The sequence below is a fragment of the Bacillus sp. LSHTCR4 genome (genome assembly GCF_057197025.1).
Genome location: NZ_JBXUNO010000008.1, coordinates 1 through 57,671 on the forward strand (window position 1 = coordinate 1; position 57,671 = coordinate 57,671).

Genomic DNA, 57,671 nt, shown 5'->3' on the forward strand with positions numbered 1-57,671 from the left:
TTTTTGCGGAAGTAGTTCAGTGGTAGAATACAACCTTGCCAAGGTTGGGGTCGCGGGTTCGAATCCCGTCTTCCGCTTAATTACTAAGGGGCCTTAGCTCAGCTGGGAGAGCGCCTGCCTTGCACGCAGGAGGTCAGCGGTTCGATCCCGCTAGGCTCCATCTAATAGAGAAAGCTTACATCATATGATGTAAGCTTTTTTTGTGTTTGAAAAGACAACTTTCATATTTTTCATTTAAAATGGAGAAAACGTGAAAATAAAGGATGGGGATAATTGTGAAAGTTGTTATTGCATCTGATTCATATAAAGAAAGCTTAAAAGCTATAGAAGTATGTGAGGCCATTGAAAGAGGTTTTGGAGCAATTTTCCCTAAAGCAGAGTATGTAAAAATACCAATTGGAGATGGAGGTGAAGGAACGGTTGATTCCCTTGTTGATGCCACAAGCGGGAGGATTATATCATTTCGTGTGACAGGACCGCTTAGAGAGAGCGTACAAGCCTTTTACGGTATGTCTAAAGATAAAAAGACAGCGTTTATTGAAATGGCAGCAGCATCAGGCTTACAACATGTTCCGGCTAAAAAACGAAACCCACTTATTACGACGACGAAAGGAACAGGAGAACTTATACTACATGCGCTAGACGAAGGAGCTGAGCATATTATTTTAGGACTTGGAGGAAGTGCTACAAATGATGGAGGAGCGGGTATGTTGTCAGCTTTAGGAGTGAGATTTATAAATGGAAAAGGAGAAGTAATAGAGCCATCTGGTGGAACGTTACATTCGATTGTCTCTATTGATTTTTCACAAATGGATTCACGCTTAAAGCATATAAAGATAGAGGCAGCATGTGATGTAGATAATCCGTTAGTTGGGATAAGAGGAGCATCTTTCGTATTTGGGCGACAAAAGGGTGCGGATGAAGAGATGATGAAAGAGCTGGATGAGAATCTAAAGCATTATGCGCATATCCTTAAACAATACCTATCTTGCGACGTATCTAAAATACCTGGTGCAGGAGCTGCAGGAGGTATGGGAGCAGCTGTTATTGCAGTGCTAAAGGGAAACTTGCGGAGAGGAATTGAAATTGTATTAGATTATACAAACTTTGATAAGCATATAGAAGGTGCAGATTTAATTATAACTGGCGAAGGGAGAATAGATGAACAAACAGCATATGGAAAGGCCCCAGTAGGTGTTGCGGAGCGTGCAAAGCATTTTCATATTCCTGTCATTGCTATTGGGGGATCGGTATCTCCGAATTATTCGGCTGTTCATGAAAAAGGAATTGATGCAGTATTTAGTATTACAACAAGTCCGATGACGTTAGAGGAGGCATATAAAGTAGCAGAAGAGAATATCGAAATGACAGCAAAGAATATTGCAGCAGTGTGGAAAATAGCATCAGAAAAACACTTCTAAATACAGGAGTGTTTTTTATTATTATCTAATAATAATGATGGTAGTTGTTTCATTAAGTTAACTTTATACATAGAATAGTCTTAACATTTGGATTTTGAAGCGGATATAAGTGAATAATTTGTATATCCATACAGAAAAATGTCGAGTTGAGTCAGACTATATAAAAGATTTAAAATATTTAGTGAAGGCACAGAAGGGGGATACTATCTATGAAAAAAGAAATCTCAGTTATTGGAGTTCCAATGGATTTAGGGCAGATGCGTCGTGGCGTTGATATGGGACCGAGCGCAATCCGTTATGCAGGGGTAATTGAAAGAATTGAAGAAATTGGATATGACGTTAAAGATATGGGAGATATATGTATAGAGAGAGAAAAAGAAGTAGATGTAAATACAAGCTTAAGAAACCTTACACAAGTTGCAACTGTATGTAACGAATTAGCAAGTAAGGTGGATCATATTATAGAAGAAGGACGTTTTCCACTTGTATTAGGTGGAGATCATAGTATCGCTATTGGTACATTAGCTGGTGTTGCGAAACATTATAAAAACTTAGGTGTTATTTGGTATGATGCACATGGCGATTTAAATACAGAAGAAACTTCACCATCTGGAAATATTCATGGTATGTCACTTGCAGCAAGTTTGGGGTATGGACATCCGACGCTTGTAGATTTATACGGGGCATATCCAAAGGTGAAAAAAGAGAATGTTGTAATTATCGGTGCACGTGCATTAGATGAAGGAGAAAAAGACTTTATTCGAAATGAAGGTATTAAAGTATTTTCAATGCACGAGATTGATCGTATGGGTATGACGGCTGTTATGGAAGAAACAATCGCGTATTTATCTCATACTGATGGTGTGCATTTATCATTAGACTTAGATGGTCTTGATCCTCATGATGCACCAGGAGTTGGAACACCTGTAATTGGTGGCTTATCTTATCGTGAAAGTCATTTAGCAATGGAGATGTTAGCGGAAGCTGATATTGTTACATCTGCCGAGTTTGTTGAGGTAAATACGATTTTAGATGAGCGAAATAGAACGGCAACAACAGCGGTTGCTTTAATGGGTTCTTTATTCGGTGAAAAACTAAAATAAATGTAAGAAAAGCAACTGAGAAGTTGCTTTTTTTATTTGAAAATAGGCGTATAATAATGATTTATATTATACTGTACGATAAGAATGTTTGACATCTTACCAATTTAGACTAAAGGGGGTTGTTTGTAATTGTCGTTTGTTTCATGTATGGTATAATTAACTAGTTGTTGGAAATACATACAGATAGAGCATAAAACAATATTTCAATATATGGATAGAATTGCTCGTAAGTAGGAGGAAGGGTTAGCATGCCTTTTGAAGATACGACCATTTTGAAATATCTTAGTACGGCATTAGATATTGCCGTTGTATGGTTTATTATATATAAGCTAATTCTCATAATCCGAGGGACGAAAGCTGTTCAACTTTTAAAAGGGATTACAGTTATTATTGTCGTTCGGATGATCAGTATTTTCCTTGAATTGCGAACGCTGTATTGGCTAACTGAACAAGTATTAACGTGGGGATTTTTAGCCGTTATTATTATTTTCCAGCCAGAATTGCGAAGAGCACTTGAGCAGCTAGGACGCGGGAGTTTATTTTCGCGTACTGGAACTCATGAGGATGATGAGCCTGAAATGGTTGCAACAGCGATAGCGAAAGCAACGGAATATATGGGAAAACGTAGAATTGGTGCATTAATTACTTTGTCAAAAGAGACCGGTATGGGTGATTATGTAGAAACGGGTATCCCGCTAAATGCAAACGTATCATCGGAATTACTCATTAATATTTTCATTCCAAATACACCTCTTCACGATGGAGCAGTAATTATGCAAGGAAGTACCATTAAAGCAGCAGCTTGCTATCTTCCGTTATCGGAAAGTCCATTTATCTCTAAAGAGTTAGGAACTAGGCATCGCGCTGCAATGGGAGTTAGCGAAGTTACTGATAGTATTACAGTAGTTGTGTCGGAAGAAACAGGCCAAATTTCTTTAACGAAAAATGGTAAGTTGCATCGTGATTTGAAGACAGAACAACTGAAAGATATGTTGTTAGCTGAGTTTAGTGCGAACGAAAAAACGACTTCTTCGTCTTTATGGAATTGGAGGAGAAAGCGTCATGGATAAGTTAATGGAGAATCATTGGTTTTTAAAAGGAATCTCATTACTATTGGCGTGTATGCTTTTTATGTCAGCAACTTTAACTGAAAAAAATACGACATCAGGGATACTGCCTTTTGCAAATGATGCGAAAGAAACATTAACTAATTATGATATTAACCTTAAGTATGATGAAGAGAAATATATTGTAAGTGGTATTCCGGCAGAGGGCGTTAAGGTAAAGTTAGAGGGTCCAAAAGCAGCAGTTGCTACAGCAAAAGCAAAAAAACAATTTGATATACCAGTTGATTTGAGAGATAGCGAAACAGGAACTTATGAAGTTTCTTTGAAAACGAACGGGCTTCCAGATGATGTGAAAGGAACAGTTCAGCCATCGACAATTAAAATTACTCTTCATGAAAAAGCAAGAAAATATGTTCATGTAGACTTGAAATTGTCAAATGAGGATCAGATGTCAGCGGGTGCTACTCTCGAAAAATCAAACATTAAACCTGATACCGTTGAGGTAGTTGGGACGAAAGAAGAAATCGAAAGTATTTCATCTGCTAAAGCGTATATTGATTTAAAAGGTGTTAATAAAACTGTTACAAAAACAGCCGAAGTTACACTATACAATAAAGAAGGAAAACGTTTAAATGTAAGAACAAGTCCATCTAAAATTAGTGTAACGTTAAATGTGGCGACGCAAGCTACGGCCAATAATACTGAAAGAACTGTTCCTATAGCATATACGAAAAAGGGGAGTTTACCAGAAGGATTGGCCGTTACAAATATTAGTGTTGAGCCGAGAGAAGTAACGATAGCAGGTCCAAAAGATATATTGGATAATATACAATCGATAGAGGGGGTCGAAGTAGATCTTAGTCAATTGACAGAATCTACAACATTCGATACCTCTGTTTTATTACCAAAGGGTGTAACAAGTGCGAAACCAAATCAAGTGAAGGTTTCAGTAGGCGTACAAAAAACAAAACAAACGAAAACAAGAACGATTGATGGTATATCAATTCAAAAAAACGGACTTTCTAAAGACGTTACGGCCCAGTTACTTTCGCCGCAAGATGGGAAGATAAGCGTTGATATTTCAGGAGAAACAAGTATAGTAGATAAAATAACAGCTGCTCAAATAACAGCAGTGATTAATCTACAAAATGTGTCTCCTGGTACGAAGGATGTTGCTATTCAAGTGAGTGGCCCTGGTAATATTTCAATAGAGCCAAAACAAAAAAGTGCTAAAGTCACAATTGTGAAGAAAGAAAATCCCGATAAAGAAGTACAGGGTAACGGTGAACAACCAGATTCAAACAATAATCAAGATAATCAAACTGAAAAACCAAAAAATCCTGAACCTGAACCTAAGCCTGATCCGGAAAAGGAGAAGGAAAAAGAGAAGGAACCGGAACAAAATAAAGATAAAGAAACTAGCCAAGAGCCAACAGTAGATAATCAAAAAGAGCCAGAAAAAGGAGCGAATCATAATGGGTAAATATTTTGGTACAGATGGAGTGCGCGGGGTTGCGAATCAGGAGTTAACACCTGAATTAGCGTTCAAAATTGGACGTTTTGGTGGTTATGTATTAACAAAAGATACAGATCGTCCAAAAGTAATTATCGGCCGTGATACACGTATATCAGGACATATGTTAGAAGGAGCTTTAGTAGCAGGTCTATTATCAACTGGAGCAGAAGTAATGCGTCTTGGTGTTATTTCTACACCAGGTGTTGCTTATTTAACAAAAGCGTTAGATGCACAAGCAGGTGTTATGATTTCTGCATCTCATAATCCAGTACAAGATAACGGAATTAAATTCTTCGGTTCAGACGGTTTTAAATTAACAGATGAGCAAGAAGCAGAAATCGAAGCTTTATTAGACAAAGAAGTTGATGAATTACCACGTCCAACAGGTACTAACCTTGGACAAGTGAGTGATTATTTTGAAGGTGGACAAAAGTATTTACAATACATTAAACAAACTGTAGAGGAAGATTTCTCTGGTTTACATATCGCTTTAGATTGTGCGCATGGTGCTACGTCTTCTTTAGCTCCGTACTTATTTGCTGATTTAGAAGCTGATATTTCAACAATGGGAACTTCACCAAACGGTATGAACATTAACGATGGAGTAGGTTCTACACATCCAGAAGTATTAGCTGAATTAGTAAAAGAAAAAGGTGCTGATATTGGTCTTGCTTTCGATGGTGATGGTGACCGTTTAATCGCTGTAGATGAAAAAGGAAACATCGTTGATGGCGATCAAATTATGTTTATTTGTGCAAAGTACATGAAAGAAACTGGTCAACTAAAGCACAATACGGTTGTTTCAACAGTTATGAGTAACTTAGGTTTCTACAAAGCACTTGAAGCTAACGGTATTACAAGTGATAAAACAGCAGTTGGTGACCGCTACGTAATGGAAGAGATGAAACGCGGGGGATATAACCTGGGCGGAGAACAATCAGGTCACATTATCTTACTTGATTACATTACAACTGGTGATGGAATGTTAAGTGCACTTCAACTTGTAAATATCATGAAAATGACGAAAAAACCATTATCTGAGCTTGCAGGAGAAATGACAAAATTCCCGCAATTACTAGTAAACGTTCGTGTAACAGATAAAAAACTAGCATTAGAAAACGAAAAAATTAAAGAAATTATTCGTGTTGTAGAGGAAGAGATGAACGGTGATGGCCGCATTCTTGTTCGTCCATCTGGAACAGAACCACTTATTCGTGTAATGGCAGAAGCACCAACACAAGAAGTTTGTGATGCATATGTACATCGCATTGTAGAAGTTGTGAAAGCGGAAGTTGGCGCTGAATAATTTGATGAATTTATTGAAAAAGGAGCACAAGAAGTGCTCCTTTTTCATATGTTTTATAGAAGATGAAAAAAATTTCATTGACGGTTGATCCATGTTTGTTATAAGATGGTCTTGTTCTTTTTCTCAAAGGAAATATTGTAAATTATAGAAGCGCCAGAACTACAAGTAGTGTAGTTGACGAGGTGGGGTTTATCGAGATTTCGGCGGATGACTCCCGGTTGTTCATCACAACCGCAAGCTTTTACTTAAATCATTAAGGTGACTTAGTGGACAAAGGTAAAAGTGTGATGAGAGAAAAGGAACGGATACAAACTAGCTGTATAAGTATATACGGACTTAAACCCAATCGAGAGGAAGGTGAAAGCCGTTACAAGCTTACAGGGCTAGCAATATGTAATCCGTTTTTTAGTATAAATAAAAATGGTATCGGACTATGTCGTTACATGTTCGCAGAGCAGTGTAAGCATTTGTAACGGCGACTAAACATGTGTGGAATCGTAGGATTTATTGGAGAGCAAGATGCAAAGGAAATTTTATTAAAAGGTTTAGAAAAGCTAGAATATCGTGGATATGATTCAGCAGGTATTGCAGTACAAGCAGAGAACGGTGTTGTTGTATACAAAGAAAAAGGCCGTATCGCAAAACTTCGTGAAATCGTAGATGAGAACGTAGCAGCAAGCGTAGGTATCGGACACACACGCTGGGCTACACACGGTGTTCCAAGTAAAGTAAACGCGCATCCGCATCAAAGTACATCAAAGCGTTTTACACTAGTTCATAACGGTGTTATTGAAAACTATGAATTAGTAAAAAAGGAATATTTACAAGATGTAACGTTCGTAAGTGAAACGGATACAGAGGTTATCGTACAGCTTATGGAACAACAAGTGAGCACAGGACTAAGTGTAGAAGAAGCGTTCCGTAATACGCTATCTCTTTTACATGGCTCTTATGCAATCGGATTACTTGATGCTGAAAATCCAAACATGATTTATGTTGCTAAAAACAAAAGCCCGCTATTAGTAGGTGTTGGTGACAACTTTAATGTTGTGGCGAGCGACGCTATGGCGATGTTACAAGTTACAGATCAATTTATTGAATTAATGGATAAAGAAATTGTAATTGTAACAAAAGAAAGTATTACAATTAAAAACTTACAAGGTGAAACGATTGAACGTGCACCGTTTACAGCGGAATTAGATGCAAGTGATATTGAAAAAGGAACATACCCTCATTTCATGCTTAAAGAAATCGATGAGCAACCACTTGTAATCCGTAATATAATTCAAAAGTATCAAGATGAAAATGGCGAGATTGAATTAGATCAAGACATCCGCAATGCGATTTTAGATAGTGATCGTGTTTACATCATTGCATGTGGAACAAGTTATCATGCAGGTCTTGTTGGAAAACAATTTATCGAGAAGTTTGCAAAAATGCCAGTTGAAGTGCATGTAGCAAGTGAATTCTCTTATAACATGCCATTATTAACAGAAAGACCATTCTTCATTTACATTTCACAAAGTGGTGAAACAGCTGATAGCCGTGCAGTACTTGTACAAACAAATGAAATGGGTCATAAAGCATTAACAATTACAAACGTACCTGGTTCTACGCTTTCTCGTGAAGCTGATTATACACTTCCGTTATACGCGGGACCAGAAATCGCAGTTGCATCAACGAAAGCTTACACAGCACAGCTTGCAGTACTTTCAATTTTAGCTGCAGACATTGCTAAAGCAAAAGGTGAAGTTCTTGATTTCGATTTAACACACGAATTAGGACTTGTAGCAAATGCAATGGTACAACTTTGTGATCAAAAAGAAGAAATGGACGCATTAGCAAAACAATTTTTAGCAACAACTCGTAACTGTTTCTTCATCGGACGTAGCGTAGACTTCTACGTAGGTTTAGAAGGAGCGTTAAAGCTAAAAGAAATCTCTTACATCCAAGCAGAAGGATTTGCTGGAGGAGAATTAAAACACGGTACAATCGCCTTAATCGAAAACGGTACACCAGTTATCGCACTTGCTACACAAGAACACGTAAACCTTGGAATTCGTGGTAACGTGAAAGAAGTAGTAGCACGCGGAGCTAACCCATGTATTATCTCAATGAAAGGCTTAGAAATGGAGGGTGACAGCTTCGTATTACCAGCTGTACACGAAGCACTAGCACCGCTAGTAGCCGTTATTCCATTACAACTTATCTCATACTACGCAGCACTTCACCGCGAGTGTGATGTTGATAAGCCACGTAACTTAGCTAAGTCTGTTACGGTTGAGTAGGAGATTAGTAGGTTAGTAAATATAGTGTAGTTTTGAAATAAAGTTAAGACGTTTATAAAAAAGGTGCGATGCTTTATCTCTTTAATCAAAGAATTGTAAATAAGCTATGATCAAACCTTTTTATAAAACATAAACATAAACCTGTTGGATAAGAAACCATTTTGATTAGACTTTTTCAAAATGGTTTCTTTTTATTCATCATAGAATACGGTTTAACACAGTATTTTTAATCAAACTTTATTTTAAAGCCACACATTGCTTTTTCTTATGGTGAATTTGTTTCTTAGTTATTTCCTGCATTTTATATCATTCATCAATCATGTAATGTTAAGGGAGATGACAAAAGAAAGGAAGAATGTACAAATGAGTATAGTAAAAAACGGAACATTGCAAGTAATTGGAGCAAGCATCTATTATGAGGTGCGTGGCTCGGGTCCAATTCTTCTTTTGATTCATGGTGGGGGTGGTGATGCCGACAAGTTCCATAATGTCGCCGACCATCTTGCTAAATGGTATACCGTTGTTACTTACGATCGTCGTGGTCATTCCCGTAGCAATCTCGTCAATAAAAATGAGGATTACCATGTGCACACGCATAGCGAAGATGCTCATCGGTTGCTAGCTAATCTGACCAAAGAACCGGCTTATGTATTCGGAAGTAGTTCTGGTGCTGTTATCGGACTTGATTTGTGCATACGTCATCCTGAGCAGGTACAGTTACTAATCCCACACGAACCGGTTTTATTACAACTTTTACCTGAAAATGAATTGAAGCAGGCTATAAATTTCATGGAAGACCTTAAAGTGAATCATCAAAGTGAGGTCATGAAGTTATTGTCAAATATTGATGATAGTAATTCCGAACCATCGAAGGATATGCTAACAGAGCGACTACTCGGCAATTCGATGTATTTCACTGAGTATGAAATCCCGGGAATTCTCAGCTATACTTTAAATATCGATGCATTAAAGTCCCTATTAAAACCTGCATCGATACAGGTAATTCCAGCCGGTGGAAGTATTTCACGAGAATCTTTTCCTTATCATTGCGCATTCAACTTAGCAGAACACCTCGGAACAGAATTCGCAGAGTTTCCAGGACATCATGTGGGTTATAACACAGTGCATCATAAAGAGTTTGCTGAGAGGTTACATGATGTTATTGAGAATTAATCGGGAAACTATCAATGAGCAGTGTATAAACACAATAGCGCGAATAGATATTCATGGAGTTACAAGACAATACGTAATTTAGGATTTTGTCTATATGTCTAAATTTATTTCAAAGCATTAGCAGAATATGAACAACTAAAAAAAGCAGCTACCTCTCCATTTAAAGGTAGCTGCTTCTTTTTACATAGATTCTATAATTATTTGTCTTTCATACCACTTGTTTAGTTTTCCATTCCCTAAATCTTCTTTATCAACAATAATAGTTTTGGGGTGACTTGATTTGTGAGCTTAATAATTATGGGCTTTCCTCTAATAGAACCAAAGTAAACAATAAAAGCGCTTGCATAATTAAAAATCCGAGTTATAATACTTGTATACAAGTATACTTGATTAACACGAGGTGGGTTTATGACGAAATCAATGGAATTTCTTTATCCTGAAAAATGGCTTTCAAAAGCTTCTACAGGTGATCGTGTTGCGAGCGAATTGAGAATGCGCATTATTGCAGGTGTAATTGAAAGCGGTACCATATTGTCAGAAAATAAAATAGCTGCCGATTTTTCTGTAAGTCGGTCACCCGTTCGTGAAGCATTAAAATTACTAGCTTCTGAAAATATTATTCGTTTAGAAAGAATGGGCGCAGTTGTCATTGGGTTAACCGAGAAAGAAATCGAAGAAATATATGATGTTCGTTTACTTATAGAAACGTTTATTTTTGAGCGACTTGGAAAGATAGACACAAATGATTTAGTAAGAGAACTAAATAAAATAATGGAAATGATGAAAATTGCCATTAAATATCATGATTCTGATGAATTTTCTTATCAAGATCTCTTATTCCATGAAACGATTATTCGAACCATTGAGCATTCCTACATCCTGATGATTTGGAATAATTTAAAGCCTGTTATGGAAAGCTTAATCCTTTTATCAATGCGTACTCGTTTCAAGGAAAAGTACGAAGACTTTGAACGGATTATTAAAAATCATGAGCTTTATATAAAAGCAATTGAATCAAAAGATCGAGCCCTCATGATTGAGGCCTTACATCAAAACTTTGATGATGTTCAAGGGAAAGTCGAAGACCTCTGGATGTCACAACAAATGTTATCTAAAGGAGTTGAGCAAGGACATGAGTAGCTATATGTTAGGTATAGATATCGGTACAACAAGTACGAAAGCAGTTTTATTCACTGAAAAAGGCGAAGTCATCCAAACCGAGAATATTGGTTATCCACTTCGCACACCGGATATATCCACAGCGGAACAAGATCCAGAAGAGATTTTTCAAGCAGTTTTACAAGCAATATCAAATATAACGAAACAGCATTCAGATAAAAACCCATCGTTTATTTCATTTAGCAGTGCTATGCATAGTGTCATTGCCATGGATGAAAATGATCAACCGCTGACACCTTGTATCACTTGGGCAGATAATCGCAGTGAGGCATGGGCACATAAAATCAAAGATGAACTGAATGGCCATGAAGTTTATAGACGAACAGGAACACCTATTCACCCAATGTCACCATTAAGTAAAATTACATGGATTGTGAATGATCATCCGGAAATTGCGATTAGAACAAAGAAATATATTGGAATCAAAGAATATATCTTCAAACAATTCTTTGATCAATATGTTGTTGATCATTCCATCGCCTCTTGCATGGGGATGATGAACTTAAAAAAACTAGGTTGGGATGAGGAAGCTTTAAAAATTGCTGGTATAACATCAAGTCAATTATCTGAACTCGTACCGACCACCCAAACATTTAGCAACTGCAATCCAGATTTAGCCCAAAAGATTGGTATCGATTCCCAAACACCGTTTGTCATTGGTGCTAGTGACGGGGTGCTTTCTAATCTAGGTGTGAATGCAATTCGAAAAGGTGAGATTGCTGTCACAATTGGAACAAGTGGTGCTATTCGGACCATCATTGATAAACCACAAACAGATAAAAAAGGAAGAATATTTTGTTATGCCTTAACGGAAAAGCATTGGGTAATTGGTGGACCGGTAAACAATGGAGGAATGGTCCTTCGTTGGATTCGTGATGAACTTGCTTCATCAGAAGTAGAAACTGCGAAAAGACTAGGAATTGATCCATACGATGTATTAACTAAAATAGCTGAACGCGTGAGACCTGGTGCAGACGGATTATTATTCCATCCATACCTCGCAGGGGAACGTGCACCATTATGGAATCCAGATGTACGTGGCTCCTTCTTCGGTTTAACGATGTCACATAAGAAGGAACATATGATTCGTGCAGCTTTAGAAGGCGTTATATATAATTTATACACTGTATTTTTAGCATTAACAGAATGCATGGATGGTCCTGTAACTCGTATTCAAGCAACAGGCGGCTTCGCAAGGTCTGACGTTTGGCGACAGATGATGTCCGATATTTTCGCATCTGAAGTCGTTGTTCCAAAGAGCTACGAAAGCTCTTGTCTAGGTGCATGTATATTAGGTCTCTATGCCACAGGAAAAATTGATTCTTTTGAAATCGTTTCCGAAATGGTTGGCAGTACCTACAAACATACACCGAAAGAAGAAGCAACAAAAGAATACAGACAATTACTGCCTATATTTATTAACCTATCAAGGGCGCTAGAAGACGATTATACACGAATTGCAAATTATCAAAGAAATTTAATAAAGTAAAACTTTCATCAGTAATCCCCATGCCTCGCTTCTATCTAAATCTCGAGGTGGGGGGCCTTACTGCCCACGAATAGCGGGATCAATACAAATACAGCTAAGATTAGGGGGGAACTACGATGCCATTAGTCATTGTAGCAATTGGGATTTTAGCATTACTTTTACTGATTATGCGCTTTAAATTAAATACCTTTATTTCATTAATCATTGTATCCGTCGGGGTTGCGTTAGCACTTGGAATGCCACCAGAAAAGATTTTTAAAACCATTGAAGCGGGATTAGGCGGAACACTTGGGCACTTAGCACTCGTTTTTGGACTTGGTGCGATGTTAGGTAAGTTGCTTTCAGATTCTGGGGGTGCACAACGCATTGCCATGACCCTTGTGAAAAAATTTGGTGAAAAGAACATTCAATGGGCTGTTGTGACTGCCTCATTTATTATCGGGATTGCATTATTTTTTGAAGTAGGATTAGTATTATTAATTCCGATTGTATTTGCAATTTCAAGAGAATTAAAAGTTTCTATCTTATATCTCGGTATTTCGATGGCAGCTGCTTTATCTGTAACACACGGATTTTTACCACCACACCCAGGACCAACTGCTATCGCTGGTGAATTGCATGCAAACATCGGTGAAGTATTACTTTACGGTTTTATGATAGCGGTTCCAACGGTTGTGTTAGCTGGACCTGTATTTACTAAACTTGCAAAAAAACTAGTACCTGAGGCGTTCACAAAAACCGGTAATATCCAATCATTAGGTGAGCAGAAAGTATTTAAACTTGAAGAAACTCCTGGTTTTGGAATCAGTGTTTTTACCGCTTTACTGCCTGTTCTTTTAATGGCAGTCGCTACAATTATTACTTTGTTGCAAAAAACAATGGGATTCAAAGATAATAGTTTACTAGCAACGATTGAGTTTATTGGGAATGCGGATACTGCCATGTTGATATCCTTACTAGTTGCGATCTATACAATGGGATTGGCAAGAAATATTCCAATCAAAAACGTGATGGAATCTTGTACAACAGCGATCTCGAATATTGGGATGATGCTCTTAATTATTGGTGGAGGCGGCGCTTTCAAACAAGTATTAATTGATGGCGGCGTTGGTAACTATGTAGCCGAATTATTCAAAGGAACTTCATTATCACCGATCTTGCTCGCATGGATTATCGCTGCCATCTTACGTATTTCATTGGGGTCTGCTACGGTTGCTGCATTAACAACTGTCGGTTTAGTGATTCCGATGTTAGGCCAATCTGATGTTAACCTTGCTTTAGTTGTCCTTGCAACAGGGGCTGGTAGTTTAATTGCTTCACACGTGAACGATGCTGGTTTCTGGATGTTCAAAGAGTACTTTGGTTTAAGCATGAAAGAAACATTTGCAACATGGACTTTACTTGAGACTATCGTTTCTGTAGCCGGATTAGGGTTTACTTTATTATTAAGTTTATTTGTATAGATCTTTCTAAACAGTAAAAGGGATACGGAAGCTGCTTAATGTGATTTTTCATAATTAACCAGTTATTTTTCATGATTGATTAATAAGGATGAAAATTTCTCTTTATTTTTTAACTTGATAGTGATGTGCCGTGTCCCTTTAACCTTTTGCACGAATACTGGCAGAGCCTATTGAAATGAAAAAGTTGGATTATTTGATTAAAGTATTATTTTAGGTATATATACTATAATACAGAGTAACATACATGGAAAGGAACGATAGAATATGGAAAAGTTACAAATTGGAGTTGTTGGTGTGGGCGTTATGGGAAAAAGCCTCGCACTTAACTTTGAGAGCAAAGGGTATTCTGTTGCCCTATATGATATTTCAAAGCAAAAAGTTGATGAAACCATTGAGGAAAACCGTGGTAAAAACTTAGTTGGTACTCATATAGTTGAAGAGTTTGTTAACTCACTTGAATCACCTAGAAAGATTTTATTAATGGTTAATGCGGGGGAAATTACAGATAAAGCGATTGATTCTCTAGTCCCTCACCTCGATAAAGGTGATATTTTAATTGACGGTGGTAATACATACTTTGTCGATACAATTCGCCGAAACAAACGTCTTGCCGAAGAAGGAATCAATTTCATCGGGGCAGGTGTGTCAGGCGGCGAAGAGGGTGCATTGAAGGGACCATCTATTATGCCAGGCGGACAGAAGGATGCATACGAAAAAGTAAAGGATATGCTTGAAAACATCTCTGCAAAAGTGAATAACGAGCCTTGCTGTTCTTATATCGGACCTAATGGGGCAGGACACTATGTAAAGATGGTTCACAATGGTATTGAGTATGGAGATATGCAATTAATTTGTGAAGCATATTTCTTCTTGAAACAAACACTAGATTTGACTGCAGAAGAGTTCCATGAAATATTTGCTGAATGGAATAAAGGTGAACTGAACAGCTATCTAATTGAGATTACAGCCGATATTTTCAAGAAGAAAGATGAAGAAACTGGTAAGCCATTAGTGGATGTTATTCTTGATACTGCAGGACAAAAGGGTACAGGGAAATGGACAAGTCAAAGCGCACTTGATTTAGGTATCTCTCTGCCTATTATCACGGAATCTGTATTTGCACGTTGTATTTCTGCTTTAAAAGAAGAGCGTGTGAACGCAAGCAAAGTTTTATCTGGCCCTAAAGATAAAACGGCAATTGGAGTTGAAAAAGCCGAATTAATTGAAGCGGTGCGCCAAGCTTTATATATGAGTAAAATTTGTTCTTATGCACAAGGATTCACGCAATTGAAGGCAGCTTCTGAGGAATATGATTGGAACCTTGATTTTGGCAGCATTTCTATGCTTTGGAGAGGCGGATGTATTATCCGTGCTGCCTTTTTACAGAACATTAAAGAGGCTTATGAGACTAACACTGACCTACCGAACCTTTTACTTGATCCATACTTTAAAGAAATTGTAGAGTCATATCAAGGTGGATTACGCCAAATTATCTCAATGGCGGTACAACAGGGCATTCCGATACCTGCATTTTCAGCAGCAATTTCTTATTATGACAGCTATCGTACTGCCAAACTACCTGCAAACTTGTTGCAAGCGCAGCGCGATTATTTTGGAGCGCATACGTATAAACGAGTAGATAAAGAAGGTACATTCCATACAAAATGGATATAAAATAAAAAATGGACTAAGATTAAATTCTTAGTCCATTTTTTATTCCACAATTCGTAGGCTATAAGACTCCCACTGATGGAAGTTCGCTTTAAACGAATGTATGAATCAAAATGCGTTTATTTTTCCCATTTAGATGAAAACCACATAATCTTTAATTTGAGTGGATAGAACTCTATAGATTAAAGTTTTACTTTATCAACTTCACTTTTATTTATCTGAATTTTCCGTTACTATTTTAAGTAGCCGTGAACAATTTCCTTTATTATGACAAAAAGGGACGAGAGATTTATGGACATTACAAGGGGGCATATGGATGAAAGTGAGTGAAAAAACATATTTAAGTATAGAAGAGGTTATTTCATTACCGGCCGTATCAAGTACAAACATAAGTGATGATGGCAAAAATGTAGCATTTGTTAAGAGGACAGCTAACTGGAAAGACAATACATATAGAAATCATGTATGGATATATGAAAAAGGTAAAGGGCAAAGTTATCCATTAACAAATGGGGATATAGATAGTACATGCCCGTTATGGTCTCCAAATTCTAGGGATATTGCATACCTTAGCCCTGGTGGTAATGGGAAAAATCAAATCTTCGTTAAGTCATTAGATGGTTATGGTGGGGTGCAAATTACTGATGAGGAAGAAGGGATCAGTACATTCAAATGGGATCATACTGGTAAAGGTTTTTATTATATTACACAGTCAAAAGAATGTGAGGAAATAAAGAAACGTAAGGAGCTATATGGAGATTTTCAACATGTAGGTAAGGAACATCAAAATAATTGTTTATGCTACATTGAAATAGAAAAAGTGATACAAAATGATAAAGAGGAACGAGAGATTAACGGTGTTTATCAATTAACTGATGGTAAGGATTTTTATATCCATGACTTTGATATTTCAAATGATGGGAAAAAAGTTGTATGTATGGCTACACCAAGCCTAAACGATTATATGAATGGTGATCTATATATATTAGATGTTGAAGCTGAGGAACTGCAAAAGATGAATGTAGATAGGTTGTTGGGCGGGAGCGTTTGCTTTTCTCCTGAGGGCAGCAAAATATGTTACTCAGCAAGCATAAGAGAGAAGGAGTATTATAGAAACCATATACAAGAGAGTACATTAGAGATATATGATATGAATACGGGAGAGGTACTTCAGCCTCTAACAAACTTTGATAGTACAGTTATGCCATTACAGTGGACAGCTAAAGGAATTTTAATTCGATGGCAGGATAAGACGAATTACCTTATTGGTGTGCTAGCTGAAGGTGGCACTGTAGAAACATTAAGCGAAAAAGTAGATGGATTTATAATGGATGCCTCTATAACAAGAGATGGCAATCATATAACCTATAATAAGGCTATAACAAATGAAACTTTTGAAATTTATTTGGATGATAAAAAAATAACGAATGAAAATAGCTTTTTCGAAGGGAAGCTTAAAAGCAACAGGGAAATCATCTCATGGCAAAGTAGTGATGGTCTTAAAATAGAGGGTGTTTTATCAAGACCAGTAGAGTTTGACTCAAATAAAAAATATCCTTTATTAGTAGTAATTCACGGAGGTCCGGCTTGGGCATCTTTTCCGATATTTTCAGACTGCTTCAATGAGAAATATCCGATTGAACAGTTTGTTGAAAAAGGCTGTATCGTTTTAGAGCCAAACTATAGAGGAAGTTCTGGTTATGGTAATGAATTTTTAAAAGCGAACTATAGAAAACAAGGAATTGCTGATTACGATGATGTTATATCTGGAGTGGATGAACTAGTTGAAAAAGGGATGGTAGACAAAGAGAGAGTAGGAGTAATGGGATGGAGTAATGGAGGATATATATCAGCGTTTTGTTCTACATTTAGTAATAGATTTAAAGCGATTTCAGTTGGGGGCGGAATTACGAACTGGATTACCCATTATGTAAATACAGATATCCCTTATTTTATTAGAATGCATTTAGGAAATACTCCATGGAATGATCCAGATATATATAGGAAAACATCACCAATGACATATATTAAATCAGCCTGTACGCCTACCTTAATCCAACATGGCGAAAAGGATGCAAGAATACCAATTACAAATGCATATGAGCTACATCAAGGATTAAGAGATATGGAAGTTGATACAGAATTAATGATATTTAAAGGAATGGCATATAGTCCTGATCAGCCAGGAATGAATGTAGCTATTATGAAGCAGAATTTGATGTGGTTTTCACACTATATACTTGGGGAAAGTATGAAAGATTTTAGAACTATATAATAGATATCCGCGTAGGGATTTTCCGTTGGGTAATCGGGTCAGATTGTTGGAAAAGAGATACAACAAATTATATAATTTGTTGTAAACTAAACTATTATTGAAGAGATTTAAGTGAGTATAAAGAAACGTAATTCGGAGGACAAATATGACAGCGAATAAAAATGAGTTATCTGTAGAACAACGTGAAGAACTAATAAAAGTATTACAAGCTCGTTTTGAGAAAAACATGAACCGCCATGAAGGTCTTGAATGGGCTAAAGTTGAAGCGAAGATAGAAGCTAATGCTGAAAAATTATGGTCACTTAATGAAATGGAAGTAACAGGCGGTGAGCCGGATGTTGTTGGATATGACAAAGAGAAGGACGAGTATACTTTCTATGATTGTTCAAAGGAGAGTCCTAAAGGTCGTAGAAGCCTTTGTTATGACCTTGAAGCGTTAGAATCAAGAAAGAAGCATAAACCAGAAAATAACGCTATTGATGTGGCAGCCGCTATGGGTATTGAACTATTAACTGAAGAACAATATCGAGAGTTACAACAACTTGGAGATTTTGATATGAAATCATCAAGCTGGGTACAAACACCTTCAGATATTAGAGAACTCGGTGGTGCGCTATTTTGCGATTATCGCTTCGGACATGTTTTCGTGTACCACAATGGAGCAGACTCTTATTATGCTGCCAGAGGTTTTCGTGGCTCGTTAAGAGTTTAAATTTGGAGTAAATAAAAAAGAGCCTATACGCAGGCTCTTTTTCTTATTTATATTTTAAGAGTAAACCGTTACTACGCAGTTTTACTTAATTTATATGTTCCGTGGTTGTTTTTACGGAAAAGTTTTGGGAAAACATAGCCATCTAATCCAATGCGTCCAGCATTCTGTCCTGCAACTAAAATGAACATAGTCAAAATAAGCAGGTTTGGATTTACACTAACAGTTCCGCTTAATAAAAATGAAAGATTCATTATGATTCCGAAAAATGCAGCTGTTTTTGTTAATCCGCCTAAAATTAAACCTAGACCTACTAAAATTTCTCCCCATTGAACTAAAAAGCTAAATAGGTCTGCGTTTGGAAGGACAAAATGTTGAAGAAAATCTGCCCACCAACTTTGCACTGCAGGATGGTCACCTGATGCTTGAGCAATAGCGCCCTTTAGAAAACCACTTGCGTCAAAAGATTGTCCAAAGACTTTGCCTATTCCAGCAGCGAGCCATGTATACCCTATGTAAAGTCGTAAAAATAATAATATGAAAGTAGCACGTTTATCAGTTCTTAAAAAATTGATAACCATTGAAATCCCTCCAATATTGTATTTACAAGTTTATTATATATCCATTGTGAAAAAATTCACAATGGATATAATGTGAACAAATTTATGATTTTTATTTATAAAATTGTACATAAAATATTGTGAAGTTTATTTTTGGAAATTAAGCAATAAATGAGAGGTAGGAGCTATCTATTGTAGCGGATAGCTCCCGTAGTAAACAGGTTCATGTATACTTTTTAAGTTCATATGGGGGTTCCTTATTATTTCTCTGGTTTTATATAAGGAACAACTTGCGCAGTCACTCCTACAGAGGCACCGCGAATAAAGTCTTGGTTTTCTAATACCTTAAAGTTTTCGGTTTTTCCTGTTAGCATAACACCTAAAATTTTCACTTGATCGAATGGTTTGTCCTTGTTTGCCTTTAAAAACTTCTGGATATCTTCGTCATATTCATCGTCATCGTATTGTTTAAGGGAATCAAAGAATCTTTTGTACGCTTCTTCAGGTTCTTTTTCTGGATCAAATCCGTAAACTGGCATACCAGAAGGACCTCTGTTTTCATATTTAATAGGTGAGACCATGTATAGCCATACGATATTTAAGTTATCTGGTATTTTTGTTCGAATTTCTTTTAATGTATAAGGCTGATTGAAAGAGATAGCGACTTCTGCTACATAGTTTTCCATTGTTGAAACGGCACTTAATTCATTTTTGACTCCATTATGATATTCTTTGATGGCTGGATTATAAAATGTAGCAACTTTATTTTTCGTTTGTTTATCATAATTATAAGCCTCTTTACTAGAACTAGACCAATAGGATCCTGGTATTAACTCGTTGTAATCGATATTAGAGCGAAACCAATCGTAAGAGCTTGTCAGTGTATTCCATCGTACTACGTAACCGTTAATGTTTTTAGAGCGATTAGATACGATATTGCCGCCAAACATAGAAGAATTACTCGTTACTTGAGAATCAATTTGCACATTCGGTTCTGCAATTGCGTTATGTAAAAAGAGATGTTCATGAAGCTTCGTAGAGCTTTTCGCTGCGAAGTAATTGCCCACCTTGTACATTATAGGAATTAGCATGATTACAACGATAATAGAAGTAATGATGATTTTAAGTAACTGTTTCCTTTTCGCTTTTTTTAATGCATCTTTTAAAGAAGTATCCATTAAGGTTTTCCTCCTACTGTAGAATGAATTGTTTTACGTGCGCGATGTAACTTTTGTTTAACGCTGTTTACTCGAATATCTAGTATTAGTGAGATTTCTTCATATGTAAAATCGTAATAATACTTTAAAAAGAAGGCTTCTTTGTATTCTAGTTTTATATCTTTTAATAGATAGAAAATCTCATCTTTATTTAAAACAGCATCTAATTCTCGGTCTGTATATTGTAGTTTTGAATAAATCTCTTCAGTTAAATAGATGTTTTGCTGCTCTTTTTTTCTTTTCAAGTCAATGTATTCGTTTAATGCAACCCTAAAAAACCATGGACGTATGTTATTCTCTGTTAGGTCATCTAGCAATGTATATACTTTATAGAAAGTATTTTGGATGATGTCTTCTGCGTCTTCTTTTATAGCCCCTTTCGCTAGTAATAGTTTGAACACTTCCTCCCCTAAATTGATAAGATAGGAGGTCAATATATTTTCTTTTCCCATCATTTTTCCTCCCTATACTTATACAACGGATAGGTAATCATAAATGTATACACTTAAATGAAAGTTTTGTTCTTGATACAAATAGAAAAGGCATATAACAATCATATGTTATATGCCTTTTCTATTATATATTTAGTAATTTATTTAGGTAATGTAAATTTAGCTTTTTTACCTTGTGAAATATCTTTAGCTTCTTTATTTCTCATAGGTCCTAGCTCAATCTCAAAGCTTTTGTCTTTCCAAATTTTTTCATACTGCTCTTGATCTAAAATAAATACTTGTAGTAACTCTCCAGATGTTCCCGTTTTGACTGCAGCGTTATAGTCGTAATTTAGTAGCATACCTTCATTAATCGTATATTGTGTACCATCATTCACTCTTAATGTAGAGCTTATAGGAGATAGTGAAACGTCTTGAGTATCTTTGTTATCAAGCTTGAATTTCACTGTTAATAGAACAATACCATTTTTGAAATTTGCAAAGCGTGGAGCTTCGACGGAATTTGGTGTGAATTGAGTAAATTGGTATCCGTCTAATGTAACATGAACAGCACCTAATTCTTGGCTGCTATTAATACTTGATTTCTCTTTTAACATTTTTTTATCGCCCATGTTATTAGCCGTAGCTTTATCTTGGTAGAAAGTTTTATCTGTTGCAACCTTCTCAGCACCTTGTTTATTTAAACTTAATGAAAAGCTTCCAGGGCTTCCGATTGGAGCATCGAATTTTCCTTTATTAGCTTGTGCAGTTGGGACTGTGACTGAGACTGTTGAGAGACTTGAAATTTTCGCTAGATCATCTTTTCCGAATGGATACGCGATATAACCAGAAATGGTTTCTCCGGCTTTTACTAAGTAATCATTCGTTGGAGCAAGCTTAGTTGGTAGCTGATCTTCTTTTGGAATTAAGTCTTTATAGTTACTATATACTTTCTGAGCACCAGTAAATGATATGTCCAATGCTGGCATATAATAAATATCTTTAGCTGAACTATTTTTTACGCTATAGTTCACAAGAATGACTCCGCCCTCTGTTTGACGGTTAAATGGAATGTTAAAGTCCGTATGGAATCCATTTAATTCAACTAATGTATAACTGTTCATTGATACTGAAACATCTTCAGCTTTATAAACTTGTGGTTCCTTATTTTCAAAAAGAACCTTTGTTTTACCACCTGTTTCTTTTTCCATATAGGAAATAAGTTTCGAGTAATCGCTGGAGCTAGTAGCGTTATTTTCCGTCTTTTTATCTTCAGTTTTCTTGTTTTCGGATTTTCTATCTTCAGGTTTATTTTCTTTCGTTGTATCCGTTTTTTCCGTTTTGCTTTCTTTTGTTGCATTCTCTTTTTGTTCTTTATTTGTCGTATCGCTTTGACCACAGCCGGTTATTACAAAAGCTGCTACGATTACTGCAGAAAATAAAGAAAGTAATTTTTTTGACATGTTTCTTCCCCCTATTTGTTTAAAACTAAACTCTCACATTAGCCCCACATTTTATTATAAGAAGACTAGTCAATATTTACCAGTGTTTTTTCTGATTATTTCCATTATTTAAATATTATAATGTAATAAAATCGATAGAAGTTTGGAATGGAATATTGGTTTGTATTTTTAAATCATTTGAAATATTACATTATATTGGTATGATAGAAATAGAGATATATGGAAAGGAGACAAGGACTGAATATGTGGATGAACTTGTAATGATTAGAAATTAGATAGATGAATTTTTCTCTCATAAGTGAGGGTTTATTTAGCTATCTGTAAATCATTCAAGGACTGCATATTTGGCTTGTACATCCCTTTTGTAAGAGTGGATACTTATGTGGGGAAATTTATATCTCTTATAGGAAATATGCGTCCTTTAAAATTGGAGGAGTATATGATGAATCAATTAAAAGATAGAGTAGCAGTTATTACAGGTGTAAGTCGTCTAGATGGTATAGGTGCAGCGACTTGTAAAGAATTAGCTGAAGCAGGATACGATATATTTTTTACATATTGGACAGCTTACGATAAAGAGATGCCTTGGGGCGTTGATCAAAGTGAACAAATACAATTAAAAGAAGAATTACTAAAAAACGGTGTGAAGGTATCAAGTATGGAGTTAGATTTAACTCAGAATGATGCACCGAAAGAGCTTATAAATAAAGTTACTGAACAACTAGGCTACCCTCATATATTAATTAATAATGCAGCGTATTCTAAGAATAATGATTTCTCTAATTTGACTGCTGAAGAGCTGGATAAGCATTATATGGTAAATATTCGTGCGACTACATTGTTAAGTAGTCAATTTGCCCGAGGATTTGATAAGAAATCTGGTGGTAGAATTGTGAATATGACGTCGGGACAATTCCAAGGTCCTATGGCGGGGGAACTAGCGTATGCAACAACGAAGGGAGCTATTGATGCTCTTACTAGTACGTTGTCAGCTGAGGTAGCTCATTTAGGAATAACAGTGAATGCAATTAACCCAGGTCCAACTAGTACAGGATGGATGACTGAAGAGATAAAGCAGGGATTAAAGCCGATGTTTCCTTTTGGAAGAATTGGTGAACCAAAGGATGCAGCGAGGCTCATTAAGTTTTTAGTAAGTGAAGAAGCAGAGTGGATTACAGGGCAAGTTATTCACTCAGAAGGTGGATTTAAAAGATAAAAAGAAGGTATCTCGCCCTGGTGAGATACCTTCTTTTTTAATCCTTATATATTTTATTTTAAGGTAATTGAAACATTCCCTTTTTTATGCCCGTTTTCTACATACATATGGGCTTCAGCAATCTCTTCTAACCGGTAAGTTCTATCAATAACAGGCTTTAAATTTTCTGTTTCAGTTAGTTTTTTTAGTAGAAACATATCTTCTTTACTTACTTTTGCCATCATTCCATTAACAGATACATATATTCCATTAGGTGTTAATACTTGTTTACAAAGGGATTTTTTATATTTTCCAACTGCATCAAATATAACATCATAGTCTTCCCCCCGTTTAGTAAAATCTTGTTTCGTATAATCGATTACTTTGTCAGCTCCTAAAGATTGCACGAGTTCAAAATTTGAATGACTACAAACAGCTGTAACGGTTGCGCCGAAATATTTAGCAAGTTGTACGGCAGCTGTTCCTACTGATCCAGATGCGCCATATATTAGTACTTGTTGCCCCCTTTTTATACGGGCCTTTCTTAGGAAGTGTAGTGCCGAAGTCGCGCCAAAGGGAATAACTGCTGCTTCCTCATACGTTACATTGGTAGGTTTTAATGCTACTAATCCACTTTCATGTACACATGTATATTCTGCATAACCACCGACATTAAGCTCTGTTAATGCAAAAATTTGATCTCCTTTTTTAAATTGAGTTACATCTGTTCCTATTTCTTCGATTTCGCCGGATAACTCTACACCGAGTATAGGCTTTCTCGGTTTTCTAAAACCTAATATGATTCGCATAGGAATCCAAAATAAGAGAGGGCTATTAAACCCACGTATTCTACAATCTCCAGTCGTTACACTCGTTGCGTGAATCTTGACTAATACTTCGTTCTTTTTAGGTATAGGTTTCTCTATAGTTTGAAGCTGAAGAACGTTAGGTGGCCCATACTTTGTGCAAATAATTGCTTTCATAATGACCTCCTGAAATGAGTTGTTGTTATTTATATCATATTTAAAATTTTCATCAAACATGTTAAATAATGAAATTGAAAATCATATGGATTTAAAAGAAAAAACAGTGGTATTATTTGGTAAAGGGGGATTTTTATGAAGAAAATCATGATAGCTTCTAGTTTGTTACTTACAATTGGTTTAGGGGTAGGGTGTAGTAGTGATAAAGTATCAAAGACGGATGGACCCAAAACGGCATCAGTAAAGAAAGAGAAGGAATTAGCCGCAAAGGATGTTTTTAATAAGGCGTATGAAAACTTAAAAAATGAAGAGTATGTAACGTTGATGCAGAATATGGACATAAAGGCTGACGGACAAGAACTGAGTATAGTGAAGGCTAAAATACAAATAGAGCCAAAAACAAAGAGTTCTCGTGCTGAAATGAATGTTTCGGGTACTGATATTATCATTTATGGTGTAAATGATAAAATTGTTGGTCAAGTGAAGAATCCTAATACGGGTGAAGTTATATCTATACCAGAGGAGAAATTAAATATTAGTGGGATGAATGCAGCCAAGAGTGTGAAAGAGAATGTAGAAATCCCGCCAGAAATTGTACAAAAAATGAATATAGAAAAAAGCGGAGACAAATATAAATTAAAGCTCAGGTTAAAAGGAAAAGATGCAGAGAGTATTTTAGGTAGTATAGGTGAAACGCAGAAGAAAGCATTAGAAGCACAGAATGCAAAGGTAGAAGAGATAGATGCAGAATATATGATTACAAAAGATTTTAAATATGAGTCATTGAGAATGGATATAGTTGTGAGTAGAAATAGTAAGGAGAAAGCACATTTTATGACGGATATAAAATATACATCGTATGAAAAATTTGATCCAATACAGTTGCCAGCAACGAATTGATTGATTTGCAGAGAGATGCCCCAAAAAAGTAAGGGCATCTCTCTTTTTTCGTTACTAACATATTTTCTTCTTAGAAAAATAGGTACAATATGTAGTGAAAGAAATTCAAACAAGGAGAGTGTCATTTGAAAAAAAGAAAGATAGTAGTGGCCATTGTAGCGTATACCGTTTTGCTTGCAACGTCTGTATATACATATAAAAAACAACTGGATCATCCTATTATAAGTGATGTAGGTAAATTGCTTCCGACAAAAATAAAACGTGTTGAAAGTGCTACGGATGAGCACTCGTTAATAAAATTAGTGCAAGATGCAAATGTTTCTGGAGAGAAGATTTCTATTGCTGGTATGCAACATAGTCAGGGCGGGCAGACGTATTATCCACATGGTACGATGCTTGATATGAAAGGGTATAATAAAATATTAGAATTTGATCCAGAGAAGAAGCGCATTACAGTTCAAAGTGGTGTCACGTGGAATGATATTCAAAAGAAAATAAATCCATATGGTCTTGCGGTTCAAGTTATGCAATCTCAAAATATTTTTACGGTTGGCGGTTCATTAAGTGTAAATGTACATGGTCGTGATATTCGTCATGAAGCATTGATTGATACAGTAGAGTCGTTTAGATTGCTAATGGCGGATGGTACGGTGCGTAATGTAAGTAGAGAAGAGAATGCAGATTTATTTCCTTATGTCATTGGCGGTTACGGGTTATTTGGTGTCATTTTAGATGTGACCTTAAAGTTAACAAATGATGAATTATATGAAACGCACACGAAAATGCTAGATTATAAAGAATACATGTCTTATTTCAAAGAGAAAGTGAAAAAAGATGAAAATGTTCGTATGCACTTAGCTCGTATTTCTGTTGCTCCAAATTCATTTTTAAGAGAAATGTATGTGACAGATTATACATTGGCACAAAACCAAAATATGAGGGAGGAGTATAGTGAATTAAAAGAAGAAACTATTATAGCAGCGCCTAAATTTTTACTTGGATTATCACGCTATAGTGATTGGGGAAAAGATACGTTCTGGGATATACAAAGAAGTTATTTCGAACGTACAGATGGAAAGTATGAGACGCGAAATAATGTTATGAGGTCAGATAGTGCCTTTATGGAATATGAAAATCCGAATAGGACAGAGGTGTTACAAGAATATTTTGTGCCTATAGATTCTTTCACGGAATACATAGATGATTTACGTAACGTATTAAATGAGGAAGAGTTTAATTTGCTCAATATTACGATTCGTTACGTGGAAAAGAATGAAAATGCAGTTTTATCATATGCGAAAGATGATATGTTTGCGTTGGTCCTTTTAATTAACCAGGGCCGCTCAGAGGGTGAGATAAAGAAAACAGAAGATGTCATTCAGAAAATGGTCGATGTTACTTTGAAACATAATGGTAGTTATTATTTACCGTATTATTCTTATCCAACGAAAGAGCAGTTAAAGAGAGCATATCCTCGTATAGAAGAGTTTCTTCAGAAGAAAAAAGAAGCGGATCCAAAAGAGAGATTTGTGAATTTATTTTATAGGGAGTATACGAAATGACATATAGAAGATTTGTAGCTTCACAAAGCATCATTATGATGGCAGGAAGTATGGTATTTCCTTTTTACATTCTATTGCTTCGGAATGTTGGAAATAGCTTCTCACAGTTTGGCTGGGCATATGGCTTATTTGCCTTAACTTCAGCTCTAGTATATCCGTTAGTTGGAAGAATCTCTGATAGAGTAGGTGATAGAAAGTTACTAATTATATACGCCTGGTCTATAGCAATATTAATGCTTTGTTTTCCTATTGCAACAGAAGTATGGCATGTATACATTCTTCAAATTTTAATGGGTATTTTAGGGGCTGTGCAGCGTAATACAGAGAAGACGTCGTTAGCACGAAAAGTTGTACAAGAAAATGCTGGTTATGAGATTGGAAAATATCATGTGTGGACATCGATTGGGGGAGCAGTAGCAATTATTGCAACAGGATATTTAGTAGATTTCTTTACGATCGGCACGATTTTTTATATTGCATCTATCTTATATGTAGTAAGCGGAGTTGTATTAAGTAGTAAAAAAATATAACGATTCCCATTTTTACCTGAATAACCTTTATTTGTTATACTAAAGGGGAAGACAAAAGAAAAGGGGACATTGCCTTTGATGAAATTTTTAATTTTAGCTATTCTCACTTTGTTTTTGATTCCATGGACAAGAAGAAGCGGTAGTAAACTTCGAGCAGTGGATAAGAAAGGGGATGAGAAGGTTGTAAAGGGTAAGAAATCATCCATTTTAGTTATTCCAGTTTTATTTTGGATAGGTATTGCAATCTATGAATATTTTTGGCTAATTGATGATCGAGCAGATTCAATTCTTACTCATTATTCTGTTGCAGTAGCAATTTTAATTGGGCTTGTTTTATTTTCACAAGATCAAATAGGAAAATTAGAAGGCACATTAAAAGGAATTCTAATGTTTGTTTTACTCGCAAGTTACGGCTACTTTGGTTATTTGCACGATATAGTAATCTCGCAAACGAAATATGATTCTGTTGTAAAGGTAGAGAAAGATATTTCAGAGCCATTTACTGAAAATGATCAGCCGTTTACAGTGCCGCCAAAGACAGCGGAGAATAAGATGAAAAAAGTATTTGGGGATATTCCGAAAGTAGCTTATTTTGAGCTAGGAGAATTAACGCCACAAATGGTAAATGGTGAGGCTTTATACGTAGCACCGATTGAAGTTTCAGGATTTTTTAAAGCTCGTAAAGCGGAGACAATTCCAGGGTACGTCACGATGTCAGGTACGAATCCTGATGCAGAAGCGAAACTGCACCTTGGTTATAAAATGAAATACGTGCCAAGCATGTTTTTCGGAAATAATTTAGAGCGTGTGGTAAGGCAAGCAGAACCAAATTTAATTTTTAAAGGAAAACCTAAATTTGAAGTTGATGATAAAGGGAAACCGTATTACACAATGACGTACGGCGAATTTATTTCAGGAAGATCTGGATTTGAGGTAGAGGGCGTTGTAGTAGTAGATGCACAAACAGGTGAAGTGAAAAGATACGATAAAGGAAAGGCACCTAAATTTGTTGATGGCGTATTAAATCACGAGACTGCATCTACGTTAAATACGTACTTCGGTAAATACATTCACGGATTTTGGAATACAAAATTCTCGCAAACTGATATGAAGATCCCGACTGAGTGGGGAACGAAAGAAGGAGTCACACCGATTTTCGGTAAGGATGGAACACTATATTACTTTACTGATTTCACTTCTCCGAAAGAAGGAGTAGATTCTGCACTAGGTTATTCACTTATCGATGCGCGTACAGGTAAGTTGTATTACTATAACGGAAAAGAAGTAAAGGGAATTATGGATGGTTCGGCTGCTTCGGAAGTCGTGGATAATTCCTTTAAGAGAGAAAAGTGGCATGGAACGATGCCGGTTATTTATAACGTATACGGTAAACCTTCTTGGATTGTACCTGTTATTGATGACGGAGGATTAGTACGTGCCCATACTGTTATCTATGCTTCTAATGCGAAAATATTTGCAACAGGTTCGACGCAAAAAGAAGCGCTTGAGAATTATAAAAATGCGCTGAATGGAAGTGGAGATTCATTTAGACCGACTTCAAATGGAAAAGAGGCGCAAAAAGAAGGCACTGTACAACGTGTATATAAAGAAAAATCAGGTGAAAATACAATCGTGTACGTACTGTTAGAGAATGAACAAAAAGTATTTATGATACCTGTGAAGAAATTCCCATATGCTATGTTTACAGAAGTGGGAGATCCAATTCAAATCACATATTTAGATACAGGAGAGGCGATGTCTTCCGTATCTAAATTTACAAATAGTAATTTGAACAAGTAAAGCGATAGAAATTCTATCGCTTTTTTTACAGAATTAAACAGGAAAATGCGCTATACTTGACGTATGTTTATGTTGTAACTATAATTGTTACGATTTAGTATGTATAGGAAAGGGTGAACGAAAAAAGTGAATGAAGTTAATCAGGAAATATATAAGCCTGTAAAGATGAACAGGTTATGGATGATTCTTGTATTAGGAACACTTACGGCGATTGGGCCATTATCTATTGATATGTATTTACCTTCGTTACCGAAATTAACGGATGACTTGCAAACAGGTGCATCCCTAGCCCAGCTTACATTAACAGCTTGTTTGCTTGGGCTTTCAGTAGGACAATTATTTGTTGGCTCAATTAGTGATATTTACGGAAGACGCAAACCTCTTATTATTGCTCTCATTATTTATGTTGCTTCTTCTTTACTTTGTGCTGTTGCGCCATCTATTTGGACTTTAGTGTTATTACGCTTCCTACAAGGAGCTTCAGGATCAGCCGGGATTGTTATATCACGTGCAATGGTACGTGACATGTATTCAGGTTCTGAAATGACGAAGTTCTTCTCACTGCTTATGTTAGTAAACGGAGCAGCACCTATTTTGGCACCGATTATTGGGGGACAATTATTACAGTTTACAACATGGCGCGGTGTTTTCATCGTTCTTGGAGCAATTAGCGTATTCATGTTAATCTCAGCCACTTTCGTATTGCGTGAAACATTACCTCCTGAAGAAAGAGAAACGGGTGGTTTGTCAGGAACTTTGGCGACGTACGGAAAATTGTTAAAGGACCGTCTGTTTATGGGATATGCATTGTCACAAGGATTAGTAACAGCGGCAATGTTTGCATACATTTCGGGTTCACCATTTGTGTTGCAGAACATATACGGAGCATCACCACAGCAATTTAGTTTATTCTTTGCAATCAACGGTATCGGTATTATTATTGCTAGTCAGGTTACGGGTCGTTTAGCGGGGAAAGTGAATGAGAAGACATTATTTGTCTCTGGTATCATTATTGCAGCTGTTGGTGGTTTATCTTTACTACTGACAATCTTACTAGGAATAGGGTTAATTGGTGTTTTATGCTCGTTATTCCTTGTCGTATCAAGTGTTGGGGTTGTCTCAACAACTGGGTTCTCATTAGCGATGAGAAATCAAAAACAAGCTGCAGGAACAGCATCAGCTTTATTAGGCTTATTACAGTTCATTTCAGGAGCGCTTGTTGCACCTCTAGTAGGTATTGGTGGAAGTAATACCGCATTACCGATGGGTGTTGTGATAGCTCTTTGTGAAGTTGGTGCGGTACTATGCTATTTATTTATGGCTAGAAGAAGTGAAAAGCAGTTTGAACTGCAAGCAAGACAAAATTTAGAGGCTTAACAAAAAAGAACTGATTCAAAGGGAATATTTGAATCAGTTCTTTTTTTTATTTCTTTGAAATACCTCATACATATTATTCATGATCGTATCATATAAAACAGCAAGTTTATCCCACACCCAGCGATTACTATCAACTTCTTTTTCCCCGCAGTCGATAATATCGGTATGGTCGGTAATTTTATACGCTTTTTTAACGACAATAGGAGCAATTTTCGGTATACGTGGGATTTCTTTTAAGATATCTGCGAAGTTTCCAATGTAGACATGATCGATGATTTCGATTGTTAATGATTTATCTGATATATTTAGCACTGTATGAAATTGATTTGTATGTTGTTGTTTTAAATATTGGGCTAACTTAAATGGAGCATGCTTCTTTTTTAATACGCGGCGAAGGCTCTCTGTATTTTCGATATGAAGTGATTTTTCGCGAATAAGGACACGAATATCTTCTCCCATAAAAGGGATTGTATTGTACATAGATGATTCTCCTTAAAAACTTACATATGTTTGCGTTATGCATATGTAAGTCTAGCATGGTTTGTTCTTTATGTGTGCTTACAGTTTTGTAAGGTGCTGTAGTAAAGCAGTGCAAAAGTTATTTGTATAAAGTGACGATACTGTGACAAACATGTTGGTATATATATTACGATGTCGTCTTAAGTGTAAAAAGTAGGATGTTCTCGGTATAATAACAAGTGGAGATAAAAGAAACTATAATGAGTAGTAGCTGTAGATAAAAGGAGAAGAAGAGATGAAGAAGGTTTTGGGTATTGCTGTAATGGGAAGTATGATCCTTCTAGCAGGATGTAATGGAAATAAGGATACGAAAGAACCGAAAGAAAAGGTAGAGCAATCTACAGAGCAAACAGAAGAGATGAAAGAATACCGTGCAGTACATGAAAAATACGATATGAAAATGAATAAAGAAATTAATAACGCACTGCAGCTATTTGAAGTGGCAAAGGAAAAGGGCGGTAAGGAAATAACGACTGCTACATATAAAGAAAATGTGCAAAAGGTAACGACAAATATGTTAGAAGATATTGATCATATCCGAAAAGAAATTCGTGTTCCGAAGTCGAAAGAGCAAGAACATGAGGTATATGTCGGTTTCTTGAATGAATCGGAACAAGCAATGAAAAAATTACAGAAGTTAGCTAAAGAAGAAGATTCATCGTTGATTCGTGATATAGAAATTAATTTTGCAACAGCATCGACATACTATAAACGTTTTCAAGCAGAAACGAAAAAATAACCTTGCCTATGCAAGGTTATTTTTTCTTCTTGCCATCTTCGTCTTCATCCTCGGATACTAATATCTTCTGTTCTTCGTGAAATTCGGAAATAGTTTGCCCGGTAATTTTATCGAAAGGGGTATAAAAAGAAGTTATACTTTTCTTTTTGATGAAGAGTTTGTAGAAGCCGATGATGACAAGTATAACGATTGTTAAGGGTAATCCTATAGTAGCTAGAAGTAAGGGGTCCATCTTATAACTCCTTTCATATCTTTTTTATCATAAGCGAAATACGATATAGATAAATAAAAGTATTAAAACTGATTTTTCTAAATATATCCAATTTGATTGACTTTTCATTTTTTCAGAATTATAATTCGAAATATACAATTTGAACCAAATAATAATATAGCAATTTACTTATCCAGAGAGGTAGAGGGACTGGCCCTATGACACCTCAGCAGCGGGTTCTTTAATAGGAACACCGTGCTAATTCCAGCAAGCAAGTCTTGAAAGATAAGTGATGGGCCTTTGTTTATTAAGCCTTGATCTTATTTTTTAAGATCAAGGCTTTTTGTATTCTAAAAAGAGAAAAGGGAGTAATGGAAAAAGTACGTTTATAAAACTAAGTAAATATATGTGTTTAGGGGGTTATTGAAGTGTATGTAATTAAAAAATTATCAGTTATGGTGTTCACGCTATGGGTTATTACGACGGTGACATTTCTAATTATGCATATTATTCCGGGGGATCCATTTTCATCAGATGCAAAAATCTTTCCTGAAGAAGTGATCCAAAACATGAGAGCGAAGTATCACCTTGATGAACCGTTATGGAATCAATATGTTGCTTATTTAGACGGCGTAGTTCATTTTGATTTTGGTGAATCTGTTCAATCAACCGGGCAAGGTGTATCAGAGATTATAACAACTGGTTTTGGTCCATCAGCAATTATTGGTTTACAAGCACTTGTTATTTCATTGCTAGTCGGAATTGCTGCAGGTACATTTGCTGCTCTCTATCATGGGAAGGTAATTGATTACGGTGTAAGTTTACTTGCCATCCTCGGTATTTCTATTCCGAGTTTTATTTTAGCACCACTATTTATACAAGTATTCGCTATTCAATTCGAGCTTTTACCAGTAGCCTCTTGGGGTACATTTGAACATACGGTATTGCCATCCTTTGCATTAGCGTTAGGACCAATCGCAGTGATTACAAGATTTGTTCGCTCTAATATGATCGAAGTACTGCAGAGTGATTATATTAAGTTAGCGAGAGCGAAAGGTATACCGATTAAGAAGATTATTATAAGACATGCTCTTCGAAATGCAATTGTTCCGGTACTTACATTTGTTGGACCATTAATGGCGGGACTTTTAACAGGTACTTTCGTTATTGAAAAGATTTTTTCAATTCCTGGTCTCGGAAAATATTTTGTAGATAGTATTTTTAATCGAGATTATCCAGTGATTATGGGAACAACCATTTTTTATAGTGCACTTTTAATTGTATGTATTTTTATTACAGATATTATTCATCGTATTGTTGATCCACGTATTCGTTCTATTACGTAAGGAGGGAGATGTTTAGATGGGGGCTTATGAAATTAATGACCAGTTATTAACAAATGAAGAGAAAAAAGAATTAACAATAAATAAAGATCAGCAAAAGATTAGCCGAAAGAAAGAAGTGTTTCGTAAGTTTGTATCGAATCCAATCGCAGTTTTAGGATCAGTGACGTTATTACTCATTATTGTTTTCTCACTTGTTGGTGAAAGTTTAACGCCATTTACTGCGAGTGAACAAGTAAAAGAGGCAACAAACTTACCACCTAGTAGTGAGCATTGGTTCGGAACAGATGATTTGGGAAGAGATATATGGGCGCGTACTTGGGCTGGCGGGAAAATTTCATTAACAGTTGGATTAGTGGCAGCTGCTCTTGATATAGGACTTGGTGTGCTAATCGGAGGATTTAGTGGATATGTGAGAGGGCGCAATCGCCTTGGGACATTAATTGATGAGTGGATTATACGAGGAATCGAAGTGTTATATGGTATCCCATATTTATTAATTGTTATTTTACTATTAATTGTTATGAAACCAGGTCTTTTTACCATTATCATCGCCCTTGCATTAACAGGATGGATTGGTATGGCACGTCTCGTTAGGGCGCAAGTTTTATCTTTAAAACAAAGAGAGTTTGTTATTGCAGCGGAGCGATTAGGTACATCACATATGAAAATTATATACGGGCATTTAATTCCGAACTTAACAGGCATTATTATCGTAAATTTATCATTTACAATTCCAGCAGCTATTTTCTCAGAATCATTTTTAAGCTTTATCGGACTAGGAGTGCAATCACCGGCAGCAAGCTGGGGGACGATGACGAATGATGCACTTGGGACATTACTAAGCGGGGAATGGTGGCAGCTATTCTTCCCAGCAATCATGATTGCGCTCATTATGTTCGCGTTTAACGCAATTGGTGATGGTTTACAAGATGCAATTGATCCAAAAATCGTAAAACGGAATCGAAAGGAGAAAAAACATGGGACAGCTCTTATCTTTAGAAAACGTAACGTTAGCCGTTGAAAAAGAGAATAGTAAACAAGCAATTGTGAAGCATGTTTCCTTTTCTATTAGCGAAGGTGAAATAGTTGCGCTTGTAGGAGAAAGTGGCTCGGGGAAAAGTGTTACAGCACAATCTATTATCGGCTTAAATCAAGAATCAATTCATATTGATGATGGAAATATATCTTTTGAATCAGAGGAATTAACGAATCTACAAGAATCAGAATGGAATCAAATTCGTGGGAAAGATATTGCTTTTATCTTTCAAGACCCACTTTCATCTTTAAATCCGACGATGAAGGCGGGAAGGCAAATTACAGAGGTGATTTTGCAACACGAAAAGAAATCGAAAAAAGAAGCAAAAGAAATTGCGATTAACTTATTAAATGATTTAGGGATACATGAAGCAGAGAAACGCTTTGAACAGTATCCATATCAATTAAGCGGAGGCATGAGGCAACGTATTTGTTTAGCAATTGCATTTGCCTGCCACCCAAAACTCGTTATTGCGGATGAACCTACGACAGCATTAGATGTAACAATTCAAAAGCAAATTATGGAGTTATTAAAGGAAAGAAAGGAAAAGCAAAATACGAGTATTTTACTAATTACGCACGATTTAGCACTTGTACGTGAAGTAGCGGATCGAGTAGTTGTGATGTATGGAGGACGTGTTGTTGAAAAAGGAACGATAGAGGAAGTGATAGGTTCCCCTAAACATCCATACACAAAAAGCTTATTACAAGCAATTCCCAATATGGATGATTCCGAAAAAGTATTACGTGCAATAGAAGGGACGACACCTTCCATTGAGACGTTAAATAGCTTTGGTTGTCCTTTTGTAAATCGTTGTCCAGTAGCGATAAAAGAATGTATTCATCGTTTCCCAGAGAGAACAACATATTCCAAGGAGCATAGTTCACATTGCTGGCAACATGTTCTGGAGCATAATAAGGCGAAATCAAAAGAGAAGGTGAATGCCTCATGACGACAGATTTAATTACTGTAAAGCAAGTAACGAAAACGTATGGAAGTAAAAATAAAGAAATCGCAGCGTTAAAAGACATATCACTTGCGATCCCGAAAGGAACAACGCTTGGCATTATTGGAGAAAGTGGTTCAGGAAAAACAACACTTGGTAAGCTCATAGCTGGGATTGAGAGCCCAACGTCTGGTGAAATTGATTATAACGGTCAAGTCGTTCACAAGTTGAAGGCAGCTCATAAACGTGATTTCTTACAGAAAGTACAGTTTATTTTTCAAGATTCCACAGCAGCATTAAATCCGCGCTGGAAAGTACGCGATAGCGTAACGGAAGGTTATATTTCATTCGGTTTAGGTGATAAAGGATTAAAGGATAAAGTAGCAGGTGATGCGCTAGAACGTGTGGGATTAGATAGACGATATATTGATCGCTATCCGCACGAATTTAGCGGAGGACAACGTCAACGAATTGCTATTGCAAGAGCGTTATTGTGTGAGCCAGAAGTATTGATTCTTGATGAACCAATTTCAGCATTAGACGTTTCATTGCAAATTCAAATTGTACATCTGCTGCAAAAAATCCAAAAAGAACAAGGTTATACATATTTATTCATCGCTCACGATTTACCGATGGTTCACTATTTATGTGAAAAAGTAGCTGTCTTATACAAAGGAGAACTTGTTGAATTTGGAAATACGGACGAAGTATTCCGTAATCCACAACATTCTTATACAAAAACACTATTGGCATCAACACCAAAAATTTCAGGTTAAAGGAGAATGTAGGATGAAGAAGTTTTTACTGTTTGTCATTATGACTGTTTTAGCAATTACTTCTGTCGCTTGCGGTAAGAAAGAGACGCAAAAGGCGAGTGCTGGTAAGGGAGAAGGAGATCGATTAGTAACGAATATTGGTAGCGATCCATATACACTTGATTCCGCTATCGCGACAGATAGTACTTCAGGTTATGTAATTGGACATTTATTCTCAAGCTTATATACGCAAGATAGTGATGGGAAATATCAAAATGAATTAGCAGAGAAAGAAGAAGTAAATGCTGATGGAACTGAGTATACAATTCATTTAAAGAAAGATATTAAATGGTCAGATGGTTCTGCTATTACAGCAAATGATTTTGAATTTGCATGGAAGCGATTATTAAATCCGAAAACGGGTTCTATGAATGCGACAGAAATGTATTTTATTAAAGGGGCAGAGGCATACAATACTGGAAAAGGTGAAGAAGGACAAGTTGGCATTCAAGTCATTGATCCTCAAACATTAAAGGTAACACTTGAGCACCCAGTGTCTTCCATTAAACAAAAATTAGCAAGCTCATTATTCATTCCATTATCTAAAAAATCAATTGATGATAATAATAAATTAAAAACAGATCCAAAAGAGTTAATTACGAACGGACCATTCACATTAAAAGAATGGAAGCACAATCAGGCTATTACAGTACAAAAAAATAAAGAATACTATGATAAAAAGGTAACATTAAAAGAAATTGAGTTTCGTATTATTCCAGATTCTAAAACAGCGTACCAATTATACAAATCAAAAGAATTAGATTTACTAAGTGGTTTACCACAAGAGATGATTGAGAAAGAAAAAGGAAATAAAGAATACAAGCGTGTTGCAGGATTCTCATCTTATATTTATTCGTTTAACGTAGAAAAAGAGCCGTTCACAAATGCAAAGGTACGTAAAGCATTCTCATTAGCAGTTGATCGTAAGTTTATTGTTGAAAAACTGTATAAAAACAATGCACAAGAAGCAAATGCATTCGTTCCAGAAGGAGCAAAAACACAAAGTGGGCGTGATTTCCGTAAAGAAAAAGGTGGTTACGTTAAATTTGATCCAGCAGAAGCGAAAAAATTATTAGAAGAAGGCATGAAAGAACAAGGCTGGTCTACATTACCTGAAGTAACATTAAAGTTCACTACAGATACACAACATAAAAAAGTAGCAGAAGCAATGCAAGAAATGTTTAAGAAAAACCTTGGCGTAGATATTAAATTAGAAAATAAAGAGTGGAAGAGTTATATCGACACATATAAGCAAAGTGATTTCCAATTAGCTTATATGGGATGGGGCGGTTCTCTATTAGACCCAATTACTAAATTAGATTTATATGCAGGTGATGGTCCAAACAATTATGCAAAATGGCATAATAAAGAATTTGATGCTTTAGTGAAGGAAGCAGAAGTTGAACAAAATGAAGATAAGCGTTTTGACTTATTGCATAAAGCGGAAGATATTATGTTTACAGATTCACCATTAATTCCAATTATATTCCCGTCGGATTCCTATTTACAAAAACAAACGGTATCTGGACTTCAATATTATGTTGGATCTAAACCAGATTTAAGATATGCAAAAATAAAGAAGTAGGCAACCGCCTACTTCTTTATTTTATTTCTCTCTTATATTCTTTTTTCGTTCCATCAGAGAAGACAACTTCTAAATCAAATTTTTGATAGTCTTTATCAAGTTTGAACACGTTCACTACTTGATCGATTACTTCTTGGTCAGCAGTATCTTTATCAAATTTTAATTCTTGTAGAAGTGGGCTTAATTTTGTGATAGCCTCGTCTCCTGTTAATTTTACATCTGCTTTATGATCTTCAATTTTTGCTTCCATTTTCTTATCAGCTGCTACATTTTTATAGTCTGCTTCGTAGTCTTTCTTTGTATCTTGGTAGTCTGCCTTTAAATCGAATTCATTGAAGTTTAGTTTTAAATCTGCAGGAGCCTCGTTTTTTGCTTCTTCAGTCGTCTTTTTATTAGAAGTTGTATCTTCTTTTGCAGGAGCTTTACATCCTGTTAATACAGGTACTAGCATAAGAGCTAATAAAACTGATAGTAGAATTCTCATTATAAATTCCTCCTTATGTAAATTCGTTCTATACAAGTGTTTCCCAAAAACATGTAATTATGTATGTGTTGAAAATAAATTATTATTCCGTAGTCACAAGGGCTAATCCGCAATTTAAATCAAAAACGATTTGTATGTATATGGTAAATTGAAGTTGTGAGGAGGTACTGAAATGCTTTCTAAAACATATCAAACAATCGGCGGATTATTTCCTGCAACATATGCAGCGAATGGCTATTATACAATAATATTTGGAGGAGTTAGTTTAGAGAGAAATATTATTTCATTATTAGTTATTGTATTGGTTACACAATCAGTAGCAGTGATGACTTTAGCTATGAAAGGAATGGTAAAGGGAAGAATAAGCTCTGTAGTTAAAGAAGCATAAAATAAAAAGGTATCCTCGGTGGGATACCTTTTTATTAGCACTTATTATTTTGCAACTTTTGTCCACTTGTAGTTAAACTCACCACCGAAGTCAGTTGTTACAAGTCCTTTAATGAAAGAGCGTTGTAAGTAAGAACGACCTTGTTGGTATAAAGGAGCGACAGCACCGTCTTGTAATAGAATTTTTTCAGCTTGCTTCATTGCTTCCCAGCGAGCTTTTTCATCACCAGCTAAATCTGTTTTTACTTTATGAATTAGCTCATCGTACTCTTTGTTAGAGTATTTATCGAAGTTGTAAGCACTATCTGTTGTAAATAAATCTAAGAATGTAATTGGATCAGCGAAGTCAGGGCCCCAGCCATCAATACCGATTTCATAGTCACCACTTAACAGTAGTTTTAACTGTTGTTTACGTGGTTGTGGTTTTAAATTCACTGTTAATCCATCTAAGTTCTTTTCTAGTTCACCTTTTAAATATTCACCAGTCTTTTTAGCTAAAGCATTATCACTTGTTAAGAGTTCAATTGTTACTTTGTCAGTACCCAGTTCTTGCTTCGCTTTTTTCCAGTTTTCTTTCGCTGTTTTCACATCGTCTTTCACTAGATTTCCATTTTCTTTACGGAAGTCGTTGCCATCAGGACTTTTTGCAAATTTCGCAGGAACCATTCCTTCAGCTGCAACAGCGCCGTTATTTAAAATTGTTTCTACGTATGCTTTCTTATTCATTGCTCCGTTAATAGCAAGGCGTGCATGTTGATTTTTTAATGTTTCATTTTTTTGATTGAGTCGTAAAAATTGAATGCCAACTTCAGCGCGTTCTTTGAAGTTTGGATCGCCCTTATATTTATCAACAAACTCCGCAGTTAAAGCAACGCGATCAATTTGTCCTGAATCATATAAATTAACTTCTGTAGACTTATCTTTAACGACATTGAAGTTGATTTCTTCTAATTTCACCGTTTTAGCATCCCAATAGTTAGGATTCTTCTTCAATTGGAAGCTTTGCTCGTGTTTCCAGTTATCTAATGTGAAGGCACCGTTGTAAATTAAATGATTTGTTTCTAAACCATATTTATCGCCTTGAGACTTTAAGTACTCTTCATTAATTGGTAAGAATGTTGAGAATGTCGTTAAACTTAAGAAGTAGGGAACAGGACGATCTAGTTGTACTTCTAACGTTTTGTCATCAATAGCTTTGACCCCTAGTTGATCAATCGGCAATTGTTTTTGGTTTATTTGTTTCGCATTCTTTATATCGAAGAATAAGAATGCATATTCAGCTGCTGTATCAGGGTTTACGGCACGTTGCCAAGCGAAGACAAAGTCTTTTGCTGTAACAGGAGTCCCGTTTGACCATTTTGAATCACGCAGATGGAATGTATATTTCGTTTTATCGGGACTAACGTCAACCGACTCAGCGACACCAGGAATCGGTTTATTATCTTCTCCCATTGCATATAACCCTTCAAAAACATTACGCATTACGTTCATGGATTCCCCATCCGTTGCTTTTGCAACATCCATTGTTGGAATTTCTGAAGCAAATGATAAGTTAATTGCCTGTTTATCAGGTGCTTTATCATTTGCCTTCGCTCCGCTTGCGTTATCTTTATTTCCCCCGCAAGCAGTTAGTAATAGACTTGCCCCTAAAACAGATGCAACAACAGGTACAACCTTTTTCTTCATTGTTCGTTCCTCCCTAAATGTGTTGTTCGTAACGTCATAATGTCCATGTCTTGAAGTGTATCTATAGAAGAAGAGAAAACCTATTATAAATATGTACATGTAGGTAATCAGGTGTTCTATATGTATATACATGTTGAACTATAATTTATTATTATATGTTTCGACGTAGTAGACGTTATATTATGATGGTTAAATATTTCGTTTCTTTGATTATTTAGAATGTTAACACTGGAGAGAACTATATGTCAATAATAAAAAGTTGAGCATTAATTTTTTAAAATAATATATTAAAAAAGCGGATTTCCTCTTATTGAGAATCCGCTTTTAATACATTTTTTCAATAAAATAATTACTGTAGATAGAAAAACTTCAATTCAGCTTGCCTTTTATCCCGCATTAACGGGCAGTAAGACCCTCACCTCAAAATTCAGCGGAAGCAAAGAAGTTAGGTGGGGGATCAACTGCCCGTAAAAGCCCGATTGGTTAGGGCTGATTAAAGTTTCACTTTATTTTTCAATTTGTGCCCATTTGAAGTTTAATTGACCTGCAAAGTCTACTTGCACAATTCCTTTCACGTAAGAACGTTCTAAATAAGATTCGCCTTTTTGGTAAAGGGGAGCGATAACAGAGTCTTTAAATAATATTTTTTCGGATGCTAGTAATGCTTCCCAACGAGCTTTTTCATCACCAGCTAAAGTCGTTTTAACTTTTTCAATTGTTTCATCGAACTCCTTATTAGAGTAATGATCCAAGTTGTAAGGGTTATTCGTTGTAAACAATTCAAGGAATGTAATTGGATCAGCAAAGTCAGGGCTCCAGCCGTCAATACCGATTTCATAGTCACCTTTTAATAAAAGTGAAACTTGTTGTTTACGTGGTTGTGGTTTCACATTTACTGTTAATCCATCTAAATTCTTTTCTAGTTGTCCTTTTAAGAACTCACCAGTTTTCTTATCAAGGTCAGCATCACTTGTTAATAATTCTAATGTTATCTTTTCAGAACCAAGCTCTTGTTTAGCCTTTTTCCATAACTCTTGTGCAGATTTTGTATCAATTTTGGTTAAATCTCCGTTTATAGTACGGAAGTCTTTTCCATCAGTCCCTTTTGCAAAGTTCTTTGGAACGAGACCAAAGGTTGGTGTAGATCCATCATTTAATAACGTATTTACAAAAGATTTTCGATCAATTGTTTGATCGATTGCTTGGCGTGCAGAAACGTTTTGAAGTACTTTGTTTTGTTGATTCATACGTAAAAATTGTACGCCTACGTTCGGGCGCTCTTTAAAGTTCGCATCCTTTTTATATTTATCAACGAAATCAGATGTTAATTTTATACGGTCTAATTGTTTTGATTCAAATAAATTTACTTCTGTTGATTTTTCTTTTACGATGTTAAAATTGATTTCTTCTAGTTTGACAGTATCTTTATCCCAATAGGTAGGGTTTTTCTTGAATTTAAAGCTTTGTTCGTGCTTCCAATCGCTTAGTGTAAAAGCTCCATTGTACAAGATTGTATTATCTTCTAAAGCGTACTTATCACCTTGTTTTTTAAAGAATTCCTCGTTAATTGGTAGAAATGTTGGGAACGCTGTTAAGCTAATAAAATACGGAACAGGACGCTCTAATTCTACCTCAAACGTATGGTCATCAATTGCTTTTACACCAAGTTGGTCGGCTGGAAGTTCTTTGTTGTTAATTTTTGTTGCATTTTTAATATCAAAGAATAGAAATGCATATTCAGAGGCTGTTGCTGGATCGACAGCTCTTTGCCAAGCGAAGACAAAATCTTTCGCTGTAACAGGTGTGCCGTTTGACCATTTTGAATCTCGCAAATGGAATGTGTATTTCGTTTTATCGCCACTTACTTCATGAGATTTTGCAACACCAGGGACAGGTTTGTTACCTTCACCAAGATTATACAAGCCTTCAAATACGTTTCTCATTACTTGGCCAGAATCAGTGTCTGTAGCACGAGCTGTATCCATTGTTCGTATTTCAGTAGGTGAAGATAAGTTTAAAACCTGTTTACTAGGTGCCTCGTCTTTTGCATTTGCTCCGCTTGCTTCGTTTTTATAACTACCGCAACCAGTTAATAAAATACTTACTCCTACAACTGATGCAATACCGGGTACAAACTTCTTTTTCATTTGATTTTCCTCCTAAATAATTAAGTTTGGATGATGATGAGGGAAATGAAAAATAAAAAATCCCTCTTTTCATATTGAGAAAGAGGGATTTTTACGTACAAGTTATGCACCCGTATATAAACGAAGTCCCTCATTCTATCTTTCAAGCACAAAGCTTGCAGGAAGTGGCACAGTATTCAAAATGAACCTGTTGCCGAGGTTTCAAAGGGCCAGTCCCTCCACCTCTCTTGATACAATGAGTAAACGAATAAACTTTATTAATTTTTGTGTTTCTTTGATAATTCAAAATCTTACACCTTGAATAATGAAGTGTCAACCGAATGAAATATAGTTTAAATTTTCAGTTTTATTTAACGAAAAAACCACTGCCATATGCAGTGGTTTTTCTATTAGAAGTTAAAGTTATCTGGATCTGGACCAACGCGACGATCTTCATTTAAAGCTTGAATTGCTTTCATATCATCAGCACTTAATTCAAAGTCGAAGATGTTTGCATTTTCAATAATGCGATGTTCTTTAATAGATTTAGGGATTGTTACAACTTCGTTTTGTAGATCCCATCGTAAAATAATTTGTGCAGTTGATTTATTATATTTTGTTGCAATGTCTTGTAATGTTGGATTGTCTAGTAGTTGGCCTTGCATTAATGGTGACCAAGCTTCAAGCTGGATGTTATGTTCTTTGCAGAAAGCGTGTAGCTCTTCTTGTGCTAAACGTGGGTGGTATTCCACTTGGTTGACCATTGGCTTAATTTCAGCAATTTCAAATACGTCTTGTAAGTGGTGGATGTGGAAATTACTCACACCGATAGCACGAACACGGCCATCTTTATAAAGCTTTTCTAACGCTTTCCATGATTCAGTATATTTTCCTTTTACAGGCCAATGTACTAAATATAAATCTAAATACTCTAAACCTAATTTCTCTAATGTAGTTTCGAATGCTTGAAGTGTTGTTTCATACCCTTGATCGCTATTCCATACTTTTGATGTAATAAATAATTCTTCACGTGAAATACCTGATTCACAGATCGCTTGTCCAACGCCTTCTTCGTTTTGATAAATTGCTGCAGTATCAATGCTGCGATAGCCATTTTTAATTGCTGCTTTTACAGATTCAATTACTTCTGAACCATCTTCTACTTTAAAAACACCTAAACCGAACCAAGGCATTTTTACACCGTTATGTAATGTTGTATAGTCTTTTAAACTTGTTAAATTCATATTATTTCCCCCTAGCTTTTTTGTTTGTTGCTTCTACTGCTTTTTGAATTGCCTCTGAAAAATTATATTCATATAAAGCTTTGAGACCTTCAGCTGTGGAACCACCGGGTGTTGTTACTTGTTCGCGGAGGTTAGCTGGATCTTGCGTTTGTTCAAGCATAGAAGCAGAGCCGGAAATCATTTGAATGACAAGGTGTTTTGCGGTTGCTTCATCGACTCCATAACTTTTTGTTGCTTCAATTAAGCTTTCAGCAAAGTAATAAAGGAAGGCTGGTGCACTTCCAGTAACTGCAGTAAGCTGATGAACTTCTTCCTCGGTACAAAGTTGCGAAGTTCCAATTCCTCTTAAAAGCAGTTGCAAGGTCTCTTGATGCATCTCGTTTACTGATCGTCCCATTGTATATAAGGAGATAGACTTGCCAATTTCAGCAGCTGTATTTGGCATAATCCAAGCAACAGGTGTCCCAATGGGAAGTCTTTCTTCTAAATAAGATGGGCCAATGCCAGCGGCTACCGTTACGACAAGTTGATTCGATAGTAAAGGAGATAATTCTGCTAATAATTCTTCATGTGCAGAAGGCGGCATTGCTAAAACAATCGTATCAACAGATGTAACATGCTGCTTCCAATCTGTTGTAGTAGACACATTATATCGCGCTTGTAATTGTTCCAGTTTTTCTACGTTGCTTCGGTTAGAAACGATAATTTCTTCGATGTATTCTTTGCTTGTTTTAAGTAATCCGGAAAATATAGCTTCTGCCATACGACCAGCACCAATAAATAGAATTCGATGTTTAGTTAGCATATCCTCTATTCCTTTCTAGTGGAGATATGTTATAAAAAACGATACCATTTTTAAGAGAATTTTGTAAAAAGAAAAGGCTTATTGTGAGAAGGATGAAAATGGAGGGAAGAGGTTTAATACAAATAAGGTTATAAAAATTATTATACTTAAAAAACAGTTGTAATAAAAAATCTCTGAAGCATAACTGCTTCAGAGATTAATAATTTATAAGTTTATGCTTTTGTCATACCTAACAATACAGCGCCACCGATAATTAAAACACTACCTAGTGCAATAAAGATCAATTGACGTTTTGTTTTCTTTTCACCTAAGAATACAATCGCACCGAATGTTGAGATAACGATTCCAGTTTGAGATAATGGGAAGCTTGTTGCTACTCCGACACGTGGTAGTGAAAGAAGTAAGAATAAGTTTCCAGTTCCCCATAGTAAACCAGATAAAGCATTACGGATTGCATATTTGTTAAATGGTTTATGTTTAGATGTCAGTACAACCGCCCCAACAAACATACCAACTGCTTGTGGTAAAATAGCAGACCAACCATCGATGTTATACCAACGAATAATAATTACATATACAAGATAGCCGAAAGTAGAAACAATTAAAGTAAGAAGTCCTTTTTTCAATTGTCCTGGTGGCTGAGCATTTTCTTTATCATCTAATGATGTGAATACAACACCAACTACGATTAATAGGATTGCAATCGTTCCCAGAATGATCGTTGTAGTAGTAGTCCACTCGCGGAAAGCGATAACCCCAAAGATAGAAGTTGCAACAAGTTGCATACCAGTAGAAATCGTTACAGTAGTAGAAACACCTAACTTTTCAACTGTTTTTAATTGGTTTACTTGTCCTAAAGCCCAGAATAAACCTGAAATAAAACCAACAATCAAGATTGTCATTGTTAAAGCGGGTTGAGTAAATACATACATAATTGTTGCGAAGAATAGAGCACCGATTGTCATACCTACCGTTTGGCTATATGCACCACCGCCCATTTTTACGCTTACTAATAAGATGTTTCCCCATGCAATTGCAGGAAGAAGCGCTAATAAAATGTCCATTACAAGACTCCCTTCGTTTTGCTATACCAATATAATTACATATCGTTCTAACGATCGGTAATGCCCCACTAATAGAGTAGAAGATTACCGATCGCTAAAACAGGATGAAGAATTCACGATATAAATGCGTTTTCATTTCTTCAATTTTTGAAACACCTCCATATAATAACAGGAAATTGCCTATTTTAGAAAGTAAATTCAAATAGAATGTATATTTAAATAAAAGGTAAAATTCAGTTATTTCCCGACGGTGTATTTTTATTTCCTAAGAAATAAAAAAACAGCTTTAAAAAAGCTGCTTTACGAGTTAGTAATTCTTTTATTAATAAGCTGAATACATAGCAAAAATAGGAGGGACATACTAATAGTGATAACTACTAGTGTCCAGGCGAGCTGCATATTACTTGCATCAATCGCCATGTAAATGGCTGTTGGGATAGTCTGTGTTTTACCAGGAATGTTCCCAGCAAACATGAGTGTAGCACCAAACTCACCGAGCGCACGAACAAAGCTCAAAATCATTCCGCTTAGTAAGGCAGGAAATGCAAGCGGAAGTGTGACGTGCAGAAAAACTTGATATTCACTTGCACCAAGATCACGAGCACTTTCTTCAATTTGTACATTCGCGATAGAAAATCCTGTTTTTGCTGATTGGTACATAAGCGGAAATGCAACAACTGTAGAAGCGATGATAGCAGCAGTAGATGTGAACATAATAGATTGCTGAAATATTGATTCTATCCACGTTCCAATAGGACTGTTATTTCCAAAAATGATAATGAGAAAAAAGCCGATTACAGTTGGCGGAAGTACCATTGGTAACAAGAAAATAGTTTCTAATATTACTTTATATCTCCATGAGGAGCGTGCTAGCGCTCGTCCGATTATCGTTCCTAAAATGGTAACGATAATGGTGGCACATGCAGCTACTCGTAAAGATAGAAAGATTGGTGACAAAATAGCATCAAAGCTCATGGCAATTATGGTAGGACTGTAAATCCATATTTTTTAAAGATAGATTGTGCATCTTTTGACTGCAAATACTCATAAAATGAAGTCGCCTCTTTCTTGTGCTTAGATTCTTTTATAACACCTAAAGGATAGTGAATTGGCTCATGAGAAGTAGCCACTGCTGTCTCACCAATTTTTACTTTGTTTGAAATAAGAGCATCTGTTTTGTATACAATACCAGCATCAACATTACCTGTTTCTACATATGTTAACACTTGGCGAACATCTTTTGTAAATACGACTTTATTTTGAACGTCATTCCAAAGATTTTCATGTGTGAGAGAAGCTTTTGCGTATTTTCCCGCAGGTACAGATTCAGGTGTACCAAGTGCGATTTTTTTTATTTTTTCACCTTTTAAATCTTGAATTTTTGTAAGAGAACTATCTTTTGGGACGACTAGAACGAGTTCGTTTCCAAGGAGATTTTTCCCCTCTTTTTCATTAATGAATCCTTTTTTAACGAGAGTTTGGAATTTATCTTCGGCTGCTGAGAAGAATAAATCAGCAGGTGCACCTTGTTCAATTTGTTGTTGAAGTGCACCAGAAGCACCGAAGTTAAAAGAAAGTTTAATACTAGGTTCTTTTTCTTTATATTTTGTTTCAATTTCTTTTAGCGCATCTTGTAAGCTTGCAGCTGCTGATATAGTAAGTTCAACTGCTGTTCCTTCTTTAGCAGTTAATTTCTCTTTCTTATCTCCGCTTGTACATGCAACACTAAATATAAGAAGAAAAGAAAGGATAAGTGCCTTGATGGATCGTAATGTAAACTGATTCATAAAAAAATCCCCTTTCGTTTTGACATAATTAATTATAACTAAATATAACTAAATATAACTAGTTATAATTGAATATAATTTGAACATGTAGTTGTTTTTAAAATATAGGAGAAATATTCTTTTCTTTGTTACAATGAAGGAAGAAAGTGAGGAATCGTCTATGGATCATCATTCCTACACAACGGAAGAAGTAGCAAAGAGATTAAAGGTATCAAAACTAACTGTATACGACTTGATTAAAAAAGGGGAGCTGCCTTCTTATAGAGTTGGTAGACAGATGCGCATTGATGCAGCAGATTTAGAACAATATATTAAGAAAATGAAAACAGGTAAGATACAGGTTACCCCTGTAAAGAATGACAGTAATAGTATCTCGAATACATGTATTATTAGCGGACAAGAACTAACGTTAGATATGTTGGCAAAGCGTATAGAAAATCGCCTGCCAAGTTCAACTATATTAAGGGCATATCAAGGTAGTTTAACGAGTCTAGTAAAAATGTATCAAGGAGAAGGAAGTATCGTTAGTTTGCATTTGTTTGATGGGGAAACGGGTACATATAATATTCCTTATGTAAAACGCATTTTAGTAGGACAGCCATGTATTATGATTAATTTATTAGCGAGGAACGTTGGGTTTTATGTGCAAAAGGGGAATCCTAAAAATATAAAAACATGGGCTGATTTATCTCAATCATCTATACGATTTATAAATCGAGAAAAGGGTTCTGGTATTAGGGTGTTAGTCGATGAACAATTGCGCATTCAAAATTTAAATAAAGAACGTATTAGTGGATATGAATGGGAAGAGTCGAACCATCTTGGTGTTGCCACGCAAGTCGCGAATGGAAAAGCTGACGTCGGAGTAGGATCAGAAAAGTTTTCGCAAATTGTAAATGTAGACTTTGTTCCAATCATGAAAGAACAGTATGATTTAGTGATTTTGAAGAATAAAGAAAATGAAGAGCTGATCGGAGTTGTGAAAGACATTCTGCAATCGGAAGAATTTCATAATGAATTAAAGGCGATTGGCGGATATGATATGACGAAAACAGGTCAAATTGTATATGAAACAAACTAAAAAGCTGCTTGTCTATAAGACGAGCAGCTTTTTCTATATATAAAGGGGTTTGGGGAAACAAAGTGTTAAACAAGACCTTGAGCAAGTGTGTAAATGAAAGCTGTAAGAAGAGTCGCTCCACTTGCAAGTCCGAAGAAATCTGATTTGTTAAATGTAATGTTGTTCATTATAATCTCTCCTTATTTGTTTAATGTAGTTGCAACGGCTTTTGCATCGACAAGTGCGGATAGCACCATGCCCATTGTATTTAAAAATTTGTTTGATTTCATTTTGATCATCATGCGTATCCGCTCCTTTTCGAATTGTTGTTGCCCTGCTTTATGTCTTAATTATAGGAAATATGATCGCCGGCAACTATCGAATTAGCTTACGGAAGACTTACACTTTTGTAAGAAAAAAAGACATTCGTGTAAGAATGTCTTTTAAAGCATATTAATGTGGTGGTGCTCTTCGATTGTTTTTAAAAAGCTACGCATTGAATTTGTCATATAGCTATCTTTACGGCGTATGAAAACCGTTGAAATACTACCGTACTTTTCAGGGATTGCATGGCAATGCACTTTACCTGCTTTAGAAAGATGATGGACAGCAGACTGTGGTACGAGTGTAATTCCAAGGCCGAGTGCAACACTGTTTAATATTGTCTCTAATATATTGAATTCCATAATTCTTTTTGGTAGCAAACCTTCATCTTTCAGCCATCGTTCTAGTTTGGAGCGGTATCCACATCCTTGGTTAAAAACGAGTAAAGGCGTTGTTGTAAATTCATCTATATGAAAAGCTTTATTTTGTGTTACAAGCATTAATTTCTCTGTACTAACATCGTATTGTTCAATAAGGGGATGTTTTATTGGCCCTGATATAAAAGCACCGTCTAATTGATGATCGAGTACTTCTCTAATTAATTCTTCTGTTAGACCTGCTTGTAATGATAAATCGACGTTCGGATAGCTTTTATAGTAAGAAGATAAAATGGTAGGTAATGTACTTACTGTTTCGACAGTACCGATTTTTAATATGCCAGAGGGTGTTTCACTATCTAAAAATACTTGTTTTAGCTCCTCAACATCTTGCAAAATTTTATTAACATAAACGAGCATTTTTCTTCCTTCAGCTGTTAAAGTCATGCCTCGTTTATGACGATAAAAGAGCGGTGTTTTCAGCTCGTTTTCTAGTTGTTTAATACGCGTTGTTACATTTGATTGTACGTAATTTAATTCCTTTGCTGCGCTACTTACACTACCTTGGTCAGCAACGCTCTGGAAGATTTGCAAGTCTCTTAATTCCATAATACTGTCCTCCTTGATGTTAACTATCATTATAAATGATAGTTAACATCATTTTGAATCATTTTACGTGATGTATTTTTTCTTTTACAATTCTCTTTGTGCAAATAGAAAGAAGCGGGGGATTGTGGTGAGAAGAGGTCAAATGATAATAGGGGCTTTAGCGTGTTTAATTGCAAGTATGTCATGGGGAGCGATGTTTCCAGTTGCTGATCATGCGTTAGAATACATAGATCCGTTTTATTTTTCGCTTATTCGCTATGGAGCGGTGGCGATAATGCTGATTGTATTGTTGTTAATGAAAGAAGGGAAACAGGCATTTCGTTTAGAGGGAAGAGGAAAGTTACTCGTCTTTTTCGGAACGATGGCGTTTACTGTATATAATGTACTTATATTTTTAGGTCAAATGTTAATGGGAAAATCAGGCGTGATGGTAGCCTCCATTATGGAAGCACTTATGCCGATGATTTCTATTTGTATCCTATGGGGATATAAGCATGTAAAACCGAAAAAGTATATGATAACGAGCATGATTATCGCTTTTATAGGGGCTGTATTTGTTATTACAAAAGGTGATATGAGTTTCTTTTTAACGTTGAAAGATAACATGTTTTCGCTAGCATATATATTTGTTGGAGTTGTAGGTTGGGTGATTTATACGATGGGTGGTCAAACGTGTAGCGATTGGTCAACATTACGTTATTCTACGTTGACGTGTGTATTTGGTACGACTGTTACAGGAATTATAACTGTAATTATTACGTCGCTTGGGTATGTTTCAGTTCCAAGTATGGGAACGATCTCTATTGTGAAATATGATTTATTGTTTATGATGACATTACCAGGAATCGTAGCATTACTCGCTTGGAATTACGGTGTGAAGATTTTATCATCTATTAATGGGATTTTATTTATTAACTTTGTACCTATTACGACTTTAGTTATTATGATGATGCAAGGATACAAAATAACGATGTTTGATATTGTAGGAACTTTACTTGTTATTGCAGCGCTTATTCGCAATAACGTTTGTCAGAGAAAAGAAGAAAATATAAATAAAAAGGTTTTACAAGAAGAGCAATTACGTCAAGCTGTTTAATAGGCAATTGGAGGATTTCACATGTTAGAAAGTTTATTGTTTTTCTTCGCCGTTGGAGTTGCTTGTGAGCTTGCAGCAATTAATCGAAATGGTCGTAAGAAGATAAAACAACAAGCTGAAATGATACAGCTTTTAAAAGAGTTAAAAGAAAAAAACATTTAAAAAGACGACCGGGCATAGACGGTCGTCTTCTTCTATATAAAGGGGAAAGGGGACACAAAGTTATACAAGCGTAGCAGCGTAAATAAAAGCAGTAAGAAGAAGAGAGCCGCTAGCTAACCCTAAAAAATCTAATTTGTTATTCATGATGCATTCTCCTTACTTGTTTAATGTAGAAGCAACAGCTTTTGCATCGATAAGAGTGGAAAATACCATGCCCAGTGTATTGAAGAAATTGTTCGATTTCATTTTGTTCATCATATTGATCCGCTCCTTTTCGAATAGTTGTTGTTTCTTTCTGACTTAATTGTATGAAATATCGCAAGAAGTAACTATCGAATTAGCTTACAAGAAAATTACACTTTTGTAAGAATTGAAATGTAACAATTAATACTCATTTTTTATTACCAACTCCTAAAACTTAGTGTTATAATTGTGGTAAGAAAATGATTATACTTCGGATGTTCAGAAAGGAACGAAACAAATGTATAAACCAATTACATTTTTGTTGAAATATATATTTAAAACAGCTGGGAAAGTAGAAGTGCAAGGAAGAGAAAAGCTACCAGAAGGTGGTCCATATGTTGTTGCGTGTACACATACAAGTTTTATGGATGTATTAATGTTAGCTACAGGGATGTACCCGACGGAAATTCATTACATGGCCAAAAAAGAATTATTTGAAGGGAAATTCAAAAACTGGTTCTTTAAAAATGTAAATGCATTCCCTGTAGATCGTGCAAATCCAGGACCGAGTACACTTAAAATTCCATCACGCTTATTAAAAGAAGGAAAAGTGGTAGGGATTTTCCCGAGTGGAACGAGATCGTCAGAAGATGTTTCGTTAAAAGCTGGTGCTGTGACAATTGCGATGCGTTCTAACGTTCCACTAGTACCGGCAGCTTATATTGGTCCATCAAGTGTAAAAGAATTAATAAAAGGGAAAAGGGCGCAATTGATTTTTGGAGACCCAATTCAAATTGATGCTGAAGAACAAATAGATCGAAAAACAGCTATGAAAATGATGACAGATCAATTAAATGAGAAGTTTGAGGAGCTAAAGGAAGCTTTGCAATCAAATCAAAAATAAGAAAAGACGACCGGGCATAGACGGTCGTCTTTTCTATTACTATTTATAATAAAGTGAAACTTTAATCAGTGGGGGGTCTTCATCCCCCACTGATTATTAGTTGAACCAATCGGACTTTTATGGGCAGTTGATCCCCTACCTAACTTCTTTGCTTTCGTTGAATTTTGAGGTGGGGGTCTTACTGCCCATTAAAGTGGGATAAAGGGGAAAGGGGACACGAAATTTATACAAGCGTAGTGGCGTAGATAAAAGCCGTAAGAAGAATCGAGCCACTAGCTAGTCCTAAAAAATCTAATTTGTTAAAAGTAATGTTGTTCATTGTATATTCTCCTTACTTGTTTAATGTAGAAGCAACAGCTTTTGCATCGATAAGAGCGGAAAATACCATGCCCATTGTATTTAAAAAATTGTTTGATTTCACTTTGTTCATCATATAAATCCGCTCCTTTTCGAATAATTGTTGCCCTGTTTCTGACTTAATTGTATGAAAAATAGCGGAGAGTAACTATCGAATTAGCTTACAGGAAAATTACACTTTTGTAAGAAAAACGAATGAAGGTGTAATGATGAGAAGGTTTGACATATGTTCATGGAATTTATTAATTTAAAAGTAGAGGTGAGTGTATGGCTAATATTAAAGATATTGCAAAGATGGCGGGAGTTTCCGTTACGACTGTTTCAAGAGTATTGAATGATCATCCGTATGTAAGTGAAGAAAAAAGGAAAGCGGTTATAGAGATAGTTGAGAAATTGAATTACTCGCAAAACGCAAATGCCGTTCATTTATCAAAAGGAAAGACGAATATTGTTGGTGTAATTCTACCTTACATTAATCACCCGAGCTTTGATGCAATGGTAGGGGGAATGATGGAGGGAGCGTTAACTCATAATTATAGGGTGCTACTTTGCCAAACGAATTATAATAAAAAAGAAGAAATGAAAAGTTTACATATGTTAAAAACAAAACAATTGGATGGTCTTATTATTTGTTCACGTGCAAATGATTGGGAAATGATAGAACCGTATGCTTCTTACGGCACAATCATTGCTTGTGAAGATAATGATATTTCAAATATCTCAAGTGTATATACGAATCATTCAGCAGCTTTTCAATTAGGGATGGATTATTTGATTGAGAAAGGTTATAAAAAAATTGGTTATTGTACGGGAAGGAAATTGGGACCGAGTAGCCAAAAACGTTTTGATGTGTATAAACAGCAATTGCAATCTATAGATGAAGAAGTGAATGAAGAGTGGATTTTTACAGAGTGTTTTACGTTAGAAGATGGTGTGCAAGTGGCTCATAAATTAAAGGGAATGCAGCATCTTCCTGAAGCATTAATAGTAGCAGGAGATGAGGTTGCAATTGGGGTTATGACAGAAGCTGAAAAATTAGGTATTCAAGTTCCTGAAGATTTAGCGATTATTGGATTTGATAACCAACCTATTTCGCAAGTGTTACAACTTACAACTATTGATCAAAATTTGAAGGGGATAGGGAAAGCGGCTTTTGAAATGTTTTACCGGCAAATAAGTGACGAGAGTTCTAAACAAGAAAAGGTGGAAATTCCATATGAACTTGTGGAGCGATCTACAGTGTAATTTTAATCCGTTATGTGTATAAGTGCATAACGGATTATTTTTTTGAAATATCTTTGACAGGAAACGCGTTTCATACTTTATAAAGGAGTTAAACCGGTTTGTAACAATCCATGGATTCTTTTCAAGAATAGTATTTGGAGGGATATGCGTGAATGAGCTTTTATTAAGTATGAAGAAGTATATAGAAGATGACGAAAAGCTTTTAGCCTTTGTGGTAGGGATCTTTGAGAAGGATAATTTCACATTATGTTATCAACATGGAATTTTCGTTGCCACTACTAGACGTCTCCTGTTTTACGGGAAATTTCCTTACTATCCTTCAAAATTTAAAGAGTACTCATATTTGCATATAGATAGCATAGATTGTCAGCCGTACTTTGAGTTTACTTGTAATCAAGAAACGGTTAGAGCTAAGTATATTCAGAAAGGGAATGTGAAGCGATTTATTCGTACAGTTAGAGCGAATGTGAATAATTAATCACCCCTTTGTTTAAACATAATATCTAGATCTTTAAGAGGAAAAATGCGGAATAAAAACAACTTCTAAACCTCTAGGAGATAGTGATACAATGTCAAATGGGGGGAGGGTATGAACTATGGTTAATCAACGTATAAAGGAAATAACACTAATTACAATTGGTTCATTATTATTCGCAATTGGTATTAATTACTTTGCAATTCCAAACCGTTTATCGGAAGGTGGAATTATTGGTTTAACGGTTGTTACGTACTACTTATTTGATTGGTCACCAGGGATTGTGAACTTTGCTATAAATGCAGTTTTACTAGCTATTGGTTATAAGTTTTTTGATAAAAAAACGATGGTTTATACAATTTTAGGGATTGTAGAAACATCCTTGTTTTTATATGTTACAGAACATATTGAGTATCATGTAAATAGTGATACGCTATTAGCAGCTTTATTTGCTGGTTTGTTTGTAGGTATCGGATTAGGCTGTATGTTTAAAGCTGGAGGTACATCAGGAGGATCGGCAATTTTAGCGCAGTTAGCAAATCAATATTTAGGCTGGAGTGTTGGTAAAGGCGTACTTATTATTGATATCGTTGTAATTGCTGGTTCTGTATTTATAATAGGGCAAGAAAAAGCGATGTACACACTTGTTGCAGTATTCATCGGAGCAAAAGTGATTGATTTCATTGTAGAAGGAATGGATACAAAAACGGCTGTTACAATCATTTCAAATCAACCAGACTTAATACGTGAGACTATTACGAAAAACATGACACGTGGTGTCACTGTATTAGAAGGGCGCGGCGGATATACTGGTAAAAATAAAGAAGTTTTATATGTTGTTATTAATAAACAAGAGCTTGTTAAGTTAAAGCAAGTTATTAGCAGAGTAGATGAAGATGCTTTCGTTGTAATTCACGATGTGCGTGATGTACTTGGCGGTGGCTTTAAAGCGAGCTAAAAGGTGAACGAGTAAATTCGTTCACCTTTTTTTATTCTTACAAAAATGTAAGTGTAATGTAAGGAGATTCAATAGTAGATTTTATTTCTTCTTTTTAAAATGGATGTATATATATCCTGCAGAGGAGGAATGTTTATTATGAAGAAAAAAATGATCACTACTATAATAGCGATGCTAGTGATAGTAGTAATGTTATTGCCTACAAAACTTGGACCAGTTATCGATAAATATAATCCGCTTTATAAGACGAAAGAATACTATACAGTTGTGAATACAATTGGTCAACATGTTGGTGACGAGTGGTATGAATATGAATTTATTGCATTTGACGAACGTGGAAAAGAACAAAAAATAAAGAAGACTGTTAAGCATATGTTAAAGAGAGACGAAGCATTAAAGGTGTACGCAAAAGGACGCTACGGTGAGGCGATTGAAGAAATTGAAGCTGTAAATATTCCTATTAATGCAAAGAGTAAACTTTTAGCGACGAGATAGCGGATTATACCCCCGCCTATTTTTTGTCGAAAATAAAAATACTAGGTAGGGGTATTTTAGGGCGTATGAAAAAGCCTTAGTCCATATGGACTAAGGCTTTTTTTATTATATAAAGGGGAAGGGGGTACATTGTAGTAGCATGAGTAAAAGGGATAAGAAGAGTAGCTACTAGCAATGTAATTTGGTTATGTGAGTGTTCTTCTTATTTAGCTTACTTGCTAACTTTATTGTACGAAATATAGATAAGGAAAACTATCGAATTACATTACACATAGCTTACAAACATGTAAGTCTTCTGTAATGTAATTCGATGGTTAAAAGATAGTGAATTTTATATAGTGTAATTAGAAAGTCGCACTGTATTACTTTCTGTTTGTAATGAAGAATGAAAAACCAACTACTTTTTAATAGCCCTTATCTGTATATAGATGGGGCTCCTTTTATAAACCTTACAACATTGTAAGGTTTACGTAAGCTAATTCGATAGTAAAATTGTCATATTTTTTGCATAATAGATACAAATAGATAAAAATAATTAGGGATATAGTAAGAAGGGAGAAGAATGGGATGTTTAAAGAAGAAGTAGTGAAGTTTCCAATTAAAGATTTCTGTAGCTACTTTACTGTTGCCGTAGTATGTATTGGATTATTTGATATCATAACAAACTTAATTGTTAAATAATATAGATGATAAAACAAGAAGGGAGATCCTTTCTTGTTTTTTTTATGGAGGAATAAAGATGAAATGGATTGATAGTCATATACATGTTGACCAATATAAGGATGAAGAGAAAAGTAGATTACTTAAAGATGTGGAAAATAGTAAAGAGATAAAGGGACTTATTGCGGTATCTATGAATTATCAATCAAGTAAAGAAACTTTATCCTTAGCAAAGCGATATCCCTTTGTTCATCCAGCGATAGGTTTTCATCCGGAGCAACCGATTCATAAAGAAGAATGTGAGCAAATTTATAAATTAATTGAAGATCATGTAGAGGACATAGCTGCGATTGGTGAAGTTGGCTTACCGTATTATTTAAGAAAAGAAGATGAGCGTATTGTTATCAATTCATATATATCTGTGTTACAACGGTTTGTTGAACTAGCTAGCAAATATAATTTACCAATTATATTGCACGCAGTGTATGAAGATGCTGATATTGTATGTGATTTGCTGGAGAAATATAAAGTTTCGCGTGCACACTTTCATTGGTTTAAAGGAAGTGAAACGACAATGAAACGGATGATGAGGAACGGTTATTATATTTCTATTACACCAGATGTTTTGCATAAGGAGAAGATTAGAAAAATTGTTTCGTATTATCCTCTTGAATATATGATGGTAGAAACAGATGGACCGTGGGAATTTCAAGACGATGTTATGACGCATCCGGGAATGATTCGAGAGGTATTAAAGGAAATTAGTGTTATAAAAAACGTATCTGTTGATAAGGTTGCAGAAACAATATATGAAAATACCATTCGATTTTACCCCGCTATTTGCCGGGGATCAAGACTCTGATTGATTAAGGGTCCACTTTATTTGAAAGGATAGGAGAGTTACTCTTATCCTTTTTTTGTTATGGATATTTTTTCTAATTTTTTCTATAATTTATGATATGTTTAATTTGATGAAGGAAGTAGGGGAGAAAATGGGGAAAGCATATAAAAAAATAGCTATTACAATGATGATTGGTGCACTTTCACTTGCAGCGTTTGGGTGTGAAGCAGAAAAAAAGGCTATAAATCCAAACGCAACACAAGAAAATAAAGAAGAACAAATTGATCCAGTAGTTGAAAAACAGATGAAAGAAAATGAGAAACATGGAAATACGGTTGGAAACAGTTCTAATAAAGGGAAGATGGCAGAGAGTAACGGCTGGATTTACTATTCGGTAAATGGTGATAAAAATACAGGGGGCATTTATCGTACGAAAGATCAATTTCAGACTTCAGAACGTGTAGTGG

The 57,671-nt window shown here is 35.7% G+C and carries 56 protein-coding genes, 2 tRNA genes and 2 riboswitches (1 of these 60 running past the window's edge); of the genes, 39 read left to right on the plus strand and 19 right to left on the minus strand.

From position 1 onward, the window contains the following. The first annotated feature begins 5 nt into the window (after nt 1–5). From AC2CGR_RS26530 to AC2CGR_RS26605, 16 genes are all read left to right on the plus strand, one after another. Nucleotides 6–77 (plus strand) — tRNA-Gly (locus AC2CGR_RS26530). A 10-nt stretch (nt 78–87) separates the two neighbouring features. Next, nucleotides 88–160, plus strand: a tRNA-Ala gene (locus tag AC2CGR_RS26535). Nucleotides 161–275: 115 nt separating this feature from the next. Then, entirely contained in the window at nt 276–1,421 is a 1,146-nt protein-coding gene (locus AC2CGR_RS26540) for a glycerate kinase (protein ID WP_484481353.1), read from the plus strand. A gap of 209 nt (nt 1,422–1,630) precedes the next feature. Beyond that, complete coding sequence (gene rocF, locus AC2CGR_RS26545) at nt 1,631–2,524, plus strand: arginase (protein WP_000711569.1); 894 nt, start codon at nt 1,631–1,633, stop codon at nt 2,522–2,524. A gap of 248 nt (nt 2,525–2,772) precedes the next feature. Then, the gene (gene cdaA, locus AC2CGR_RS26550; RefSeq protein WP_001115700.1) at nt 2,773–3,594 is read left to right on the plus strand and encodes a diadenylate cyclase CdaA; all 822 of its coding nucleotides are present in this window, start codon (nt 2,773–2,775) and stop codon (nt 3,592–3,594) included. Beyond that, complete coding sequence (locus tag AC2CGR_RS26555) at nt 3,587–5,074, plus strand: CdaR family protein (protein WP_484481354.1); 1,488 nt, start codon at nt 3,587–3,589, stop codon at nt 5,072–5,074. Before cdaA ends, AC2CGR_RS26555 begins: the two co-directional genes overlap by 8 nt. Then, nucleotides 5,067–6,413 (plus strand): phosphoglucosamine mutase, encoded by a 1,347-nt coding sequence (glmM, locus tag AC2CGR_RS26560; protein ID WP_000521482.1) that lies wholly within the window; start codon nt 5,067–5,069, stop codon nt 6,411–6,413. Before AC2CGR_RS26555 ends, glmM begins: the two co-directional genes overlap by 8 nt. Before the next feature lie 287 nt (nt 6,414–6,700). Further along, nucleotides 6,701–6,886, plus strand: a complete 186-nt coding sequence (locus AC2CGR_RS26565; RefSeq protein WP_001208183.1) for a hypothetical protein — start codon at nt 6,701–6,703, stop codon at nt 6,884–6,886. A gap of 12 nt (nt 6,887–6,898) precedes the next feature. Beyond that, nucleotides 6,899–8,701, plus strand: a complete 1,803-nt coding sequence (gene glmS / locus AC2CGR_RS26570) for a glutamine--fructose-6-phosphate transaminase (isomerizing) (protein WP_087966507.1) — start codon at nt 6,899–6,901, stop codon at nt 8,699–8,701. 363 nt (nt 8,702–9,064) lie between these two features. Further along, nucleotides 9,065–9,874, plus strand: a complete 810-nt coding sequence (locus AC2CGR_RS26575; RefSeq protein WP_087966508.1) for an alpha/beta fold hydrolase — start codon at nt 9,065–9,067, stop codon at nt 9,872–9,874. Nucleotides 9,875–10,282: 408 nt separating this feature from the next. Then, complete coding sequence (gene gntR, locus AC2CGR_RS26580) at nt 10,283–11,014, plus strand: gluconate operon transcriptional repressor GntR (protein ID WP_000167474.1); 732 nt, start codon at nt 10,283–10,285, stop codon at nt 11,012–11,014. Continuing rightward, nucleotides 11,007–12,542, plus strand: coding sequence for a gluconokinase (gene gntK, locus AC2CGR_RS26585; RefSeq protein WP_029439140.1), 1,536 nt, complete (start codon nt 11,007–11,009; stop codon nt 12,540–12,542). Before gntR ends, gntK begins: the two co-directional genes overlap by 8 nt. A gap of 116 nt (nt 12,543–12,658) precedes the next feature. Then, a complete protein-coding gene (gntP, locus tag AC2CGR_RS26590) occupies nt 12,659–14,005 on the plus strand; it encodes a gluconate permease GntP (RefSeq protein WP_001131723.1) in 1,347 nt (448 codons plus the stop codon). A 264-nt stretch (nt 14,006–14,269) separates the two neighbouring features. After that, entirely contained in the window at nt 14,270–15,679 is a 1,410-nt protein-coding gene (gene gndA, locus AC2CGR_RS26595; protein ID WP_484481355.1) for an NADP-dependent phosphogluconate dehydrogenase, read from the plus strand. A 313-nt stretch (nt 15,680–15,992) separates the two neighbouring features. Beyond that, the gene (locus AC2CGR_RS26600) at nt 15,993–17,951 is read left to right on the plus strand and encodes a S9 family peptidase (protein WP_087966510.1); all 1,959 of its coding nucleotides are present in this window, start codon (nt 15,993–15,995) and stop codon (nt 17,949–17,951) included. A 145-nt stretch (nt 17,952–18,096) separates the two neighbouring features. Next, nucleotides 18,097–18,663 carry a DUF4256 domain-containing protein gene (locus tag AC2CGR_RS26605; protein WP_000126341.1) on the plus strand — a complete coding sequence of 189 codons (567 nt, stop codon included), beginning with the start codon at nt 18,097–18,099 and terminating at the stop codon, nt 18,661–18,663. A gap of 71 nt (nt 18,664–18,734) precedes the next feature. Here the strand turns inward: AC2CGR_RS26605 and AC2CGR_RS26610 are convergent, their stop codons facing one another. The 4 genes from AC2CGR_RS26610 to AC2CGR_RS26625 all read right to left on the minus strand — a co-directional run bounded on the left by AC2CGR_RS26610 (nt 18,735) and on the right by AC2CGR_RS26625 (nt 22,331). Then, a complete protein-coding gene (locus AC2CGR_RS26610; RefSeq protein ID WP_048553673.1) occupies nt 18,735–19,241 on the minus strand; it encodes a DoxX family membrane protein in 507 nt (168 codons plus the stop codon). Between the two features lie 239 nt (nt 19,242–19,480). Further along, nucleotides 19,481–20,398, minus strand: a complete 918-nt coding sequence (locus AC2CGR_RS26615) for a sigma factor regulator N-terminal domain-containing protein (RefSeq protein ID WP_087966512.1) — start codon at nt 20,396–20,398, stop codon at nt 19,481–19,483. Next, the gene (locus AC2CGR_RS26620; RefSeq protein WP_087966513.1) at nt 20,398–20,889 is read right to left on the minus strand and encodes an RNA polymerase sigma factor; all 492 of its coding nucleotides are present in this window, start codon (nt 20,887–20,889) and stop codon (nt 20,398–20,400) included. Before AC2CGR_RS26620 ends, AC2CGR_RS26615 begins: the two co-directional genes overlap by 1 nt. 140 nt (nt 20,890–21,029) lie before the next feature. Further along, nucleotides 21,030–22,331, minus strand: a complete 1,302-nt coding sequence (locus AC2CGR_RS26625; RefSeq protein ID WP_484481356.1) for a DUF5068 domain-containing protein — start codon at nt 22,329–22,331, stop codon at nt 21,030–21,032. Nucleotides 22,332–22,770: 439 nt separating this feature from the next. On the opposite strand from AC2CGR_RS26625, the gene AC2CGR_RS26630 reads away from it, so the two are divergent. Beyond that, nucleotides 22,771–23,547 (plus strand): SDR family oxidoreductase, encoded by a 777-nt coding sequence (locus AC2CGR_RS26630; protein ID WP_131101245.1) that lies wholly within the window; start codon nt 22,771–22,773, stop codon nt 23,545–23,547. 53 nt (nt 23,548–23,600) lie between these two features. Here AC2CGR_RS26630 and AC2CGR_RS26635 read toward each other — a convergent pair whose 3' ends face one another. Then, on the minus strand, nt 23,601–24,509 hold the full coding sequence (locus tag AC2CGR_RS26635) for an NAD(P)-dependent alcohol dehydrogenase (RefSeq protein WP_484481357.1): 909 nt from the start codon (nt 24,507–24,509) through the stop codon (nt 23,601–23,603). A 135-nt stretch (nt 24,510–24,644) separates the two neighbouring features. Here AC2CGR_RS26635 and AC2CGR_RS26640 point away from each other — a divergent pair, with 135 nt between their 5' ends. The 5 genes from AC2CGR_RS26640 to AC2CGR_RS26660 all read left to right on the plus strand — a co-directional run bounded on the left by AC2CGR_RS26640 (nt 24,645) and on the right by AC2CGR_RS26660 (nt 30,678). After that, on the plus strand, nt 24,645–25,409 hold the full coding sequence (locus AC2CGR_RS26640; protein ID WP_087996374.1) for a DUF6612 family protein: 765 nt from the start codon (nt 24,645–24,647) through the stop codon (nt 25,407–25,409). A 125-nt stretch (nt 25,410–25,534) separates the two neighbouring features. After that, nucleotides 25,535–26,971 (plus strand): FAD-binding protein, encoded by a 1,437-nt coding sequence (locus AC2CGR_RS26645; protein WP_484481358.1) that lies wholly within the window; start codon nt 25,535–25,537, stop codon nt 26,969–26,971. Continuing rightward, on the plus strand, nt 26,968–27,501 hold the full coding sequence (locus AC2CGR_RS26650; protein ID WP_484481359.1) for an MFS transporter: 534 nt from the start codon (nt 26,968–26,970) through the stop codon (nt 27,499–27,501). The genes AC2CGR_RS26645 and AC2CGR_RS26650 overlap by 4 nt, the downstream gene beginning before the upstream one ends. 78 nt (nt 27,502–27,579) lie before the next feature. Then, complete coding sequence (locus tag AC2CGR_RS26655) at nt 27,580–29,301, plus strand: DUF3981 domain-containing protein (RefSeq protein WP_484481369.1); 1,722 nt, start codon at nt 27,580–27,582, stop codon at nt 29,299–29,301. A gap of 165 nt (nt 29,302–29,466) precedes the next feature. Further along, nucleotides 29,467–30,678, plus strand: coding sequence for a multidrug effflux MFS transporter (locus AC2CGR_RS26660; RefSeq protein ID WP_131102690.1), 1,212 nt, complete (start codon nt 29,467–29,469; stop codon nt 30,676–30,678). A 33-nt stretch (nt 30,679–30,711) separates the two neighbouring features. On the opposite strand, the gene AC2CGR_RS26665 is transcribed toward AC2CGR_RS26660, so the two are convergent. Then, nucleotides 30,712–31,158, minus strand: a complete 447-nt coding sequence (locus AC2CGR_RS26665; protein WP_484481360.1) for a hypothetical protein — start codon at nt 31,156–31,158, stop codon at nt 30,712–30,714. Between the two features lie 274 nt (nt 31,159–31,432). Here AC2CGR_RS26665 and AC2CGR_RS26670 point away from each other — a divergent pair, with 274 nt between their 5' ends. Continuing rightward, complete coding sequence (locus tag AC2CGR_RS26670) at nt 31,433–31,936, plus strand: hypothetical protein (RefSeq protein ID WP_071723407.1); 504 nt, start codon at nt 31,433–31,435, stop codon at nt 31,934–31,936. Nucleotides 31,937–31,952: 16 nt separating this feature from the next. Here AC2CGR_RS26670 and AC2CGR_RS26675 read toward each other — a convergent pair whose 3' ends face one another. Further along, nucleotides 31,953–32,168 (minus strand): DUF3951 domain-containing protein, encoded by a 216-nt coding sequence (locus AC2CGR_RS26675; RefSeq protein WP_071723405.1) that lies wholly within the window; start codon nt 32,166–32,168, stop codon nt 31,953–31,955. A 165-nt stretch (nt 32,169–32,333) separates the two neighbouring features. Continuing rightward, nucleotides 32,334–32,439: riboswitch (SAM riboswitch) on the plus strand. 136 nt (nt 32,440–32,575) lie between these two features. Between AC2CGR_RS26675 and AC2CGR_RS26680 the strand changes: the two genes are divergently transcribed. The 5 genes from AC2CGR_RS26680 to AC2CGR_RS26700 are packed head-to-tail and all read left to right on the plus strand — an operon-like array spanning nt 32,576 to nt 37,875. Beyond that, complete coding sequence (locus AC2CGR_RS26680; protein WP_071723403.1) at nt 32,576–33,493, plus strand: ABC transporter permease; 918 nt, start codon at nt 32,576–32,578, stop codon at nt 33,491–33,493. 16 nt (nt 33,494–33,509) lie between these two features. Beyond that, a complete protein-coding gene (locus AC2CGR_RS26685; protein WP_000501525.1) occupies nt 33,510–34,514 on the plus strand; it encodes an ABC transporter permease in 1,005 nt (334 codons plus the stop codon). After that, complete coding sequence (locus AC2CGR_RS26690) at nt 34,471–35,481, plus strand: ABC transporter ATP-binding protein (protein ID WP_484481361.1); 1,011 nt, start codon at nt 34,471–34,473, stop codon at nt 35,479–35,481. Before AC2CGR_RS26685 ends, AC2CGR_RS26690 begins: the two co-directional genes overlap by 44 nt. Next, nucleotides 35,478–36,251 carry an ABC transporter ATP-binding protein gene (locus tag AC2CGR_RS26695; protein WP_000205663.1) on the plus strand — a complete coding sequence of 258 codons (774 nt, stop codon included), beginning with the start codon at nt 35,478–35,480 and terminating at the stop codon, nt 36,249–36,251. Before AC2CGR_RS26690 ends, AC2CGR_RS26695 begins: the two co-directional genes overlap by 4 nt. 13 nt (nt 36,252–36,264) lie before the next feature. After that, nucleotides 36,265–37,875, plus strand: a complete 1,611-nt coding sequence (locus tag AC2CGR_RS26700; protein ID WP_000714108.1) for a peptide ABC transporter substrate-binding protein — start codon at nt 36,265–36,267, stop codon at nt 37,873–37,875. A 16-nt stretch (nt 37,876–37,891) separates the two neighbouring features. On the opposite strand, the gene AC2CGR_RS26705 is transcribed toward AC2CGR_RS26700, so the two are convergent. Then, a complete protein-coding gene (locus AC2CGR_RS26705) occupies nt 37,892–38,359 on the minus strand; it encodes a YusW family protein (protein ID WP_001221561.1) in 468 nt (155 codons plus the stop codon). A 172-nt stretch (nt 38,360–38,531) separates the two neighbouring features. Between AC2CGR_RS26705 and AC2CGR_RS26710 the strand changes: the two genes are divergently transcribed. Further along, the gene (locus AC2CGR_RS26710) at nt 38,532–38,747 is read left to right on the plus strand and encodes a hypothetical protein (protein WP_033685880.1); all 216 of its coding nucleotides are present in this window, start codon (nt 38,532–38,534) and stop codon (nt 38,745–38,747) included. Nucleotides 38,748–38,791: 44 nt separating this feature from the next. Here the strand turns inward: AC2CGR_RS26710 and AC2CGR_RS26715 are convergent, their stop codons facing one another. The 7 genes from AC2CGR_RS26715 to modA all read right to left on the minus strand — a co-directional run bounded on the left by AC2CGR_RS26715 (nt 38,792) and on the right by modA (nt 47,458). After that, entirely contained in the window at nt 38,792–40,432 is a 1,641-nt protein-coding gene (locus tag AC2CGR_RS26715; RefSeq protein ID WP_270184602.1) for a peptide ABC transporter substrate-binding protein, read from the minus strand. A gap of 506 nt (nt 40,433–40,938) precedes the next feature. Beyond that, nucleotides 40,939–42,579 carry a peptide ABC transporter substrate-binding protein gene (locus AC2CGR_RS26720; RefSeq protein WP_131101256.1) on the minus strand — a complete coding sequence of 547 codons (1,641 nt, stop codon included), beginning with the start codon at nt 42,577–42,579 and terminating at the stop codon, nt 40,939–40,941. 132 nt (nt 42,580–42,711) lie between these two features. Then, a riboswitch (SAM riboswitch) is annotated at nt 42,712–42,816 on the minus strand. A gap of 152 nt (nt 42,817–42,968) precedes the next feature. Further along, nucleotides 42,969–43,802 carry an aldo/keto reductase gene (locus tag AC2CGR_RS26725; RefSeq protein WP_484481362.1) on the minus strand — a complete coding sequence of 278 codons (834 nt, stop codon included), beginning with the start codon at nt 43,800–43,802 and terminating at the stop codon, nt 42,969–42,971. A 1-nt stretch (nt 43,803) separates the two neighbouring features. Further along, a complete protein-coding gene (gene proC / locus AC2CGR_RS26730; protein ID WP_000956266.1) occupies nt 43,804–44,607 on the minus strand; it encodes a pyrroline-5-carboxylate reductase in 804 nt (267 codons plus the stop codon). A gap of 212 nt (nt 44,608–44,819) precedes the next feature. Beyond that, entirely contained in the window at nt 44,820–45,671 is an 852-nt protein-coding gene (locus AC2CGR_RS26735; protein WP_000353544.1) for a GRP family sugar transporter, read from the minus strand. 300 nt (nt 45,672–45,971) lie between these two features. After that, nucleotides 45,972–46,646: a molybdate ABC transporter permease subunit gene (gene modB, locus AC2CGR_RS26740; protein WP_000006670.1), complete on the minus strand. Its 675-nt coding sequence runs from the start codon at nt 46,644–46,646 to the stop codon at nt 45,972–45,974. 5 nt (nt 46,647–46,651) lie between these two features. Then, the gene (gene modA, locus AC2CGR_RS26745) at nt 46,652–47,458 is read right to left on the minus strand and encodes a molybdate ABC transporter substrate-binding protein (protein ID WP_131101258.1); all 807 of its coding nucleotides are present in this window, start codon (nt 47,456–47,458) and stop codon (nt 46,652–46,654) included. A gap of 133 nt (nt 47,459–47,591) precedes the next feature. On the opposite strand from modA, the gene AC2CGR_RS26750 reads away from it, so the two are divergent. After that, entirely contained in the window at nt 47,592–48,539 is a 948-nt protein-coding gene (locus AC2CGR_RS26750; protein WP_270184601.1) for a helix-turn-helix transcriptional regulator, read from the plus strand. A 65-nt stretch (nt 48,540–48,604) separates the two neighbouring features. Here the strand turns inward: AC2CGR_RS26750 and AC2CGR_RS26755 are convergent, their stop codons facing one another. After that, the gene (locus tag AC2CGR_RS26755; protein ID WP_001060013.1) at nt 48,605–48,706 is read right to left on the minus strand and encodes a DUF3948 family protein; all 102 of its coding nucleotides are present in this window, start codon (nt 48,704–48,706) and stop codon (nt 48,605–48,607) included. Nucleotides 48,707–48,961: 255 nt separating this feature from the next. Continuing rightward, nucleotides 48,962–49,828 (minus strand): LysR family transcriptional regulator, encoded by an 867-nt coding sequence (locus AC2CGR_RS26760; protein ID WP_131101262.1) that lies wholly within the window; start codon nt 49,826–49,828, stop codon nt 48,962–48,964. Between the two features lie 127 nt (nt 49,829–49,955). Here AC2CGR_RS26760 and AC2CGR_RS26765 point away from each other — a divergent pair, with 127 nt between their 5' ends. Both AC2CGR_RS26765 and AC2CGR_RS26770 read left to right on the plus strand, forming a co-directional pair. Continuing rightward, a complete protein-coding gene (locus AC2CGR_RS26765; protein WP_131101264.1) occupies nt 49,956–50,924 on the plus strand; it encodes a DMT family transporter in 969 nt (322 codons plus the stop codon). A gap of 21 nt (nt 50,925–50,945) precedes the next feature. Then, entirely contained in the window at nt 50,946–51,086 is a 141-nt protein-coding gene (locus tag AC2CGR_RS26770) for a YrzO family protein (protein WP_000894067.1), read from the plus strand. A 60-nt stretch (nt 51,087–51,146) separates the two neighbouring features. Here the strand turns inward: AC2CGR_RS26770 and AC2CGR_RS26775 are convergent, their stop codons facing one another. Further along, entirely contained in the window at nt 51,147–51,230 is an 84-nt protein-coding gene (locus tag AC2CGR_RS26775) for a DUF3948 family protein (protein WP_131102692.1), read from the minus strand. A gap of 337 nt (nt 51,231–51,567) precedes the next feature. On the opposite strand from AC2CGR_RS26775, the gene AC2CGR_RS26780 reads away from it, so the two are divergent. Then, the gene (locus AC2CGR_RS26780) at nt 51,568–52,173 is read left to right on the plus strand and encodes a lysophospholipid acyltransferase family protein (RefSeq protein ID WP_087952219.1); all 606 of its coding nucleotides are present in this window, start codon (nt 51,568–51,570) and stop codon (nt 52,171–52,173) included. 223 nt (nt 52,174–52,396) lie between these two features. On the opposite strand, the gene AC2CGR_RS26785 is transcribed toward AC2CGR_RS26780, so the two are convergent. Beyond that, on the minus strand, nt 52,397–52,492 hold the full coding sequence (locus AC2CGR_RS26785) for a DUF3948 family protein (RefSeq protein WP_001060001.1): 96 nt from the start codon (nt 52,490–52,492) through the stop codon (nt 52,397–52,399). A gap of 305 nt (nt 52,493–52,797) precedes the next feature. Here AC2CGR_RS26785 and AC2CGR_RS26790 point away from each other — a divergent pair, with 305 nt between their 5' ends. The 6 genes from AC2CGR_RS26790 to AC2CGR_RS26815 all read left to right on the plus strand — a co-directional run. Next, on the plus strand, nt 52,798–53,775 hold the full coding sequence (locus AC2CGR_RS26790; RefSeq protein WP_087967902.1) for a LacI family DNA-binding transcriptional regulator: 978 nt from the start codon (nt 52,798–52,800) through the stop codon (nt 53,773–53,775). A 148-nt stretch (nt 53,776–53,923) separates the two neighbouring features. Then, a complete protein-coding gene (locus AC2CGR_RS26795; protein WP_087967900.1) occupies nt 53,924–54,253 on the plus strand; it encodes a PH domain-containing protein in 330 nt (109 codons plus the stop codon). Between the two features lie 118 nt (nt 54,254–54,371). Beyond that, nucleotides 54,372–55,208 (plus strand): YitT family protein, encoded by an 837-nt coding sequence (locus AC2CGR_RS26800; RefSeq protein ID WP_087967898.1) that lies wholly within the window; start codon nt 54,372–54,374, stop codon nt 55,206–55,208. Nucleotides 55,209–55,346: 138 nt separating this feature from the next. Beyond that, nucleotides 55,347–55,703, plus strand: a complete 357-nt coding sequence (locus AC2CGR_RS26805; protein ID WP_087967896.1) for a YxeA family protein — start codon at nt 55,347–55,349, stop codon at nt 55,701–55,703. A gap of 739 nt (nt 55,704–56,442) precedes the next feature. Continuing rightward, nucleotides 56,443–57,225: a TatD family hydrolase gene (locus tag AC2CGR_RS26810; protein WP_087967894.1), complete on the plus strand. Its 783-nt coding sequence runs from the start codon at nt 56,443–56,445 to the stop codon at nt 57,223–57,225. 130 nt (nt 57,226–57,355) lie between these two features. Next, nucleotides 57,356–57,671, plus strand: the start of a protein-coding gene (locus AC2CGR_RS26815) for a DL-endopeptidase inhibitor IseA family protein (protein ID WP_131101266.1). The gene runs 1,190 nt beyond the window's last position; only the first 316 of its 1,506 coding nucleotides appear in the window; its start codon is at nt 57,356–57,358; its stop codon lies beyond the right edge, outside the window.

Excerpts from the sequence above, each read along its gene's own strand:
- AC2CGR_RS26760 (WP_131101262.1), bottom strand. The coding sequence starts at position 49,828 with ATGGAATTAAGAGACTTGCAAATCTTCCAGAGCGTTGCTGACCAAGGT.
- AC2CGR_RS26640 (WP_087996374.1), top strand. The coding sequence starts at position 24,645 with ATGAAGAAAATCATGATAGCTTCTAGTTTGTTACTTACAATTGGTTTA.
- AC2CGR_RS26635 (WP_484481357.1), bottom strand. The coding sequence starts at position 24,509 with ATGAAAGCAATTATTTGCACAAAGTATGGGCCACCTAACGTTCTTCAG.
- AC2CGR_RS26615 (WP_087966512.1), bottom strand. The coding sequence starts at position 20,398 with ATGGATACTTCTTTAAAAGATGCATTAAAAAAAGCGAAAAGGAAACAG.
- gndA (WP_484481355.1), top strand. The coding sequence starts at position 14,270 with ATGGAAAAGTTACAAATTGGAGTTGTTGGTGTGGGCGTTATGGGAAAA.
- AC2CGR_RS26800 (WP_087967898.1), top strand. The coding sequence starts at position 54,372 with ATGGTTAATCAACGTATAAAGGAAATAACACTAATTACAATTGGTTCA.
- AC2CGR_RS26715 (WP_270184602.1), bottom strand. The coding sequence starts at position 40,432 with ATGAAGAAAAAGGTTGTACCTGTTGTTGCATCTGTTTTAGGGGCAAGT.
- AC2CGR_RS26720 (WP_131101256.1), bottom strand. The coding sequence starts at position 42,579 with ATGAAAAAGAAGTTTGTACCCGGTATTGCATCAGTTGTAGGAGTAAGT.
- AC2CGR_RS26610 (WP_048553673.1), bottom strand. The coding sequence starts at position 19,241 with ATGGTTATCAATTTTTTAAGAACTGATAAACGTGCTACTTTCATATTA.
- cdaA (WP_001115700.1), top strand. The coding sequence starts at position 2,773 with ATGCCTTTTGAAGATACGACCATTTTGAAATATCTTAGTACGGCATTA.
- AC2CGR_RS26625 (WP_484481356.1), bottom strand. The coding sequence starts at position 22,331 with ATGTCAAAAAAATTACTTTCTTTATTTTCTGCAGTAATCGTAGCAGCT.
- gntK (WP_029439140.1), top strand. The coding sequence starts at position 11,007 with ATGAGTAGCTATATGTTAGGTATAGATATCGGTACAACAAGTACGAAA.
- AC2CGR_RS26755 (WP_001060013.1), bottom strand. The coding sequence starts at position 48,706 with ATGAACAACATTACATTTAACAAATCAGATTTCTTCGGACTTGCAAGT.
- AC2CGR_RS26620 (WP_087966513.1), bottom strand. The coding sequence starts at position 20,889 with ATGGGAAAAGAAAATATATTGACCTCCTATCTTATCAATTTAGGGGAG.
- AC2CGR_RS26675 (WP_071723405.1), bottom strand. The coding sequence starts at position 32,168 with ATGGACCCCTTACTTCTAGCTACTATAGGATTACCCTTAACAATCGTT.
- rocF (WP_000711569.1), top strand. The coding sequence starts at position 1,631 with ATGAAAAAAGAAATCTCAGTTATTGGAGTTCCAATGGATTTAGGGCAG.
- AC2CGR_RS26790 (WP_087967902.1), top strand. The coding sequence starts at position 52,798 with ATGGCTAATATTAAAGATATTGCAAAGATGGCGGGAGTTTCCGTTACG.
- AC2CGR_RS26605 (WP_000126341.1), top strand. The coding sequence starts at position 18,097 with ATGACAGCGAATAAAAATGAGTTATCTGTAGAACAACGTGAAGAACTA.
- glmS (WP_087966507.1), top strand. The coding sequence starts at position 6,899 with ATGTGTGGAATCGTAGGATTTATTGGAGAGCAAGATGCAAAGGAAATT.
- AC2CGR_RS26555 (WP_484481354.1), top strand. The coding sequence starts at position 3,587 with ATGGATAAGTTAATGGAGAATCATTGGTTTTTAAAAGGAATCTCATTA.
- modA (WP_131101258.1), bottom strand. The coding sequence starts at position 47,458 with ATGAATCAGTTTACATTACGATCCATCAAGGCACTTATCCTTTCTTTT.
- AC2CGR_RS26710 (WP_033685880.1), top strand. The coding sequence starts at position 38,532 with ATGCTTTCTAAAACATATCAAACAATCGGCGGATTATTTCCTGCAACA.
- AC2CGR_RS26785 (WP_001060001.1), bottom strand. The coding sequence starts at position 52,492 with ATGAACAACATTACTTTTAACAAATTAGATTTTTTAGGACTAGCTAGT.
- AC2CGR_RS26725 (WP_484481362.1), bottom strand. The coding sequence starts at position 43,802 with ATGAATTTAACAAGTTTAAAAGACTATACAACATTACATAACGGTGTA.
- AC2CGR_RS26700 (WP_000714108.1), top strand. The coding sequence starts at position 36,265 with ATGAAGAAGTTTTTACTGTTTGTCATTATGACTGTTTTAGCAATTACT.
- AC2CGR_RS26575 (WP_087966508.1), top strand. The coding sequence starts at position 9,065 with ATGAGTATAGTAAAAAACGGAACATTGCAAGTAATTGGAGCAAGCATC.
- AC2CGR_RS26775 (WP_131102692.1), bottom strand. The coding sequence starts at position 51,230 with ATGAATAACAAATTAGATTTTTTAGGGTTAGCTAGCGGCTCTCTTCTT.
- AC2CGR_RS26665 (WP_484481360.1), bottom strand. The coding sequence starts at position 31,158 with ATGTACAATACAATCCCTTTTATGGGAGAAGATATTCGTGTCCTTATT.
- AC2CGR_RS26655 (WP_484481369.1), top strand. The coding sequence starts at position 27,580 with ATGAAATTTTTAATTTTAGCTATTCTCACTTTGTTTTTGATTCCATGG.
- AC2CGR_RS26690 (WP_484481361.1), top strand. The coding sequence starts at position 34,471 with ATGGGACAGCTCTTATCTTTAGAAAACGTAACGTTAGCCGTTGAAAAA.
- gntR (WP_000167474.1), top strand. The coding sequence starts at position 10,283 with ATGACGAAATCAATGGAATTTCTTTATCCTGAAAAATGGCTTTCAAAA.
- AC2CGR_RS26705 (WP_001221561.1), bottom strand. The coding sequence starts at position 38,359 with ATGAGAATTCTACTATCAGTTTTATTAGCTCTTATGCTAGTACCTGTA.
- glmM (WP_000521482.1), top strand. The coding sequence starts at position 5,067 with ATGGGTAAATATTTTGGTACAGATGGAGTGCGCGGGGTTGCGAATCAG.
- AC2CGR_RS26650 (WP_484481359.1), top strand. The coding sequence starts at position 26,968 with ATGACATATAGAAGATTTGTAGCTTCACAAAGCATCATTATGATGGCA.
- AC2CGR_RS26685 (WP_000501525.1), top strand. The coding sequence starts at position 33,510 with ATGGGGGCTTATGAAATTAATGACCAGTTATTAACAAATGAAGAGAAA.
- proC (WP_000956266.1), bottom strand. The coding sequence starts at position 44,607 with ATGCTAACTAAACATCGAATTCTATTTATTGGTGCTGGTCGTATGGCA.
- AC2CGR_RS26600 (WP_087966510.1), top strand. The coding sequence starts at position 15,993 with ATGAAAGTGAGTGAAAAAACATATTTAAGTATAGAAGAGGTTATTTCA.
- AC2CGR_RS26780 (WP_087952219.1), top strand. The coding sequence starts at position 51,568 with ATGTATAAACCAATTACATTTTTGTTGAAATATATATTTAAAACAGCT.
- AC2CGR_RS26810 (WP_087967894.1), top strand. The coding sequence starts at position 56,443 with ATGAAATGGATTGATAGTCATATACATGTTGACCAATATAAGGATGAA.
- AC2CGR_RS26630 (WP_131101245.1), top strand. The coding sequence starts at position 22,771 with ATGATGAATCAATTAAAAGATAGAGTAGCAGTTATTACAGGTGTAAGT.
- AC2CGR_RS26735 (WP_000353544.1), bottom strand. The coding sequence starts at position 45,671 with ATGGACATTTTATTAGCGCTTCTTCCTGCAATTGCATGGGGAAACATC.
- AC2CGR_RS26805 (WP_087967896.1), top strand. The coding sequence starts at position 55,347 with ATGAAGAAAAAAATGATCACTACTATAATAGCGATGCTAGTGATAGTA.
- AC2CGR_RS26670 (WP_071723407.1), top strand. The coding sequence starts at position 31,433 with ATGAAGAAGGTTTTGGGTATTGCTGTAATGGGAAGTATGATCCTTCTA.
- gntP (WP_001131723.1), top strand. The coding sequence starts at position 12,659 with ATGCCATTAGTCATTGTAGCAATTGGGATTTTAGCATTACTTTTACTG.
- modB (WP_000006670.1), bottom strand. The coding sequence starts at position 46,646 with ATGAGCTTTGATGCTATTTTGTCACCAATCTTTCTATCTTTACGAGTA.
- AC2CGR_RS26660 (WP_131102690.1), top strand. The coding sequence starts at position 29,467 with ATGAACAGGTTATGGATGATTCTTGTATTAGGAACACTTACGGCGATT.
- AC2CGR_RS26565 (WP_001208183.1), top strand. The coding sequence starts at position 6,701 with ATGAGAGAAAAGGAACGGATACAAACTAGCTGTATAAGTATATACGGA.
- AC2CGR_RS26750 (WP_270184601.1), top strand. The coding sequence starts at position 47,592 with ATGAAGGAAGAAAGTGAGGAATCGTCTATGGATCATCATTCCTACACA.
- AC2CGR_RS26695 (WP_000205663.1), top strand. The coding sequence starts at position 35,478 with ATGACGACAGATTTAATTACTGTAAAGCAAGTAACGAAAACGTATGGA.
- AC2CGR_RS26770 (WP_000894067.1), top strand. The coding sequence starts at position 50,946 with ATGTTAGAAAGTTTATTGTTTTTCTTCGCCGTTGGAGTTGCTTGTGAG.